Source organism: Arthrobacter humicola (assembly GCF_039531445.1).
Classification (GTDB): Bacteria; Actinomycetota; Actinomycetes; order Actinomycetales; family Micrococcaceae; genus Arthrobacter; species Arthrobacter humicola.
The window spans coordinates 251,060-291,477 of record NZ_BAAAQB010000041.1; the positions used below are offsets into that span (position 1 = coordinate 251,060).

Here is a 40,418-nt window from a genome sequence, read left to right on the forward strand (position 1 = left end):
CCGAGGCAGCCGTAGCCGGCTAGCACGACGCTGGTGTTCGCCGGAGGATTCACTGTGGCCAGCGGAATTGGCGCTTCAGCCACGGGATGCGCCAGATGGAGTACGCCGACGTCGTCCCTGAGCAACGACTCGTTGAAGCCCGGGTGGACAATCAGCCCTCCCTGCGAGACCGGGACCGGCACGGTGAATTGCCCGGGGTGAGATCCATAGTGGAACGTGACGTCCGCTGTTCGTGGCGTTCCGCCGTTGTAGTGAAGGCAGTGAGCGGCAGTGACGACCGCATAGGAGCTGATCAAGGCCCCGCTGCAGGTAGCGACGGCACCATCGGGATAGACAAGCTGGATTCTCACGGCCCACGGGTATTTGTTGGGGCTGAGGATGGTTCCGTTATAGATGGCCTGGGCCGGTGGCGCGACCCCAAGGAGGCCAGCGAGGACCAGGACCACGGCCACCAGAGCGGCTCTCCATCGAGGACGCGGACTGTCCGTCGATGGTGCACTGGCCGGAACGTGGTGCTGGAAGCCGATGTCTGGCATGGGGGTTCTCCGTCAAGCAGGTACGGACAATAGTCGGTCGTGACCGGCCTGCCCGGTTTGCGATATGGATGTGTAATGCCCCAGCCACAGGCCATCACTGTGCGCCCGTTGCTTACCCGGAGTCAAGGCAAAAAAGAAAGCCGGCCGGGATCGCCTTCCGATGCCCTTCCCGCCGGTTTGTCTTTGTTCCACCCGGACGGAGTACTCCGTGAAAGTGAACATTTTCCGGGCGACCAGGACCGTGTGTTACTCCGTCCTGCCCTACCCGGGTAGACGGTATTCCTGGGCCGTGAGGTGCCAGATGGTGCCGGTGGTGCTGACAATCAGTGTGTACGTTCCCGGGGCCAGGGTGAGGCCGATCGCCGCGGCGCCGGCCTTGGCCAGGGACAGCACCATGAGCGCCGGCCCTTTCACGGGTTGGAGGTAGGCGACGGCGGGTCCGGTGAAGGTGTACTCGATGTGGAGCTTGCCGGTAACGGTCACGACCGGCCCCGGGGGTTTCGTGCCCGAGGCCTCCGCGACGGTGACCCACTCCTTCGCCGGTGGCGGCGGGGCCGGGTGCAGCAGGGCGTTTACGGCGGTGACGGTGGCGGTGACAGTCCCGGTGACGGGGGCCGCGGTGGCGCAGAACAGCGCACCCGTGAGGGCGCCGACCAGGACAATTGAGGCCGTGCGCAGGCCGCGTCGCAGGGAGTTGGTGCCGACTAAGGGCATTGATGCACCGTCGGCAGCGTATTCCTCGGTGATCCGGAACAGGTCAATGAGCCACCAGATGCCGGCGCCGCCGAGCGTCAACAGCTTCAGGGTGCCGGTGACGGGGCGGTGAAGGTAGAACCGGTCCGCGCCCGTGAAGCCCAAGAACAATGCCAGCAGCCACGCAGTGCGCAGGGAGCGCCGCGGCGGCATGTCACCTTCGAAGAAAAGCCCGTATTGCTCGGCCAGGGGCACATTCCGATTCTGGACCAGCCACGCCGGGATGTCCACGACAGGGCCTTTCATGCCCGCTCACTCAAGGGGCTCTCCGTCCGGCAGCTCGGGCACCGGCATCTCCGGTCCGGGCAGCTGATCTTTTTCGGTCCACGTCTTGAGGACGGTCCACGCGACGGCGGTGATCGGAACGGCAAGCAGCGCGCCGACGATTCCGGCGAGGATGGTGCCGGCGGCCAGGACGAGAAGGATGGCGAGCCCGTGGATGCTGAGCACCTTGCCCATCAGGACCGGCTGCAGGAAGTGGTGTTCGAGCTGGTTCACCGCGATGACGATGGCGAGGACGATCAGCGCCTGGATGGGACCGTTGGAGACCAGCGCGACGGCGATCGCCAGGGTGCCTGCGACTGTGGCACCGACGATGGGGATGAATCCGCCCATGAAGATGAACACACCCAGCGGGAGGGCCAGCGGAACTCCCATAACGGCGAGGGCGATCCCGACGGTGAGGCCGTCGATTGCGGCGACGATGGCAGTGCCGCGGACGTACCCGCCCAGGACGGCGGTGCTGCGGTCCGCGGCCAGGCGTGCCCTGGCGCGGTGGTCCGCGGGAAGGAAGCCGATGAGAAAGGTCCGGATCTCAAGGCCGTCCTTGAGGAAGAAGAACAAGGTCACGACCATCAGTAACGCGCCGGTGAAGATTTCCCCCACGGTCCGTGCCCCGGTGAGGGCTTCTGCGCCGAAGGTGCTGGACGTGAGGAACACCCGGGCAGAGTCGATGGCTGCGGTGATCTGTCGGTCGGTGACGGGGACCGGCCCGTTATTCAGGAAGGCATGCAGTTGGTCAATCCCCGCAGCGGCGCGGGCCGAGAGCTCTGCCCACTGGTTGTTCACCAGGAAAACGATGCCCGTGATGATGCCTCCGACGACTGCGAGGATGGCCACGAAGGAGGCAACGACGGCGAGGGCGCGCGGCCAGGCATGCCCGGTGAGCCAGCGGACGAGCGGGGAAATCGCTGCAGCCAGGATGACGGCGATCAGGACCGGGATGATGACAAGCGGGATGCGCGTGGCCGCCCAAATGATCGCGTAGGCAAGGGCAGCCACCGCCAGGGCCTGGACGGCGCGGATGCTCGCGCGGCCGAGTCCGTCTGACCAGATGGCCGGCAAGCCGGTGCGGGGTTCGGTCATAGGGCTCTCTCTGCGGTTGGGAACGGTGCCTAGTTCCAGTGGAGAGGCTCCGGCCTGGACTTCCGCCACGCGCGGTAGAAGCTGGCGCGGGCCTCCTCGCCGCGCTGCTGCTCCAGCGCGTGCAGGCGCCCATAGCTGAATGCGTTGCCCCCGCCCGCCGCGGTCTGGGCCGCCAGCAGTCGAAGGGTTTCCCGGGTTACGACGCTGTCCTGGAGGTCCCCGAGGATCTCCTGGATCCCCTCCGCGGTTTGAGCAAGAGACGTTGCCTGCTTGCTGAAAATCGGGGCTGCCGCTTCGGCGGCATAGCGCAAGCGCTTGGCGCATTTCCGGACTTCATGCAGCGCGGCATCCTCCGGCGCCGTTCCCGTCGCGCTGATCGCGGCGCGAACGGCTTTCTTCAACCGTTTGCGTTCAGCCAAGACAAGAAGGCCAATTGTCCGCCGTGCATCCCGGCTTGCAGCGTCCGTGAGGGGCGGTCCGGCAATCAGGGCATCGAGGGAATCGAGGAGGCGGAAGTAGCGGTCGCTGTCCAGCGCCGCTAACCCTGCAGCATGGGCCTGGCGATAGGTGGCGCCAAGGTTCTCCTCGATCTGCTGCGCAACCGGACCCATCAACAGCTCAGCGGGCTCGGCACTCATCAGGTCCTTCAGTCTGGCCCGCATGACTTCGGTGTCCCGCGCCTCACCAACAGCGCCGGCCAGCCACTGGAGCTCTGCCCTTAGGAACCGGGGCGTCGTGGCGTCCATGAGCTTCCGGAACGACGCCAGCGCCGACCGCAACCGGCGCGCGGCCACCCGCAGCTGATGCACGGCATCCGGCTCGTCAGTGCGGACACCCGGATCGTGCTCCTTGAGGGCCTGAACCTGTTGGGCCAGGTACAACAGCAGGACGTCCGACGCCGGCCCGTGCCGGCGCGGGTCGGGCACCGCTGCGGGACTCACAGGTATGTTAGAACCGAGCGCCCTGGCCAGCTTGGACGGCAGGGCGGCCACGGGGACTCCGTCCGCGGCGAGCACATCATCCGCGTCGGCCAGCAGCTGTCTGGTGCCGTCGACGAGTTCAATTTCCCATTCCCGCCACCGCGACCGTTCCGCGGGGGTCAGGAAGGTTTGCGCCTCCACCCGGTCGTCGCTGAACGAGGCCAGGACCGTGCCTTGGGGGGAATACAGGGGAATCGAGTTCCGCCGTGTCTTGAGCCGTGCGACCGGCACCAGCCCGTGACTCCGGGCATGGACCTGCACCAACTGACGCAGACGCTCCGGGACCGGACCCTGATCGCTTCCAAGCGGCTCGGTGATTTCACGGCGCCCCTCCGCGGCGAGCGGGAGCTTCAGGTGCCACCCCGCATCCTGGCCGCCGGTGCGCCGCCGCAGGGTGATTCGCTGAGCGGCCAGTGCCAGTTCTTCGGTGTCGAAATAGACAGCGTCCAGCTCCTCGATGGCGGCCTCGCCCACGCGGCCTACTCCCGGAAGAGCGGCCAGCTGCGGAAGGGCAGCAGATTCCGCCGGGCTGTACTTGTGTTCCACCTCGGTTACGTCGGCGGCCATGATTCATTGTAGGAACGAACACGTGCGTCCGGCCTGTGCCCAAAGGCCCTTATCGCAGGAGAGTGACCGGGAAACCCGGTAAACGAGTCGGGCGGCCATCCTGTGGAGCACGGCCATTCAGAAGGCACGCAGATCCCGGCGGCATGCGGTAAGAAAATAGTCTTGCCCGGCTATGGAGCGGCGAGTAGCCTTCGGCGCAGTGGGCCTGCGGACCGCTGGCCCCCTAGGAGAGGATGCGCCATGCCAACCATAATCGGCCACCACGACATCAAGGACAAGGATCACTGGCTTGCCTCACCCAAACGCGAAGAGGTGTTCGGCCCTCTTGGCGTCACCAACATCCGCACGTTCGTCGACCCGCAGAACCCCAAGCATGTTGCGGTAATGATGGACGTTCCTGACTTGGACGCATTCAAGGCTGCGATGCAAAGCGAAGCAATGGGCGAGGCGATGGCCTACGACGGCGTACTGCCCGAGACCCTGGTCATCCTCGTCGAGGACAAGGCTTAGCTTCACCGGGGACAACCGGGTGCACTCGGACGTGGCGAAGCTCCGACCAAATAGCGGTTGACCGGAGCTTCGGGACCATTATGGGCACCCGTTCCTGTGTGTAGGCCGGGAAATACCTGACCTACTGGTTGAGCAGATCACTCATCAGTGGCGCAATGGAGTGCACTCCGGACCGTACCCAGGAGGGACAGGAAGCGCTCATTGGCCGGCAGGTCATCGATCAGGACGACGCCCTCGGGCCCGGCCAGCGGGATGCGCCAGTTCGGATACTCGGTGCTGGTGCCCGGCTGGTTCTGGGTCCGCGACTCCCCCACGGCGTCCACGAGCGCCACGCCCAGCAGCGCGGACGGTGCCAGCGCCGTGTAGGCATAGAGCGCCTCGACCGTCGTCCGGACATCCGTGCCGCCTTCCGGCAGCAATCCGCGGGCCCGGACCTGCGCCAGGACGGCCTCCTGCTCGGCCGCTGCCTCGGCGCGTTCCTCATCCACGGGGCGCCCCAACAGCCCCAGCGATTCCCGCAAGGTGACGTGCTCACCGGCGAGGTAGCCCGCCGTAGGGGGAAGATCGTGCGTGTTCACGCTCGTCAGGCATTGCTGGCGGTAGTGTTCCGGCGGGATGGGGCCATTCGCGTCATGTTCGAACCAGAGGATCGAGGTGCCGAGGATCCCCCGTTCGGCCAGATAGTCACGGACCCAGGGTTCGAACACGCCCAGGTCCTCACCGATCACGATCGCCCCGGCGCGTTGAGCCTCCAGCGCGAGGATACCGATGAGGGCTTCGTGGTCGTAATAGACGTAGGTGCCGTTGCCCGGGCCGGCGCCCTCGGGGATCCACCAGAGCCGGAACAAGCCCAGGATGTGGTCCACGCGGATGCCTCCGGCGTGCCGCAGCACAGTCCGGAGCATGTCGCGGTAGGCGGCGTACCCGGATTCGGCGAGCCTGCCCGGATGCCACGGCGGCTGCGACCAGTTCTGGCCCTGCTGGTTGAACATGTCCGGCGGTGCGCCCACGCTCACGCCCCGGGCCAGGACACCGGCCAGGGTCCAGGCGTCGGCGCCGCCAGGTTTCACGCCGACCGCGAGGTCATGGACTATGCCGATCTCCATGCCTGCCTGATGCGCCGAGCGCTGTGCCGCCTCGAGCTGCTGGTCGCAGAGCCACTGGAGCCAGCGGTGGAAATCCATCCGGGCGGCGAGCGTTGAACGCTGCTCGGCACAGTACGGTGAATCCGGGTGTGCCGCCGCCCCGGCCCACTCCGGCGCCGACGGCGGCAGTTGTTCGGCGAGCGCACACCACAGCGCGAAGTCCTCGAGTCCCTGTCCTTGCTCGGCGCAGAAGTCGGCGAACTGCCGGTTGCGGGCTGGTCCCCGGCGGACCGCATAAACGAGTTCCAGGGCGGCCAGCTTCGCCGCGTAGGCGGCGTTGCGGTCCAGGAGGTCCCGGGACTGGTTGGCTGCCTGCAGGCTCGCGGCCAGGCGCGCTACCTCGGCCCGGCCGGGTGCGTCCAGATAACCGTATTCCGGGATTTCCTCGACCCGCAGGTAGAGGGGATTGAAAAAGCGCCGTGTGGTGGGCAGGTACGGGGAGTCTTCCACAGGCGGTACCGGTTCGGCGGCGTGCAGCGGATTGACCAGGACAAAGCCGGCCCCCTGCTCACCTGCGACGACGGCGAGGTCGGTGAGGTCTGCAAAGTCGCCAATCCCCCACGACCGGGCGGACCGCACGGAGTAGAGCTGGGCCGTCAACCCCCAGGAGCGACGTCCGGCGAGCCGGGCCGAGGTCCGGAGCCGGCCGGGCGTCACGATCAGCGGACACTGGGCCAGCGTGCCGTCGGCGTCCGCCCTCAGGGTATGCCAGCCGAGGCCAATGTGGCCGGGGACGGCAAAGGTCGCACGGCCGGTGAGGACGCCGTCGACGTCGACCGGCTGTTCCCAGTTCTCCTGCTGGGCGGCCTCGTGCCTGCTGCCGTCCTCGGCGTCGATCCAGACGCGGACGCGGCTTCCGTGCGGCACGTGGACATCGACGTGGACATCGCGTCCCTCCCCCGGCACCCCCTCCCTGAGTACAACGACCGGCGGGAGGATGCGCCGCCACGGCGCGAGCCGGGACTCCGCCAGCGAGCGTTGCTGCTCCGCAATCCCGTTGGCCGGGACTCCCAAGGCTCCCAGGACGTCCCGGAGCGTGTCCGCGGCCACGGAACGCTCTATGCCGTCCCAGCCCCAGTACGTCGTGCCGACGCCATGGGCCGCGGCAAGTTCGCGCAGGAGCGCGTCTGTGGTGTCGGTGTGCCCGGGAAGCACGGAGTCGTCGGGGTTCTCGTGGTGCGTACGGTCCGCCATGCGCCCACTCTAGACGCTGCCCCCGCGGCCCGCGCCCCCTCCATGGATGTGGGATTCACCTACTAGTTCTTCGAGCCCCTCGACGGCGGCCGCCAGCGACAGGTCCGGGTGCTCCACAAGGAACGGCAGCAGGAGACGATTCTCCTTCTCCAGGTGCACGGCGAAGAGGCCCCTCAGGGTGCCGGCCGCGACGGCGGCGTCCACGCCACCGGCTCCGCGCAATTGGTCGATCGCTCCAGCTATCGCCTGATGCTCGGCCAGCAGGGCCGCGACGAGCAGCCGGGCCTCCGGCGTGCCTTCCGCTCCCCCGTACAGCGGGCCCTCCTCGGCGACCGCATGCGGGAGGAGGTCGGTTTCGCACCACTCCACGAGGACCTCGTGGGCATCGTGCTCGGCGACGGCCTTGCCCGCCGTCACGGCGTGGATGAGAGCGTCGGTCAGGGCGACGAGGCGCTTGAGCATCGCCGTGTGATGGCTTTCGACCGCCTCGAGGGCACGGACTTCATCGGCCGCGTCCCCGGGCAGCGTGTTCCGCGGCGTTGCGGCCGCGGCGTCCGGATTGTCCATAGTGACTCCTGGCTGGGCAGGATTGATGGTCGGATTCCACCTTACGGACACGGATCTCCGTGCGGACGGGTCTTTCGGCCCGTTCGTCCGCCCCGCCGCGTGTGTAATGCACGGCCGCACCCGGCCTTGACCCGGATCCGTTTCGACGCCGTCGCAGCGTCCGCGCTAGCCTTGCACCCTATGGTTGACGACGAACGGTACAGGATCCCTCAGCACGCCTCGGGCAGGCCATGACCCGGTTTCTCGTGGCCGGGGAACCGAACCTGGCCCAGACATGGTGGGAGCGGATCGTGGCCGGATTCGCCCACGCCCCCAGCCCGCACGTGACCAGCACCGAGCTCGCCGTGGTGATCCTGCTGACCGTGGCCGTGTCCCTGCCCCGCCTCACCTGGCGCTACTTCGGACTGCTCGCCACGGTGACCCACGAACTCGGCCATGCCTTTGCCGCCCTCACCACCGGACAGCGGCTCGGCGGTATCCGTCTGGGCCTGGATCACTCCGGCACCACCACGACGTTCAGCAGGAGCCGTGCCTCCGCAGCCTGGTCCACCTTCTGGGGCTACCCCGTGCCCGCGGTCGTTGGCGCCGTGATGGTCTGGTGCGGTTTCAACGGCTGGGGACCTGCGGCGATGTCCGTGGGAACCGTGATCCTCCTGGCGTCCTTCCTGTTCCTCCGCAACGGCACGGGCCTGCTCATCACCGCCGCCGCCGTGCTGGCCGCGGCGCTCCTGGTGCTGTTTGTGCCGCCGGTGTTCAACGGGCACGTCATGATCGTGCTGGGCCTGGCGCTCCTGGTCGCCGCCGTCAGGGACCTCGTTAAACTGGCAAACGTCCATCTCCGGCACCGTGACAGGCTCACGACGTCGGACGCCTATCTGCTGGCCCGGGCCACCTCGGTCCCTGCCGCGGTGTGGATTACCCTCTTCGCGGCCGTGGTGGCCGTCGCCTGGTGGTTTGCGTGGCAGCCGATGGCGCCGGTGTTCACGGCCTTGTTCGGACACGTCATTTCCCCGCCGTAGGCTGGGACCATGAGCCAGACTACCCACACCGACGACCCCGGATTCAGCACCAAAGGCGCGTACGTGACCGGCGGCGCGGAATTCACCCGCGACACCAACTACATCGAGGACCGGATCACCCGGGACGGAGCCCCCGGCCGCAACGGCGAACCCGGCTGGCCCGTCGAGCCTGGGCGTTACCGGCTCATCGCAGCACGTGCCTGCCCGTGGGCCAACCGCACGGTCATCGTGCGCCGGCTCCTGGGCCTGGAGGACGTCATCTCGCTCGGCCAGCCCGGCCCCACCCACGATGCCCGGTCCTGGACCTTTGACCTCGACCCGGACCGCAAGGATCCGGTCCTCGGGATCGAACGCATCCAGGACGCCTACTTCCGCCGCTTCCCCGGCTACCCCCGCGGGATCACGGTCCCGGCGATCGTGGACGTCCCCACCGGGCAGGTCGTGACCAACAACTTCCCCCAGATCACCCTCGACTTCTCCACGGAATGGGCGCAGTACCACCGCCCCGGCGCACCGGAGCTATACCCGGAACATCTGCGGGAAGAAATGGACGCCGTCAACAAGCGCGTCTTCACGGAAGTGAACAACGGCGTCTACCGGTGCGGCTTTGCCGGTTCCCAGGAAGCCTACGACGCCGCCTACGACCGGCTATGGACGGCCCTCGACTGGCTTGAGGAGCGCCTTGGCGGGCAACGGTACCTCGTGGGCGACACCATCACCGAGGCAGACGTCCGGCTCTTCACGACCCTGGCGCGCTTCGACGCCGTGTACCACGGGCACTTCAAGTGCAACCGGCAGAAGCTCAGCGAGATGCCGGTGCTGTGGGCCTACGCCCGTGACCTCTTCCAGACCCCCGGCTTCGGGGACACCACCGACTTCGTGCAGATCAAACAGCACTACTACATCGTCCACGAGGACATCAACCCCACCGGCGTTGTCCCGCGCGGACCGGAGCTGGGCAACTGGCTCTCCGCCCACGGCCGCGAAGCACTGGGCGGCCGGCCGTTCGGCGACGGCACGCCGCCCGGACCGGTGCGCCCCGGAGAAGAGGTCACCCCGGGACACGGCGCAGCCTGACCGGAAAACACTGTCCTGCCGGGGTTCGTCCATTTGTCGCAGCAACATCTCCAGCCTAGGGTGAGCCGGGATGACTACGACAGACGAGGCAACGCACACCGGAGGCCCCTCCGTGTTCCGGCGGCTCTGGCGGATCGTGGCCGGCAACGTGTCCTCGGCGCTGCTGTGGCCACGGCTGCAGCTGGCCATGAAGGCAGGACTGGCCGCGGGCGTGGCCTTTGCCATCGCCCCGCTGATGCCCGGCTCCGCGGCCGACTACCCCTATTACGCTCCGCTGGGCGCCCTGGTGGCGATGTACGAGAACGTCGCCGGCTCCATGAAGCAGGGAGTGCAGACGCTCGCGGGGCTGGCGATAGGGATTGGACTGGCCTTTGTGCTTTTCATCCTCGGCAGCCCCTCACCGCTGACAGTCGGGATCGTGATGGCCTTTGGTGTTGTCCTGGCCGGACTTCCGAAGATCGGCGCAGGCCGGGACTGGATCCCGACGGCGGCGCTTCTGGTCCTGCTCGTGGGCGGCCACAACCCGGACACGTTCTCCTTCGGGTACCTCTTCCAGATGGGCGTCGGAGTCACGGTGGGCATCATTGTGAACCTGCTGGTCTTCCCGCCCCTGCACTTCCGGGCCGCCGAGCTCAGCATCGCGGAACTTCGCCTGGCACTCGCCCAGCAGCTCCGGGACATGGCGACGGCGCTCAAGGAGAGCTGGCCGCCGGAACACGAGGACTGGTCCAAGCGGTCCGACTCGCTCGAAGCCTCCGCGCGCTCCGTACGGCTGGCCGTGGAGAAGGCGGACGCCAGCCGGCGGGCGAATCCCCGGCGCCGGCTCCACCCTCGTGACATCGAACTGGATTACCGCAACCTGCGGGATCTTGAGCGGGTGACCTTCCACGTCCAGGACGTGACGCAGGTGCTGTCCGATGTCATCTGGGCCAAGGACACACCCTTTGTGGTGCCGGATGAATATACCGAGCCGCTTGCCGACGCCATGTCCGCCGTGGCTGACATCCTGCGCTCGATCGAGGAGGAGAACCCCGAAGAGCAGTCGGAGCGGATTGAAGCGGCCGACTCTGCCGTCAAGGCGCTGACGGGACGGATCGGCGCCGAGGAAACGTCCACCGACGCCCCCAGCGCAGTCGAGTCGATCCTGATGAGCCTGCACCGGATGCTGCGGGTCGTGAAGTCCTCCGCGGCCAGCGACTGACACACGGATACTCCGGCCAAACGCCCGGACCATGACGGCGGCGTCCGTCCCCGTGCGGGGGGCGGGCGCCGCCGTCATTCCTGGCCGGCTACCGGCTAGGACAGCGCCGCGACCGAGCCGCTGAAGTGCCGCCGCCCGGACAACGGGTTCCACGCCACATAGTCGGAGCGCTCCCATGCCCCGCCGCCGGCCTGAACGGTGCTGATCTCCAGCGCCACGCGGGCCGGCAGGAAGACCGGCGCCTCGAAGGCCACCTCCCAGCTGAACGAGTCCCCCTTGACGGCACCGACGTCCGCCAGCGCCCGCGACGCGAGGTACATGCCATGGGCGAGGGACCGGCGCAGCCCCATGGCCTTGGCCGTCAGGACGCTTAGGTGAATGGGATTGAAGTCGCCGGACACGGCCGCGTAGGCGCGCCCGGTGTCGACGCCCAACTGCCAGATCGCCGTCGGATCCGGTGCCGAGAACGGCGGCGGCGTTACCGGCACCGACGGCTTGTCGATCCCGGGCAGGAACACGCCCTTGGCCAGGTACGTCGAGACACCGCGCCAGCGGACTTCCGCTTGCCCGGCGGCCCGGACCTCCGCCACGACATCAAGCTGGGTGCCGGCCCTGTGTCCACGCAGGTTGTCCACCCGGGCACGGATGTCCAGAGCCTCGGTGAACAGCACCGGCGCGGACTGCACCACCGTGTTGCTCAGGTGGATCATGCCCAGCAGCGGCAACGGAAAGTCGTCCCGGTTCATCACGCTCATGGCCAGCGGAAACGCCAGCGCATGGATGAACCCGGCGGGCAGGACATCGCTCGCGGTCTCACCGATCAGGTGCTGGTAGGCGGTCAGGTTGGTGACGTCGGCCCGCACGCCGCGGACTTCGTGGGTGTAAGGCGGCAGTTCGGTGCCGCCGTGGGTGCCCAGGACCCGCCGCCGCGCCGCGGTGGCCGCCGCGTTGACGTAGAGCTTGGACAGGGCCGGCATCTCCCCAAGGATGACGGTCTGGGAACTGCTCATGCGCCGACCAAATTCTGCCCGCAGACGCGCAGCACCTCTCCGGAAATCCCGCCGGCGGCGTCGCTGGCAAGGAACGCGATGGCCTCGGCGACGTCCCCCGGCCGACCGCCCTGCTGCAGGGAATTGAGCCGGCGCGCGATTTCGCGGGTGGCGAAGGGGATCCGCGCGGTCATCTCCGTTTCGATGAAGCCGGGAGCGACGGCGTTGATGGACCCGCCGCGCTCGCCGATGAGCGGCACCGTGGCGCGGACCATGCCGATCACGCCGCCCTTGGACGCGGCATAGTTGGTCTGGCCGCGGTTTCCGGCGATCCCGCTTGTGGAGGCCACGGAGACGATCCGCGGCGAGTCGCGGAAGTGCTCCGAGGCCAGGAGGGCGTCATTGATCCGCAACTGCGCGGCGATGTTGACCGCGATGACGGAGTTCCAGCGGCCCGCATCCATATTGGCCAGGAGCTTGTCACGGGTGATTCCGGCGTTGTGGATCACGATGTCCAGCCGGCCGTGGCGTGCCACGGCGTGGTCAATGATCCGCTGGCCGGCGTCGCTGCGGCTGATATCCAGCTGCAGGGCCGTGCCGTGGACCTCGTTGGCCACGGCCGCGAGATGGTCGCCCGCAGCCGGGATGTCGACGAGGATGAGCGTGGCGCCGTCGCGGTACAGGGTGCGGGCGATCGCTGCCCCGATGCCCCGGGCGGCGCCCGTCACCACTGCCACCTTGCCGGCCAGCGGCTTCTCGACGTCATCGGGCAGCTGCCCCGCACCGGAGGTGACGGTCAGGAACTGCCCGTCCACGAACGCCGAGCGGCCGGACAGGAAGAACCGCAACGCCCCCAGCGTCCCGGGGCTGGTGGTGTCGGCACCGGCGGCGAGCAGGATGCCGTTCCCTGTGGCGCCCGCGCGCAGTTCCTTCGCCAGCGACCGCAAGAGACCGTCCACGCCGTGCCGGGCCGCCGCCGTCGCCGGCTCCACCGCGGAGTCCGCCGTACGGGACACTGTGATGACACGGGCATTCGGGGCCAGGTCGCGCAGCGAGGTGGCCGCCGTGAGGACCGGGTGCTCCAGGTCCTCGGGACGGGCCAACTCGTCCAGCACCAGGATGATGGCTCCGAGCTTCTCCTTCGGGATCGCGTGGCGCCGGACGTCGAGGTTCCAAGCCAGGAGGGCCGCGGCCAGGCTGTCGGCGCCGCTGGTGGAGCCCTGAACCAGGACCGGCCCCTCGATCAGGGGGGCACCGGGCCGGTACCGCCGGAGGGCCACCGGCTGCGGGAGCCCGAGCCGCTTGGCAATGTCCCGGCCGGGTCCGTGGCTGACGAACCGGGTGTATGTGTCGGTCATCGGGTTCCCCTTAGAGTGCTTCGAGAATTGCGACGACGCCCTGGCCGCCGGCGGCGCAGATGGACACAAGCCCGCGCGCCGGGCGGCCGTCGGCCTGGCCCTTGGCATGCAGCATCTTGGCCAGCGACGCCACGATCCGGCCGCCCGTGGCGGCGAACGGGTGCCCGGCAGCCAGCGAAGAGCCGTTGACGTTCAGTTTGGACCGGTCAATGCTGCCGAAGGCGCCGTCCAGGCCCAGGCGGGTGCGGCCGAATTCCTCGTCCTCCCACGCGGCAAGGGTGCTCAGCACCGTCCCGGCGAAGGCCTCGTGGATCTCGAAGAAGTCGAAGTCCTCAAGGGTGAGGTTGTGGCGTGCGAGCAGCCGCGGCACCGCGAAGGCCGGTGCCATGAGCAGCCCGTCCTTGCCATGGACAAAGTCCACGGCGGCCGCTTCGCCGTCAACCACGGCGGCGAGCTTGGGGAGGTCGTGGGCATCGGCCCATTCCTCGGAGGCGAGCAGCACGGTGGAGGCGCCGTCCGTCAGCGGGGTGGAATTGCCGGCCGTCATCGTCGCCTCGGCGCCAAGGTTCTTGCCGAAGACCGGCTTGAGCGTCGCCAGTTTCTCCAGGCTCGTGTCGGCCCGCAGATTGGAGTCGCGGCTCAGGCCCCGGTAGGGCGTCAAGAGGTCGTCGAAGAAGCCGGCGTCGTAGGCCGCGGCAAGATTCTTGTGGCTGTTGAAGGCGAGCTCGTCCTGGGCCTCCCGGGTGATCTTCCACTGCGCGGTGGTCAGCGCCTGGTGCTCGCCCATTGACAGCCCGGTGCGCGGCTCCCCCGTGTTCGGGGCATCGGGGGCCAGGTCCTTGGGCCGGAGCCGGCTGAGGACCTGCAGCTTCCGGGATACCGTCTTCGCCCGATTCAGGTCCAGGAGCACCTCGCGGAGCCCTTCGCTGACGGCGATGGGGGCATCCGAGGCCGAGTCGACGCCGCCGGCGATCGCCGACTCGATCTGGCCCAGCTTGATCTTGTTGGCCAGGCCGAGGACTGTCTCCAGGCCGGTGGCGCATGCCTGCTGGAGGTCATACGCGGGGGTCTCGGCGGAGAGGGCCGAGCCGAGGACTGCTTCCCGGGTGAGGTTGAAGTCGCGGGAGTGCTTAAGGACGGCTCCGGCGGCGACTTCCCCGATCCGCTCATCCTGGAGGCCAAAGCGGGCGATGAGTCCGTCCAGGGCGGCGGTGAGCATGTCCTGGTTGGAGGACTTGGTGTAGGCGCCGCCGGTCCGGGCAAACGGTATGCGGTTGCCGCCCACAACCACGGCTTTGCGGAGCTGCGTGGCGGCGGTCGGTTCCTGCGGGCCGGGTACTGACTGTCCGTTGACGGACATGGGCTGTCTCCTTCGATCAAAGCGGTTACCGATACCCAGCGTACCTGATACGCTGGGTATCGTGAACATCCCCCACGCTAGTCCGCCGGACGCCACCACGGCCAGCGGCAAGGCCGCCGCCAGGGGCGCCGGCCCCCGGCCCAGCACCCCGCCAAACACCCCGTCAAGCGGCGCGTCGGGCGCCCCCTCCGGCACCCCCGGTGGGCCGTCCGGCGTCGACGGCCGTTCCTCGCGGTGGCAGTCCCACCGCGAGGAACGGCGGCGGGAGCTCATCAAGTCAGCCCGGAAGGCGGTGCACGCCCTGGGCAGCGACGCTTCCATGGAAGACATCGCCGTAGCCGCGGGAACGTCAAAGTCCGTGTTCTACCGCTATTTTGGTGACAAAGCCGGTCTCCAGCAGGCCGTGGGCGAGGTGGTGCTGGGCCAGATGCAGCGCCGGATCCAGGAGGCCGCCCAGAGCGCCCAGACACCGCGCGAGGGCCTGTTCGCCATGGTCTCGGCCTACCTGCAGATGGCCGAGACCAGCCCGAACGTCTATACGTTCGTGACGCGCCACGGCCACGGCGACGCAGACACGGCGGGTCCGTCCGTCTCCACCGCCGGGGCGCTGAGCCACTTCTTCGCCGCCATCAGCGACATGATCGCCCGGCCCATGCGCAGCCACCTGGGCGGCGGCCAGGACAAGGAAGCCGTGATCGGCTACTGGCCCAACGCCGCGATCGGGCTGGTGCGGAACGCCGGAGAGCAGTGGCTCGCCAGCCCGCCGGGACCCGCCAAGCCGGACCAGGAGGCCATGGCACGGCAGATTACGGACTGGCTCTGCTTCGGGATCGCTCCCGAACTGCAGACGCCGCCCCCGGCGGGGGCGGACCCTGTGCCGGACCGCGGCACCTCGTAGCACCGACACCCGGGCCCCCGGCCCCGCAGCCGAGACCCCGGACCTGAGGCCTTAGCACTGAATTGTCAGAACCAAAGAAGGAATCGACATGACTGAACTCGCCGACCGTACCGCCGGCACCGAGCCCGGACGCAGCACAACACCGGCAGCCGGCCGGCCCGGCGCTCCGGAGCAGCCCGCCGTCGACGTCGCAGCCCTTGGCGAGCAACTGTTGGGCAAATGGGCCGACGTTCGCCGGCACGCCCGCGCGGTGTCCGGCCAACCGGAACTGCACAAGATCGAAGGCCTGACCCACACCGAACACCGCCGGCGTGCCTTCGGGCAGCTGGAGCACCTCGTGCGCCACGAAGCCGTCCACCGGGCCTTCCCGTCCGCGCTTGGCGGCAACGATGACCATGGCGGCAACATTGCAGGCTTCGAGGAACTGGTCACCGCCGATCCTTCCCTGCAGATCAAGGCCGGCGTGCAGTGGGGCCTCTTCGGTTCCGCCGTGATGCACCTGGGCACCGAGGACCACCACCGCAAGTGGCTGCCGGGCATCATGAGCCTGGCAATTCCCGGCTGTTTTGCCATGACCGAGACCGGGCACGGCTCGGACGTCGCCAGCATCGCCACCACGGCCACCTACGACCCGGCCGCCGAGGAATTCGTGATCCACACGCCGTTCCGGGCCGCGTGGAAGGATTACATCGGCAACGCCGCGATCGACGGCCTGGGCGCGGTCGTCTTCGCCCAGCTCCTGACCAAGGGCGTCAACCACGGCGTGCACGCCTTCTACCTGGATCTGCGCGACCCCGACACCAAGGAATTCCTGCCCGGGATCGGCGGCGAGGACGACGGCGTCAAGGGCGGCCTGAACGGCATCGACAACGGCCGGCTCCACTTCGCGAACGTCCGCATCCCGCGCACCAACCTGCTCAACCGCTACGGCGACGTCGATGCCGAGGGCAACTACACCTCCCCCATCGCCAGCCCGGGCCGGCGTTTCTTCACCATGCTCGGCACCCTCGTCCAGGGCAGGGTCTCGCTCGACGGTGCCGCCGTGGCCGCCTCCAAGCTCGCGTTGAAGACCGCCATCCAGTACGCCACCGAGCGCCGGCAGTTCAACGCCTCCTCCCAGACCGACGAGGAGGTCCTGCTGGACTACCAGCGGCACCAGCGCAGGCTCTTCACCCGGCTCGCCACCACTTACGCGGCCAGCTTCGCGCACGAGCAGCTGCTCGAGAAGTTCGACGACGTTTTCTCCGGCCGGCACGACACCGACGAGGACCGGCAGGACCTCGAGACCCTGGCCGCGGCGCTCAAGCCGCTCAGCACCTGGCATGCCCTGGACACGCTGCAGGAATGCCGCGAGGCCTGCGGCGGTGCCGGCTTCCTGATCGAGAACCGCTTCGCGTCGCTCCGCGCGGACCTGGATGTCTATGTGACCTTCGAAGGCGACAACACGGTCCTGCTGCAGCTCGTCGCCAAGCGCCTGCTCGCGGACTACGCCAAGGAGTTCCGCAACGCCAACGTCGGTGTCCTGGCCCGCTACGTCGTGTCCCAGGCGACGGGCACTGCGCTGCACCGCAGCGGCCTGCGCCAGGTGGCCCAGTTCATGGCCGATTCCGGCTCCGTGCAGAAGGCCGCGATCGCCATCCGCGACGAATCAAGCCAGCGCGCCCTCCTGACCGACCGGGTCCAGACCATGGTCGCGCAGGTCGGCGCGGCGCTCAAGGGGGCCAACAGGCTCCCGCAGCGGCAGGGCGCCGCCCTGTTCAACGCACACCAGCACGAGCTCATCGAAGCCGCACAGGCGCACGCCGAGCTGCTGCAGTGGGAGGCCTTTACCGAAGCCCTCGGCAACGTCACCGACCCCGGTACGCACAAGGTCCTGACCTGGCTGCGTGATCTCTTCGGCCTGTCGCTCATCGAGAAGAACCTGTCCTGGTACCTGATGAACGGCCGGTTGTCGATGCAGCGCGGGCGCGCCGTGGGCGAGTACATCAACCGGCTCCTCGTGAAGATCCGGCCGCACGCCGTCGACCTTGTGGACGCGTTCGGCTACGGACCTGAGCATCTCCGCGCGGAAATCTCGACCGGGGCGGAAAAGATCCGGCAGGACGAGGCCCGGGACTACTTCCGGAAGCAGCGGGCCAGCGGCCAGGCGCCCGTGGATGAGAAGATCCTGCTCGCCCGCACCACGCTGCAGTCCAAGGCCGCGCGCGCCTGAGCTTTCAGCGGCACCATCATCCGGCGAAGCCATTAACGCACGACGGCGCCGCTCCCCGTTGAGGGGCGGCGCCGTCGGGTGTTCAGCAGTCCTTGCCTGAGTCCATATCTCTGTCTGGAGGACTGCTGGTCAGGAGGCCGGGCCCGGAAGTACCGAACGGTAGACCTCCAGCGTGGTCTCTGTGATCGATTCCCAGGAGAAGTGCTCCTCCGCCCGGCGCCGGCCCGCTTCCCCCATGGCCCGGGCCCGGGCGGGATCGGACACCACGTCGGTCAAGGCGGCGGCGAACTCGGTGACAAACTTTTCCGGGTCGAGCGGGGTGCCCGTGCCGTCGGTGACCTGTTCGAGCTCCACGAGCAGCCCGGTCACGCCGTGATCGACAACCTCCGGGATACCGCCGGTGGCGCTGGCCACCACGGCGGCACCGCAGGCCATGGCTTCAAGGTTCACGATGCCCAGCGGCTCGTAGATCGACGGGCAGGCGAACGCCGTGGCGTGGCTGAGGACCTGGATGAGCTCGTTGCGGGGCAGCATCCGTTCCACCACGATCACGCCCGTTCGCTTGCTCTGCAGCTCCTCGATGAGGCGCGCGGTCTCGGCCGCCAGCTCGGGAGTATCGGCTGCGCCGAGGCACAGCACCAGCTGGACATTGGCCGGCAGTTTGGCGGCGGCACGGAGGAGGTAGGGAACGCCCTTTTGCCGGGTGTTGCGGCCGACAAACACGACGCTCGGCAGCGAGGGGTCGATCCCGAGCGCCCGGACCACGTCCTCGCCCTCGTCCCGGTTCCACAAGCTGACGTCAATGCCGTTGTGGACCACCTTGACCTTGGCCGGGTCCACCTCCGGATAGCTGCGCAGGATGTCCTGCCGCATGCCTTCCGAAACGGCGATGATGGCGGCGGCGGCCTCGTAGGCGGTCTTTTCCACCCAGGAAGACACCGCGTAGCCGCCGCCGAGCTGTTCGGCCTTCCACGGGCGCAGCGGTTCCAGGCTGTGGGCGCTGAGCACATGGGGAATGCCGTGGAGCAGGGACGCAATGTGTCCTGCCATGTTGGCGTACCAGGTGTGGGAGTGCACCAGGTCCGCGCCGGCGATGTCCGGAACGATCCTCAGATCCACCCCGAGGGTCTGGATGGCGGCGTTGGCGGAGCCCAGGTCTTCGGGCACGGAGTACGACGTGACCGTCGCTCCGTGGTACCCGGGCTCGCGGGGCGCGCCGAAGGCACGCACCTGTAGGTCCACACGTTGGGCCAGGACTCTACTGAGCTCGGCCACATGGACTCCGGCGCCGCCGTAGATTTCCGGCGGGAATTCTTTGGTCACAATGTCTATTCGCACATGCACCAAGGTAGTCGTTACGGTGGAACTGATCTAGTGTGAAGACGTTCGGGCATGCCGGACTGTTTTGGGGAGTAACGAAGGCGTTCAGGAGCGATAACCATGCCGCAGCAAAAGAAAGTCTTGGCAATTGTCCTCGCAGGTGGCGAGGGAAACCGGCTCATGCCATTGACGGCGGACCGGGCCAAGCCGGGCGTGCCGTTTGCCGGAAGCTACCGGCTCATTGACTTTGCCCTTTCAAATCTTGTGAATTCGCGTTATTTGCAAATTGTGGTGCTGACGCAATACAAGTCGCACAGCCTGGACCGGCACATTTCTGAAACGTGGCGCTTGTCCACCCAATTAGGCAACTACGTGGCCTCCGTTCCGGCCCAGCAGCGGGTCGGCAAGAGCTGGTTCCTGGGGAGTGCCAACGCCATCTATCAGTCCCTGAACCTGATCCACGACGCCAACCCCGACATCGTCGTCGTGGTGGGCGCAGACCACGTCTACCGCATGGACTTCTCCCAGATGGTGGCGCAGCACGTAGCCAGCGGGGCCAAGGCGACGGTAGCCGCCGTCCGCCAGCCGCTGCACATGGCGGACCAGTTCGGCGTGATCGAAACCGACCCCGAAAATCCGGACAAGATTTCCGCCTTCGTCGAGAAGCCGTCCTCGACGCCCGGCCTCGCGGCCGACCCGAGCCAGTTCCTGGCCTCCATGGGCAATTACGTGTTCAACGCCGATGCCCTCGTCGAAGCCCTGCACGTTGACGCCGAGCGCCTCGACACCAAGCACGACATGGGCGGGGACATCATCCCCTATTTTGTCTCCCAGGGTGAGGCCGGCGTCTACGACTTCACGCTCAACGACATTCCCGGGTCCACCGAACGGGACCGCACCTACTGGCGCGACGTCGGCACCATTGACTCGTTCTACGACGCCCACATGGACCTCATCTCCCCTGTGCCGGTGTTCAACCTCTACAACTCCGAGTGGCCGATCTACACCCGCCAGAGCGTCTCCCCGCCGGCCAAGTTTGTCCGCGGCAAATCCAACACCGTGGGCAGCGCCCTCGATTCCATCGTGGCCAACGGCGTCGTCGTCTCGGGCGGCATCGTGGAGGGCTCAGTGCTCTCCAACGATGTGTACGTCGGCACATCCAGCCGGGTCCTGGATTCGGTGCTCATGGACAAGGTCAATGTCGGCGAGGGTGCTGTGATCAGGCGCGCCATCCTCGACAAGAACGTCAAGGTTCCGGCCGGGGCCGCGATCGGCCTCGACGCCGAACTCGACCGCGCCCGCGGCTTCAAGGTCACGGAGTCCGGCATCACCGTCCTGTCCAAGGGGCAGCTCGTCCCGGAGCCCGGCGACGCAGAACGGGCGCTCTCCGCCGCTAACCTGCGCCTTGTGCCGGATGCCGTCCGCGCTGCCACCGAAAACTGGCCGGAACTGCGGGACTCGGTGGACAGGGTCGCTGAGGCGCAGGCCGCCGCCGTCGGCGTGGACTCCCAGGGCAAACGCTCGACCAAGGCCTACTAAGGCCGGTGCCCTGCCGGAGGTCCGGCAGGGCACCGGTTGCCTGTAAAATTGGGGCAATGAGCTCCCCCGATCTATCCTCCGATCTTTCCGTTGCTGCGTTGACCCCAGCCGAGCCGGCCGGTGCCGAGCTGACCCCGGAGGAGATTCGGGCTTGCCTGAAGGTCCTGAACACCATCCACGCGTACGACGAGGAACACCCGGACTACGTGTCCGTCCGCCGTGCCACCGGGAAGATGTTCAAGGCGGTCAAGCGCCACCGCCGGGTTGCCAAGCGCGATGAGATCGCCGAAGCGGACCGCGCCGTCATCGCCCAGACAGCGACGGCGGCCCCGGACAGAATCGACGACGAGACGCGCGGCAACAAGCTTGCCCCGTCCGCGACCGGCGAAATCGCCGGGCACCTCATCAGGTCTCGCCCGTGTTACATCTGCAAGCAGCACTACACCCAGGTGGACGCCTTTTATCACCAGCTGTGCCCCGAGTGTGCCCTGTTCAGCCACAGTAAGCGCGACGCGCGCACCGACCTGACCGGCCGCAATGCCCTGTTGACCGGTGGCCGGGCGAAGATCGGCATGTACATCGCGCTCCGGCTCCTCCGGGACGGCGCCCACACCACCATCACCACACGCTTCCCGAAGGACGCCGCGCGCCGCTTTGCCGCCATGGAGGACAGTGCTGACTGGCTGCACCGGCTCCGGATCGTGGGCATCGACCTCCGGGATCCGTCCCAGGTGATGGCCCTGACGGACTCCCTGGACGCCGCAGGACCGCTGGACATCATCATCAACAACGCGGCCCAGACGGTGCGGCGCTCCGGAAACGCCTATAAGCCCCTGGTCGACGCCGAGGACGAGCCGCTGCCCGCGGCCCTTCAGGCCGGCAATGGGGGGCCCGAGCTCGTCACGTTCGGCCACGCGCATGACAAGCACCCGCTGGCACTGGCCAGCACGGTGCTTGAACACCCTGTGCTGGCCGGGGACGCCATCACCTCCCTGGCCCTGTCCACGGGTTCTGCCTCACTGGAGCGCATTGCCTCGGGCACCGCGATCGACGCCGGCGGGCTGGTGCCGGATCTCGCCACGATCAACAGCTGGACCCAGGTGGTGGACGAGGTGGACCCGCTGGAGATGCTCGAAGTGCAGCTGTGCAACGTCACGGCCCCGTTCCTGCTGGTGAGCCGGCTCCGCGGCGCCATGAAGCGCTCCACCGCGCGGCGGAAGTACATCGTCAACGTCAGCGCCATGGAAGGCCAGTTCTCCCGCGCCTACAAGGGCCCCGGGCACCCGCACACGAACATGGCCAAGGCGGCGCTGAACATGATGACGCGCACCAGTGCCCAGGAAATGCTTGACGCCGACGGGATCCTGATGACCGCAGTGGATACCGGCTGGATCACGGACGAGCGCCCGCACTACACCAAGGTCCGTCTCATGGAAGAGGGCTTCCACGCGCCCCTGGACCTGGTTGACGGCGCGGCCCGCGTCTATGACCCGATCGTCATGGGCGAGGCCGGCGAAGATCAGTACGGCGTCTTCCTCAAGGACTACAAGCCCAGCCCCTGGTGACGTCCGGAGCTCCCCGGATCCGCCCTGGCGGCACGGGGAGCGCGCTGCGGGACACGTGTGGCCGCCGGGCCTTATGGCCCCTTGACCGGGCCTTATGGCCCTAATGGGAGTCCGGGCCTGCCCGTAGGGTGTCTGTCCATGGACTCAACCACGCCCTCGCCCGATTACTCGCTCACCATGGACCAGTGCTGGGTCCTCCTCGATACCGAAGCCGTGGGGCGCGTCGCGCTGATCGTGGACAGCCATCCGGAGATCTTTCCAGTGAACTTTGTGCTGGAACGGCGTGCGATTGTCTTCCGCACTTCCGGCGGCACGAAACTGTGGGGCGCCATCACCTCCAAGCCGGTCGCCTTCGAAATCGACGGCTACGACGCCCACGACGAAGCGGCGTGGAGCGTCATGGCCCGTGGCGAAGCCGAGCTCATTGAGAGCCAGGAGGAGAAGGATGCCGTGGATGCGTTGCTATTGGAGCCCTGGCAGCCTGGCGAGAAGGCCTATTACGTGCGGGTCGCTCCCAAGGCGCTGACCGGACGACGCTTCAAGGTCAACCGGCCCGACCTCTGGACCACGCGCCTTTCGGACCCGCGCCGCTCCACCTTCGAATAGCTCCGGCGTCAGGACTCCTTCTCGGGCGAGTGCACGATCAGCACCGGGCAATGCGCATGCGCCACACAGGCGGAGCTGACGGATCCCAGAAGCAGGCCGCCGAAGCCGCCGTGGCCGCGGCGGCCTAGAACCAGCATATCCGCGGTTTTGCTTTCCTCGATGAGCACGTGGCGCGGATGGCCTTGGACGAGCCGGGTTTCGACGTTGGCGGGAGCGTCCGGGCCGAACGCCTTGGCGACTGCCTCGGCGAGGATCTCCCCCGCCCGGACATCAAAGTCATCGATGCCGACGGCGACGTAGCCGTCGTAGACCGGCGGGTAATCCCAGCAGGCCAGGGCGACCACTGTGGCGGACAGCGGCACGGCAAGGCGCTGCGCCTGCCGGAGAGCGTCCACAGAAGGCTCCGAACCGTCAACGCCCACAATGATGGTCCGGGTGTCGCTGGCTTCGTTCATTGGTGATCCCTCGTCGTCGTATCGGCCGGGCACGGATGGCGCCGCTCCCATGATGCCGCCGGGCCCTGTAGGCGCCTAGGGCCAAAAGTCATGCAGCGCCGCAGGCGGGTGGGCATTAGGACCCTTGTCCCGGGACACGGTGTGCAGAAGAATGGCTAAGGCTTGGGGAAGTCAGCGAACTACAGAATCAAACGGTGCAGCAGTAGGCGGCCGGACAGGAGAACCATGATTGCCTGGTCAGATGCAGGTCTCACTGCACCCGATGGCGTGCCGGCGGTTATACGCGTCTTTATCCTTGACGATCACGAGCTGGTCCGGCGCGGGTTGCAGGAACTCCTCGAAGGCGAGGGATTCGTCGTGGTCGGCAGTTCCGGATCCGCGGTCGAGGCAACCCGCCGGATTCCGGCCCTGCATCCGGACGTCTGTGTGCTGGACGCCCGGCTGCCTGACGGAACCGGTATTGAGGTCTGCCGCGACGTGCGCTCTGTTGACCCTTCCCTGAACTGCATCATCCTGACGAGCTTTGACGACGAACAGGCACTGCGCGGCGCCGTGCTGGCAGGCGCCCGGGGCTACGTACTCAAAGAGATCGGCGGCACCGACCTGATCGGGGCCCTGCGGCGGGCGGCCACCGGGGAATCGCTCTTTGAGGAAGGCGTCGCCGCCGGCGTCGTGGACAGCCTGGTGGATACCGAGGAAGTCGACCCCCGTACCTCGTCCCTCACGCCTCAGGAACGCCGGGTACTGGAACTTGTGGGCGGCGGACTGACCAACCGGCAGATCGCGGCGGAGATGTTCCTCGCGGAAAAGACCGTCAAGAACTACGTTTCCTCGCTGCTGGCCAAGCTTGGATTCGAACGCCGCACCCAGGCAGCCGTCTTCATCGCCAGTCCGGCGGTCCCGGTGGCCTCCGGCGGGAACGCCGGTGATGCGAACCGGCCGCACAGCGTCCGGTAGCACCTGCAGTCCGGGCGTACCGCCGAAAAATAAAGGGGCCCTAAAGGGGCACCGACCACTCGAGGCTCGTACCGGCGTCGGGCGTGCTGGTGATGGTGCACTCGCCGTCGAGCATCCGCGCCCGGTCCTCGAGGTTTGTCAGGCCTCCGCGTTTTTCCGGATCGGCGAATCCGGTGCCGTTGTCGTTGATCACCACCGTCACCCGGCCCTTGATGACGGCGACTGAGACGGAAATCGTGTCCGCGCCCGAGTGCCGGATCGCGTTGCTGAGGCCCTCGGAGACAACAGCCACCACGTTGTCGGCCTTGTCCGGTGTCACGGCATCCACCGGTCCGGTGATGGTCAGGCGCGGGGCAAAAGGCATGGACTTCGCCGAACTCTTCGTGACCCGGCGGATCCGGCCGCTCAGCAGTTCGGTTTCTCCGCCGCTGCTCTTGAGGGAGTAGATGGTGTCGCGGAGGCTCCGGATGGCCTCGTCGAGTTCGCCTGTGATGTTGCGGATCCGCTCCAGCGCCAATTCTTCCTTGGTGAAGCGGGTGAGGCTCTGCACGCTCAGTCCGGCAGCGAACAGCCGCTGGATGACGAGGTCATGGAGGTCCCTGGCGATCCTGTCACGGTCGGTGAAGACCAGGAGCTCTTCGCGCAGCCGGTGCACTCTGGCCAGTTCCAGGGCCAGGGCCACGTGGGAACCGAAGACGGCTCCCATTTCAATGTCTGTCCTGGCGTAGCGGACCGAATCTTTGTTCTTTGCCAGGAGGAGAAGCCCGTGGTGGGCGCCCTGGGTGCTGAGTGCCACGGCCAGCAGCGGCCCCGTGACGGAGCCGTCGACCTCCCCGACGACGTCGGACGCGTCGTCGAAGAGCACCGGCTCGCCGCCGTCGAGAACTCCTTCCAGACGTTCGGACTCAAGGTGGAGCGACCGTCCCGAAAAGGACCGTCCGCGTTCACCGGCGACGCCGATCACCACGTAGCTCGGCGAGTCGGCCGCGGGCGCCACCAGCAAGGCGAGGTCGGACGCGGACTCCTGGAGGGCGCGGGCGGCAATCGGGTCAAGGCCGCCCGAGGTGTAGTCCCGGTCGGTGCTCAACATCAGCCCGGAGACGTCCATGCTGGCTTCCAGCCACCGCGCCCTGCGGCGCGCGTCGTCGTAAAGGCGGGCGTTCTCGATGGCGACGCCGGCGGCTGCGGCGAGGGCGACTGCCAGGGCTTCGTCCTCGTCGGTGAAATCGCCGCCGCTTTCCTTCTCCGTGAGGTAGAGGTTTCCGAAGACGACTTCGCGGACGCGGACCGGGACGCCCAGGAAGGAATGCATGGGCGGGTGGTGTGCCGGGAAGCCGTAAGACTCCGGATGTTTTCGTAGATCGTGCATCCGCATTGGCCGGGGATCGGAAATCAGCAGGCCGAGTACGCCGTGGCCGGTCGGCAACGGACCGATCTGCTGTGCAAGCTCTTCGTCGATGCCGACGGTGATGAAGTGGCTCAGGGCGTGGTCATCGCCGATCACCCCCAAGGCGCCGAACCGGGCATGCAGCAACCGGCACGCCGACAGCACTACGCGCTCCAGGACTGCATCCAGACTCAGGTCCTCGGCCACCGCCACAACCGCTTCCAGCAATCCGGCCATGCGTTCCTGAGACTGTTGGAGTTCCTCGGCCCTGGAACCAAAACCCTTCAGCAGCTCCTCGAGACTGGGATTTGGCTCGGAGGCGGTATGGCCATGGCTCTTACCCGTCGAATGCATGTTGTTGCCCCAATCGCTCCGGCGCTCGTCGACGCTGACGACGTGATGCCAGAATACCGTGAACTGAACGGAAGGTCCCGAGTAGTGGGCATTTATTAGCGCTTTGTTCCATGGCTGGGACCTTTTGCCCTAGCCCCTGCTCACCCCTTCGGCGTAAGCTCGCCGGCATGAGTACTGATGCGAACCCGGGCGGCCAGACGTCGAAGGACCAGCCCCACGCCGTGGAAAACCTCGATCATCACGAATGCTGGCGACTCTTGCGCAGCGTCTCGGTGGGTAGGCTGGCGGTCTGGGTGGACGATCATCCCGACATCTTCCCGATCAATTACAAGGTCGATCACGGGACGCTGGTGTTCCGCACCGCAGTGGGCACCAAGCTGCAGGCAGCCACGGGCGACACGCCGGTAGCGGTGGAAGCGGACGGCGTCGACGCGGACACCGGGATCGCCTGGAGCGTCGTGGCCAAAGGCCAGGCCGCTCCGGTGCAGAACCCTGAGGAAGTCATGGACACCGTGGGCCTGTTGCTGTTCCCGTGGCAGGCCGGGAAGAAGGAGCACTTCGTCCGGATCACGCCGGATACCGTCACCGGCCGTCGGTTCAAGGTGGTTCCGCCGATGACCTGGTGGACACCGCTGGACGACGCCACCCGGTCGGGCCTGGAATAATCCTTACCCCCGGTCCCCTACCGCCCCGGTCCCCGGGTTGCGCTATCAGATATGGCTGTTCTGAGGGCTCAGAGCAGCCATAACTGATAGAGCAACGTTGTGCGGCTAGGCGAGTCGGGTGATCTCCACGCTGACGTTGAGGGCCGATCCGCCGCCGCCGGACAGGATGCCCTTGAGCGGCGGGACGTCGCGGTAGTCGCGGCCCCGGGCCACGGTGACGTGGAAGTCCCCGGCCGGCTTGTGGTTGGTCGGGTCCCAGCTGCGCCATTCGCCGTCCCACCATTCGAGCCACGCGTGGGACTGGCCGGCCACCGTCTCGCCGATGTCCGCCGTCGAACGAGGGTGAAGGTAGCCGGAAACGTAGCGGGCCGGGATCCCGCAACTGCGCAGGGAGCCGATGGCCAGGTGCGCCAAGTCCTGGCAGACGCCCTGCCGCTGGTTCCAGGCCTGCTCGGCGTTAGTGGTGACGCCGGTGGAGCCCTTCATGTACGTCATCTCGCCGCGCATCCAGGCGAAGACCGCCATGGCGGCCTCGTGCGGCGTCTTCCCCTCGACGACGCCCGGAATGATGCCAAGCACTTCGGTGCCCGGACCGGTCAGCTGGGACTGCGGAATCCAGTCGCTGTACTGGTTGAGCGTCTCCGGGGCCGCCAGGACGTCCCACCCGACGATGTCGGCCTCGGCTGCGATCTTCTCCACCCGGTGCACCTCCACGGTGGTGGTGGAGAGGACTTCGAGGTGTTCGTGGGGCATCTGCATGTCGAAGGCCGTCACGCGCGTGCCCCAGTAGTCGCGGTAGCTGCTCAGGGCCGCCTGCGAGGGCGACACCTTCATGGAGGACTCCAGGACCACCTGCTGCGGGTCCGTCAGCGGGGTCATCCGGGCCTCGTTGTAGGACAGGGTGACGCGCTTGTTGTACTTGTACGCCGTCTTGTGGACGATCCTCAGCCGGGTCATGAAACTTCTCCCACCCAGGCCAGTTCGTCTGCCTGATTGAAGTACTTACGGGAAATGGCGTCCGAGGCCTGCGAAACCGCCTTTTGCACGCGCTCCATGTGCTCCGGCAGTTCCGACATCAGGTCGTCGGTGCGGTGGAACTCCAGGAAGGTGCGGGCCTGGCCGACAATGCGGCGGGCGTCGTTGATGAAGCCGACGCGCTGGGCCGAGGGGTCCAGCTTCGCGAGGCACTCGTCGGCGTCGCGCAGGGCGTAGACGATCGACCGAGGGAACAGCCGGTCCAGAAGCAGGAACTCTGCCGCGTGCTGGTCGCCGAAGGCCGCCCGGCGCGTACGCAGGAAGGATTCGTACGCGCCCGCGCAGCGGAGCATGTTCACCCACGACATGCCGGCCGAGAGGACATCGCGCGTGGACAGCATGCGGGCCGTCATGTCGGCGCGTTCGAGGGACCGGCCCAGGACCAGGAACAGCCAGCTCTCGTCGTGGCTGACGGTGGTGTCGGCGAGGCCGCTGACCATCGCCGTGCGCTCCAGGACCCAGTTGCAGAACCGGTAGGTGCCCACGACGTCCTTGCGGTGCTGGTTCAGCCCGTAGTAGGTCGTGTTGAGGCTTTCCCATAGCCCGGAGGAGACGGTCTCCCGGGCACGGCGGGCGTTTTCCCGGGCCGCGCCGAGCGAGCCGGCAATCGACGTCGCACTGTGCTTGTCGTACGCCAGGGCGTTCAAGAGCTCGGGGAGGCCGAACTCGTCATTCTGCGGGCGTGCACCCATCACCGCCAGGAGCTCCTGCGCGACGCTGCGCTGTTCTTCCATGGGCAGGTGGTTGAGGCGCTCCAGGTGGACGTCGAGGATCCGGGCTGTGCCGTCGGCCCGTTCCACGTAGCGGCCGATCCAAAACAGTGACTCGGCAATACGGCTAAGCATTCGCGGTTACCTCCTGCGCGTCAGAAATCTGCTGCTGTTGCTGCTCTTTCTGGCTGTCGCGCCAGTTGCTTTCGACCGGCCAGACCGAAACCCGCTCACGGACCGTGATGGTGGGCCGCGGGATGACTTCGACCGGAACCTGCGGGGAATCCGCCAGGACCCAGGTGTCCTTGGAGCCGCCGCCCTGGCTTGAATTGACGATCAGCGAGCCCTCCTTGAGGGCCACCCGGGTCAGGCCGCCGGGAAGCACCCAGACGTCCTCGCCGTCGTTGACCGCGAACGGGCGCAGGTCCACGTGCCGGGGGCCGAACTTGTCGCCGCTGAGCGTGGGCACTGTGGACAGCTGCAGCACCGGCTGCGCGATCCACCCGCGGGGATCGGCGATGACCCGCTTGCGGAGGGCTTCGAGTTCTTCCTTGGACGCATCCGGGCCGATCACGAGGCCCTTGCCGCCGGAGCCGTCGACCGGCTTGACCACGAGCTCGTCGAGCCGGTCCAGGACGTGTTCCCGGGCTTCCTTCTCTTCGAGCCGGTAGGTGTCCACGTTGGCGATCACGGGCTCTTCGCTGAGGTAGTACCGGATCAGGTCCGGGACATAGCTGTACACGAGCTTGTCATCGGCGACGCCGTTGCCCACCGCGTTGGCGATGGTCACGCCACCGGCGCGGGCCGCGTTGACCAGGCCCGGGCAGCCGAGCATGGAATCGGCCCGGAACTGCAGTGGATCCAGGAACTCGTCGTCGATGCGTTTGTAGATGACATCCACGCGCTGCTCACCGGCGGTGGTGCGCATGTAGACGCGGTTGCCGCGGCAGATGAGGTCGCGGCCCTCGACGAGCTCGACGCCCATGAGGCCGGCAAGGAGGGTGTGCTCGAAGTAGGCGCTGTTGAACACGCCGGGGGTCAGGACCACGACGGTGGGATCGTCGACGCCGGCGGGCGCCGTTTTGCGCAGCGCGGACAGGAGCCGGCGCGGGTATTCCTCGACAGGGCGGATGAGCTGCTGGCCGAAGGCCTCGGGCAGGCCCTTGGCCATGGCGCGGCGGTTCTCGAGGACGTAGCTGACGCCCGAGGGCACCCGCACGTTGTCCTCCAGGACGCGGAAGGTGCCCGCGGCGTCCCGCACGACGTCGATGCCGGAAATGTGGACGCGGACGCCGCCGGCGGGTTCGAAGCCGTGCACCTGGCGGTGGAAGTGGGCGCTCGTGGTGACGAGCTGGCGCGGGATGACGCCATCGGACACCACGGTCATCTTGTCGTAGACGTCGTTGAGGAAGGCTTCCAGGGCCCGGACCCGCTGCGCGACACCGCGCTCCAGGACGCTCCACTCATCGGCGGGGATCACCCGGGGGACGATGTCCAGGGGGAAGGGGCGCTCCTCGCCGGCGAAGTCGAAGGTGACGCCGCGGTCCAGGAAGGTCCGTGCCATGGAATCGGCGCGGGCGCTCACATCGGCCAATGAAAGTTCACGCAGGGCCCCGGCCACCTGCCCGTAGGACTTCCGGGCCTGCTGGCCGGGGGTAAACATCTCGTCGTAGGCGCCGGTGCGGCCGGCAGCCTCGGAGTAATCCTGGAATAGGTCAGACATGGTGACTAGCCAACCACTTTTTCGTTACGAAATCATTTCGGCGGCCCCCGCACGGCGCGGTCGGCGCACGGGCGCCTGCGCGGGCGGCCGCAGTTACTGCTTTTCCCGCCGCGTACGGCAATGTAGGGGCGTGCCTTCCACCAGTTCCGCATCCGCGGCCGCGCCAGGCCTGATCGGCGCCGCAGCGGCCGTTGCCGCCGCCGTCGCTGTCCATCAGCTGCTCCCCGCGCTCCCGGCGATGACCCTGGCCGTGCTTCTCGGGCTCCTGGCCGCCAACCTGCCGGGTGTGGCGGGCTGGACCGCCGGGCCGGCACGTCCCGGGCTGGACTTCGCCGGTAAGCACCTCATGCGCGCCGGAATCGTGGTGCTCGGCCTGAAGGTCAGCCTCGGCGACGTGCTGGGCCTGGGCTGGGCGGCGCTGTTGCTGATTGCGGCCGTGGTGGCGGCGGCTTTCGCGGGTACTTACGGGATCAGCAGGCTCTTCCGGCTTCCTCCGCGCGTATCGCTGCTGGTGGCTACGGGGTTCGCCATCTGCGGGGCGTCCGCGATCGGGGCGATGGCCGCCGTGCGCCGGATCCGGCAGGAGGAAACGGTGCTGCCGGTGGCGCTTGTGACCCTGTGCGGGACGCTGGCGATCGGGGTGCTGCCGCTGCTCGCGCGGCCACTGGGCCTCGGGCCGGAGACCTTCGGGGCGTGGACCGGCGCTTCAGTACACGACGTGGGACAGGTGGTCGCCACCGCCCAGACCGCGGGCACCGCCGCCCTGGCAGTCGCCGTCGTCGTCAAACTCACGCGGGTGATCCTGCTGGCACCGGTGGTGGCCGCCGCGGGTTTCCACCACCGTCTGGGCTCCGAAGCCGACGGCGCCAAGCGCCCGCCGGTGATCCCGCTGTTTGTTCTCGGATTCGTGGCCCTGGCGGCCCTCCGCACCACCGGCTGGCTCTCCCCCGCCGTCCTGGACGCGGCCGCCGCTGTCCAGGACGCGCTGCTGGGCATGGCGCTGTTCGGACTGGGCTCCGCGGTGCGGGTGGGCCAACTCCTCCACACCGGCGCCCGCGCGCTGCTGGCCGCGCTGGCGTCCTGGCTGCTGATCGCCCTGCTCGGGCTGGGCGCCGCGTTCCTGATGTTCCCGCCGACGTGATCCGGCACACAGGCTCCCGTGATTAGATAGCGGGGTGTCGAATCAGAATCTGAGCCGCGACGAAGCCGCGGCCCGCTCCGCCCTCATCACCACGCACAGCTACGACGTCTCCCTGGACGTCCGGCAGGCAGCGGACCCGGGTGTCGCCGGCTACACGAGCCGCAGCGTCATCACGTTCTCGGCCAGCGAACCCGGAGCGTCGACCTTCGTGGACTTCATCGGGGGCAGCGTGCACAGCGTCTTCCTCAACGGCAAGGGCCTGGCCGTGGCCGACGTCGTGGACGGCTCCCGCATCCGGCTCGACAACCTGCAGGCCGAGAACCAGGTCACCATCACCGGGACGGCCCTGTACAGCACCTCAGGCGAGGGCATGCACCGCTTCGTGGATCCCGCCGACGGGCAGTGCTACCTCTACACGCAGTACGAACCCGCTGACGCGCGCCGGGTGTTCGCGAACTTCGAGCAGCCCGACCTGAAGGCCGAGTTCACGTTCCATGTCATGGCCCCGTCGGACTGGCAAGTGTCCTCCAACGGTGCTGAGGTCCTGCGCACCCAGCTAACGTCCGACCCCGCCACGAGCCTCTGGGACTTCGCCCCCACCCAGCCGATGTCGACGTACATCACCACCGTCCTGGCCGGTCCGTACTTCAAAGCCGGGGACACCTGGAGCGGCAGGCTGGCCGACGGCACGGTCCTGGAGGTGCCGCTGGCGCTCTACTGCCGCGCGTCCATGGCCGCGTCCTTCGACGCCGGGGCGCTCTTCAGTCTCACCAAGAACGGGCTGAGCTTCTTCAACGAGCTCTTCGATTTCCCCTACCCGTGGGGCAAATACGAGCAGGCGTTCGTGCCTGAATACAACCTCGGCGCCATGGAGAACCCGGGACTCGTGACCTTCACGGAAAGCTACGTCTTCAGCTCCCGGGCCGCCGACTCCCAGTACCAGGCCCGCGCCAATACCCTCCTGCACGAGATGGCACACATGTGGTTCGGCGACCTCGTCACAATGAAGTGGTGGGACGATCTGTGGCTCAAGGAATCCTTCGCGGACTACATGGGCACCTTGGGAGTGGACCGGACCACGGACTGGGACACGGCCTGGGTGAACTTCGCCAACAACCGCAAGGCCTGGGCCTACGTGCAGGACCAGCTCCCGACGACGCACCCGATCGTTGCCGACATATCGGACCTCGAGGCCGCGAAGCAGAACTTCGACGGCATCACGTACGCCAAGGGCGCCTCTGTCCTCAAGCAGCTTGTCGCGTACGTCGGGTTCGAGGCGTTCATTGCCGGCTCACGCCAGTACTTCAAGGACCACGCCTACGGCAACACCACCCTGGCCGAGCTGCTGACCGCGCTGAGCTCGGCATCCGGCCGGGACCTCGCGGACTGGGCCCGGCAGTGGCTGCAGACTTCCGGCATTTCCACCCTCTCCAGCGAGATCGAGGAGCACGACGGCGTCCTGGGCACCGTGACGGTCCTCCAGGACGCGGAGGACCCGACGACGGGCCGGCAGGAGCCGCGCCCGCACCGGCTGCGGATCGGCCTCTACGACTTTGACGACGCCGGCGTCCTGGTCTGCTCGGACAGCGTCGAGACCGACGTCAGCGGCGACCGGACCGACGTCCCGGCGCTGGCGGGGAAACCGCGGCCTGCCCTGCTGCTGGTCAACGACGACGACCTTAGCTACGCCAAGGTCCGGCTGGACCCGCACTCCGAGACCACGGCGCGCAGCTCCCTGGACAAGCTCAGCGATCCCATGGCACGGGCGCTGTGCTGGACGGCGCTGTGGGACTCGGCCCGTGACGCGGTCACGCCGGCCGCCCTCTACGTCGACGCCGTCCAGCGCTTCGGACCCGCCGAAACCGGGATCGGTGTGCTGCTGAATGTTCTGGGCAACGCCGCCACCGCGATCGAACGCTATGTCCCCGCGGCCGGCCGTGCCGCCGTCCGCCACGGCTTCCTGTCCCTTGCCGCGGACGAGCTCCACCGGGCCGCGCCGGGCTCCGACCAGCAGCTGGCGTGGGCCCGCACGGTCGCCGCGGCCAGCCGCTTCGACAACAGCCGGCTGGACCTGCTCCGCGGCATCCTCGACGGCAGCACGGTCCTTGACGGCCTGTCCGTGGATGCGGAGCTCCGCTGGAACTTCTGGCACGCCCTTGCCGCCAACGGGGAAGCCACCGTTGCCCAGCTGGACGGGGAGCTTGCCCGGGACAACACCGCCGCCGGCAAGTCAGGGCACGCCACGGCCCTCGCGGCCCGCCCCGAGGAAGCCGTCAAGGAGGCCGCTTGGCAGGAAGCCGTGCACGGCACCTCGCTCTCCAACCAGCTGCTGAGCGCCACCATCGCCGGCTTCAACACTGCCGCGGCGCCGCTGCTGCGCGGATTCACTGACCGCTATTTCGACTGCCTGGTGGACGTGTGGGGCGGGCGCAGCATTGAAATCGCGAGCCGGATTGTCCGGGGGCTCTACCCGGCCGGGCAGGACCTGGACGGCAGCACCCCGGACACGCACTCCGTCATTGTCCGGACGGACCACTGGCTCGCCGGGCACCCGGAAGCACCGCGGGCGCTGCGCCGCATCATCATCGAACAGCGCAGCCACCTGCACCGTTCACTCACGGCGCAGGCCCTGGCGGCGAATCCCCGATCGACTGCTCCGTAACTGCCCTTTTGGCGGCTCTAAAGGGCCGTTACGGAGCAACCGGCGGGGGTGCAGGGGCTCAAGGCACCCGGTGGAGCCACTCCGCGGTGCCGAACTTGGTCTCGACGCGGCGGCCGGCCGCCTCGAGTTCGGCGTCGGTGAGTTCGGACGGCGTCGCGCCATAGCGTTCAGCGAAGACGTCCATCATGGCCGCGACGATCTCTGCGCGGGCCATGCCGGTCTGGCGGCGCAACGGATCCACCCGCTTTTTCGCGCTCCTGGTGCCCTTGTCCGACAGTTTCTCCTGCCCGATGCGCAGGACCTCGACCATCTTGTCGGCGTCGATGTCGTAGCTCATGGTGACGTGGTGCAGCATGCCGCCGTTGGCGAGCCGTTTCTGGGCCGCCCCGCCGATCTTGCCGTGCTCGGTGGCGATGTCATTGAGCGGCACGTAGAAGGCGCTGATGCCGACCTTCTCCAGCGCGGCCATGACCCAGGCGTCCAGGAAACTGTACGAGTCCGCGAAGCTGATGCCGTCCACGAGGGTCTGCGGGAGGTAGAGCGAGTAAGTGATGCAGTTCCCGGCCTCCATGAACATCGCCCCGCCACCGCTGATCCGGCGGACCACGCTGATGCCGTGCCGGGCCACACCTGCGGGGTGGAGCTCATTGCGGACCGACTGGAAGCTGCCGATCACCACGGAGGGCTCCTCCCAGTCCCAGAACCGCAGGGTGGGATTGCGCCGCCCGGCCCCGACCTCCTCGGTCAGGACCTCATCCAAGGCAACGTTGACGTGGGTGGGCAGGACGGACGGGGCGATAATGTTCCAGTGGTGGTCCGCCCAGCCCGTGGCCTTCGCCAGGGCGCGGCGGACGGTGACCGCGACGGCGTCGGCAGAAAAGCCAAACAGCACGGCGTCTTTGGGCAGGGCCGCCGTCACGGCCGCCGCGATGTCGGCGGCGCCGGTGTCCAGGGCCAGCCCTGTGAGGGCCCGGTTGATCTCCGGCAGCGCTTCGTCCGGCTCCAGGAAAAAGTCACCGCTGAGCGAGACGTTCGTCAGCACGCCGTCCACGACGTCGAAATCGGCGACCACAAGCTTGCCGCCCGGGACCTTGTATTCGCCGTGGTGACGGCCGCCGTCGTCGTGCGCGGAACCGGAAGCATAGGGAAGGGTCGTCATGGCATTAATCCTGCCACGGCAATCCTGCCGGCGGCGCGACGGAAGCGGCGGCGGCCCGGGCGCCGCCAGCGGCGCGACGTACGGCGGTACGCGAGGGCAACGCAAAAAGCCCGCACCGTTGCCGGTGCGGGCTTCCTACAAGACCTTGGGGAAGAAAGTTACTTCTTGCCGCCGAAGCCCTTGAAGCGAGCGTTGAAGCGCTCGACGCGGCCTGCGGAGTCCATGATGCGCTGCTTGCCCGTGTAGAACGGGTGGGACTCGGAGGAGATTTCGACGTCGATGACCGGGTAGGTGTTGCCGTCTTCCCACTCGATGGTCTTGGAAGAAGACACGGTGGACTTGGTCAGGAACTTGACGCCGGAAGCCAGGTCGTTGAAAACAACAGCTTCGTACTTCGGGTGGGTATCAGACTTCATAATTGGACCTTTGTTCGCACAACTGGATTTTGCCAGCTGCCAGGTATGAATGGGATGGCCGGCGGAAAGCACCGGACGGCCAGCTATCAATCATAGCGGAAAGCGGACGGAGTGACGAACGCCGTTTGCGCACGTCAGCCCTTCGGGCGGAGCTCCCAGAACGCGACCGCCGACGCCGCCGCGACGTTGAGTGAATCGACGCCCGGGCGCATCGGGATCTTCACGGCGAGGTCGACGGCGGCCAGGGTGCCTTCGCTCATGCCCGCCCCCTCCGTGCCCAGCACCAGTGCCAGCCGCTCGGGGCGCCGGGCCGCGAGCTCGTCCAGGTCCACGGCGTCATCCGTGAGCTCCATGGCGGCCACGGTGAAACCCTGTTCCCGGAGCGCGGCCAATCCTCCCGCCCAGTCTTCCAGCCGCGCCCACGGCACCTGGAACACCGTGCCCATGCTGACCCGCACGCTGCGCCGGTACAGCGGATCCCCGCAGCGCGGTGACACCAGGACGGCGTCCACGCTCAGGGCAGCGGCGGAGCGGAAGATCGCCCCCACGTTGGTGTGGTCCACGATGTCCTCCAGCACGGCCACCCGGCGGGCTCCCGCGAGCAGTTCCGCCAGGGGCACCGGGGCAGGCCGGTGCATGGCGGCCATGGCGCCGCGGTGCAGGTGGAAGCCGGTGATTTCCTCCAGGAGCGCGGCCGGGCCGACATAGGCCGGGACGTCCGGGTACTGCGCAAAGACATCCGCCAGGTCCTCGGCCCATTTCTCGGCCAGGAAGAAGGACCGCGGCCGGTGCCCCGCCGCCAGGGCCCGGCGCAGGACGCGGGAAGACTCCGCGATGTACAGGCCCTCGGCGGGTTCGCGGACCTTGCGCAGGTGCACGTCCGTGAGTTGGGTGTAGTCCGAAACCCGCGGGTCGTCGGCGGAGTCAAGATAGTAAAAAGTCACGGGCAGGTCATTTCAGCAGGTTCGTGTGGTTATTTGAAAAGGTTGGCGATCATGAATCCCAGCGCCACCAGGCCCAGGACGAAGATGACCCCGCGCAGGACCACCGGGGAAAGCCTGCGCCCCACCTTGGAGCCAATCACCCCGCCGATCAGGGAGCTCACGGCGATCAGGCCGACCACTCCCCAGCTGATCCGGTCGAAGGCGAACAACAGGTAGGAGCAGGCGGCGACGACGTTCACGCCCAGGACCAGGATGTTCTTCATCGCGTTGGCGTTCTGGATGGTCCCGGTCATGAACACGCCCAGGATGCCGACCAGCAGGATGCCCTGAGCCGCGACGAAGTAGCCGCCATAGACGCCGGCCAGATACACCAGCACCACCAGCAGCACACCGTGGCGGCGGTCCCGGATCGCGTGCTCGGGATTTTCTTCCCGGTTCTTCACCCACCGCTGTAGCCGCGGCTGGAAGGCCACCATCAGCAGGGCCAGCACGATCAGGACAGGGGCGGCGTAGTAGAAGACCTTCTCGGGCAGGTGCAGCAGCAGGTAGGCGCCGGTCACGGCGCCCAGCAGTGAGGCCGGCAGGAGCCGGAGCAGCTGCTTGCCCCGGCCTGTCAGCTCCCTCCGGTAGCCCCAGGCGCCGGCGGCATTGCCGGCCACAAGTCCCATGGCGTTGCTGATGGACGCGGTGACGGGAGGGTAGCCCAGGGCGATCAGCACCGGGAAGGTGACCAGCGTGCCGGAGCCGACGACGCTGTTGATGGTGCCCGCCCACAGCCCGGCGAAGAAAATGAAGACGCTACTGAGGAGCTCCACGCGGGGTCAGCGGCCCCGTCAGCGGCTGGCGGTGGCGGTGTACCGGCCTGCGGTGACGGTGACGTCCAGCGGCAGACCGAACGTCGCGCTCAGGTTTTCGGCCGTGAGGACCTCGGGCAGCGGGCCGGAAGCCACCACACCGCCGTCGCGCAGGAGCATGGCGTGGGTGAAGCCCGGCGGCACTTCCTCGAGGTGGTGCGTGACCAGGACAATCGCCGGGGCCGACTCATCGCGGGCGAGTTCGCTCAGGCGCCGGACGAGGTCCTCGCGGCCGCCGAGGTCCAGCCCGGCGGCGGGCTCGTCGAGGAGCAGGAGTTCAGGGTCGGTCATGAGGGCTCGGGCGATCTGGACGCGCTTGCGCTCCCCCTCGGAGAGCGAGGCGAAGGGACGGTTGAGCAGCGGGCCCATGCCCCACTCGTTCAGCAGCCCGAAGGCGCGCCGTTCGTCGTCGCGCTCGTAGCCTTCGCGCCAGCGGCCGGTCACGCCGTACGCGGCCGTGACCACGACATTGAGGACCTTTTCTTGTTCCGGGATCTGGCTGGCCAGCGCGGCGGAGGACAGTCCGATCCGGGGCCGGAGTTCAAAGACGTCGACGGCGCCCAAAACTTCCTCCAGGATGCCCGCCGTGCCGGACGTGGGGTGGATCCGCGCCCCTGCCAGCTGGAGAAGAGTGGTCTTGCCGGCGCCGTTGGGTCCCAGGATCACCCAGCGTTCGCCTTCCTTGACCTGCCAGTCGACCTTGTCCAGGAGGGTCTTAGCCCCACGTACAACGCTCACGCCGGCCATTTCAAGAACTTCACTCATAGGAGTAGACACTAGGACAAAAAAGCGGACGACTGATAACCGGCGCAGCGGGCTGCCGTGGGGCGTCACGCGGCGGGGGCCGGTGCGCAACGAATTCGGGCCGTCCGGCGCCTGCTCGCTAGGATTGAAGCCATGAGTTCGAACGTGACCGCAGTCAGCTACGGCCTGAAACTGTCCCTTCCCGACATCGAGCGTCTGCGGTCGCTCCTCACGGCCGCGGGGCTGAGCGTCGACGCCGAAACCCGCACCGGCGACGGCCGCTTCGAGGTGTATGCGGCGGACTGCGCACTGGATTCCCTCGATGCAGAGCCCGGAAACGCCGAAGCCTCCCTCCGGGCGTCGCTGCTGGAGGGTCCGCGCCGCACGCTGGCGGCCTCAGGCATCGACGGCGTGGACACGGCCCTGGTTCCCGCGGAACTGCGCAACGCGCCTCGCAAGTTCCTGATCATGGACGTGGACTCCACGCTCATTCAGCAGGAAGTGATCGAGCTCCTGGCCGCTTATGCCGGCAAGCGCGAGGAAGTGACCGCGGTGACCGAGGCGGCCATGCGCGGCGAGCTGGACTTCGCCCAGAGCCTGCACGCCCGGGTGGCGGTGCTCGCCGGGCTGCCTGCCGACGTCGTCGAAAAGGTCCGCGCCGAGGTCAAGCTGACCGACGGGGCCGCCGAGCTCGTGGCGGCGTTCCAGGCCGCCGGCCACGCCGTGGCCGTGGTCTCCGGCGGGTTCAACCAGATCCTCCGGCCGATCGCCGAGGACCTGGGCCTGCACTACTGGATTGCCAATGAACTCGAGATCGTCGACGGTGCGCTGAGCGGCAAGGTGATCGGCGACGTCGTCGACCGCGCCGCCAAGGAGAAGTACCTGCGCGAGTGGGCGGCGGCCGAAGGCATCCCGATGGAGCACACGATTGCCGTGGGCGACGGCGCCAACGACCTCGACATGCTCGGCGCCGCAGGAATCGGCATCGCGTTCAATGCGAAGCCGGCCGTCCGTGCGGCCGCAGATGCCGCCGTGAACCTTCCCTACCTCGACGCCGTGCGGTACATCTCGGGGGTCTGACGTTCTTTCGTTGCGTTAACTGCGGGATGGCACGTCACGGCAATGTTTTGGGGGAAACATTGCCGCGACGTGCCATCGCGGCCGCGGGCCTGAGGTCCTAGTGGGAACCCTTGTCGGCCGACTTGGCTGCGGTTTTATCGAAATAATCGGCGCCGCCGACGTATTCGGTGTGACCGGTCTCGACGTCGGCCGTAGCCATCTTGGCGACCTCGGCGCCGAACTCCTTGACCGAGTACAGCTTGCCGGCCTCGGCACGGCGGGCCTCGATGGCGCCGGGATTGGAGCGGTCAAGCAGGGTGGCCGTGACGGTGCCCTCGATCATGTCGCCGGAAACAACCACAAGTGAGATGCCCTTGTCGGCCAGGTCCGGGACGAGTTCGCGCAGGGCGTTCTCGCCCGCGCGCTTGCTGCGCGCGACGGGCTCGTACTCGGGCATCGTGGGCACCGTGTCGATGAAGTGGGCCTGGTGGCTGGTCACGAAGACCACGCGGGAGCCTTCCGGCATGAGGGGCGCAGCAGCGTTGAGCATGTTCACCTGCGCGTCACGGTTCAGCTTCAGGGCGTAGTCCTCTTCCATGCCGGTCTCCATGCCGCCGGAGGCATTGAGGACCAGGAGGTCGAGCGAGCCGAAGTTCTCCATGGCGGCGCTGGCCAGGGCCTGGACGCCTTCCTGGGTGGTGAGGTCAGCCCCGACCGCCACCGCGCGGCCGCCGGCGGCCTCGATCTCGGCGACAACCTTGTTGGCGCGCGGCGCCTTCTGACGGTAGTTCACAACCACGGCCGCACCCTCGGCGGCGAGGAACTTGGCGACTTCGGCGCCGATTCCGCGCGACGAACCGGTCACGATCGCAGTCTTGTTCTCCAGCAGTCCCATACAAGCTCCTTTGTTCCAAACGTCCAAACACTGTGGGTCTGCAATCCATCATGCCAGCGGTCTTCGCCTTTTCAGTTGTTCAGCCTCCACAAAGAAGCCCCGGCGGCGTAGTTTCCGGGAGCATGGCGGGTCCCCTGTTTCTCCCTGCACCTCCCCTGCGCGGGACATGCTCTCCGTGTAGGCTCTGGCCTGGACATGTGGCCCATATGTCCAGTGCCGGGGGTCAGGACTGGGCATGTCCCCCCGGTGGAGACGCGGGCGGCCCGGCCGCATCGACTCATCAAGGTTCAATTCAGTGGTCAGCCCGTCCCCCGGCGTCTGGATGCACCACCTGGAGCGTCGCTCGGAAGATGACCTCGACGCCGAGGTCGCGGGCTGTCTCCAGCGGGCCCGCGACGAGGCCCGCTGACGCCGCGGCGGCACCTGCCGCCAGCCTCATCGCACGGCCAGTAGAGAGTCAAACCGCAGAGGATCAGCGAGTGCAGGATCAGCGAGTG

The 40,418-nt window shown here is 67.7% G+C and carries 35 protein-coding genes (1 of these 35 cut by a window edge); 14 read left to right on the plus strand and 21 right to left on the minus strand.

The genetic code is table 11. The features are described 5' to 3' along the window. From ABD243_RS17795 to ABD243_RS17810, 4 genes are all read right to left on the minus strand, one after another. Positions 1 to 536, minus strand: the 5' portion of a protein-coding gene (locus ABD243_RS17795; protein WP_344367693.1) for a S1 family peptidase. Its footprint begins 313 nt before the window's first position; 536 of the gene's 849 nt are visible here — the first part of the coding sequence; the start codon lies at positions 534 to 536; the stop codon falls past the left edge of the window. A gap of 261 nt (positions 537 to 797) precedes the next feature. Further along, positions 798 to 1,535: a TM2 domain-containing protein gene (locus ABD243_RS17800; protein WP_344367694.1), complete on the minus strand. Its 738-nt coding sequence runs from the start codon at positions 1,533 to 1,535 to the stop codon at positions 798 to 800. A 6-nt stretch (positions 1,536 to 1,541) separates the two neighbouring features. Beyond that, positions 1,542 to 2,654 (minus strand): AI-2E family transporter, encoded by a 1,113-nt coding sequence (locus ABD243_RS17805; protein WP_344367695.1) that lies wholly within the window; start codon positions 2,652 to 2,654, stop codon positions 1,542 to 1,544. 29 nt (positions 2,655 to 2,683) lie between these two features. Continuing rightward, positions 2,684 to 4,201, minus strand: coding sequence for a CYTH and CHAD domain-containing protein (locus ABD243_RS17810; protein WP_344367696.1), 1,518 nt, complete (start codon positions 4,199 to 4,201; stop codon positions 2,684 to 2,686). A 240-nt stretch (positions 4,202 to 4,441) separates the two neighbouring features. On the opposite strand from ABD243_RS17810, the gene ABD243_RS17815 reads away from it, so the two are divergent. Further along, the gene (locus ABD243_RS17815) at positions 4,442 to 4,711 is read left to right on the plus strand and encodes a hypothetical protein (protein ID WP_344367698.1); all 270 of its coding nucleotides are present in this window, start codon (positions 4,442 to 4,444) and stop codon (positions 4,709 to 4,711) included. A gap of 137 nt (positions 4,712 to 4,848) precedes the next feature. Here ABD243_RS17815 and malQ read toward each other — a convergent pair whose 3' ends face one another. Together malQ and ABD243_RS17825 are read right to left on the minus strand one after the other, a co-directional pair. Beyond that, positions 4,849 to 7,050 carry a 4-alpha-glucanotransferase gene (malQ, locus tag ABD243_RS17820; protein ID WP_344367700.1) on the minus strand — a complete coding sequence of 734 codons (2,202 nt, stop codon included), beginning with the start codon at positions 7,048 to 7,050 and terminating at the stop codon, positions 4,849 to 4,851. Between the two features lie 9 nt (positions 7,051 to 7,059). Then, a complete protein-coding gene (locus ABD243_RS17825) occupies positions 7,060 to 7,617 on the minus strand; it encodes a hemerythrin domain-containing protein (protein ID WP_116765693.1) in 558 nt (185 codons plus the stop codon). Positions 7,618 to 7,847: 230 nt separating this feature from the next. Between ABD243_RS17825 and ABD243_RS17830 the strand changes: the two genes are divergently transcribed. The 3 genes from ABD243_RS17830 to ABD243_RS17840 all read left to right on the plus strand — a co-directional run bounded on the left by ABD243_RS17830 (position 7,848) and on the right by ABD243_RS17840 (position 10,914). Beyond that, positions 7,848 to 8,636: a M50 family metallopeptidase gene (locus ABD243_RS17830; RefSeq protein ID WP_344367701.1), complete on the plus strand. Its 789-nt coding sequence runs from the start codon at positions 7,848 to 7,850 to the stop codon at positions 8,634 to 8,636. A 9-nt stretch (positions 8,637 to 8,645) separates the two neighbouring features. Next, positions 8,646 to 9,713, plus strand: coding sequence for a glutathione S-transferase family protein (locus tag ABD243_RS17835; protein ID WP_344367702.1), 1,068 nt, complete (start codon positions 8,646 to 8,648; stop codon positions 9,711 to 9,713). 187 nt (positions 9,714 to 9,900) lie between these two features. Then, positions 9,901 to 10,914 carry an FUSC family protein gene (locus ABD243_RS17840; protein ID WP_425547252.1) on the plus strand — a complete coding sequence of 338 codons (1,014 nt, stop codon included), beginning with the start codon at positions 9,901 to 9,903 and terminating at the stop codon, positions 10,912 to 10,914. A 95-nt stretch (positions 10,915 to 11,009) separates the two neighbouring features. Here ABD243_RS17840 and ABD243_RS17845 read toward each other — a convergent pair whose 3' ends face one another. From ABD243_RS17845 to ABD243_RS17855, 3 genes are read right to left on the minus strand one after another with little or no spacing between them, the layout of a single operon-like run. Next, complete coding sequence (locus tag ABD243_RS17845; RefSeq protein ID WP_344367705.1) at positions 11,010 to 11,924, minus strand: MaoC/PaaZ C-terminal domain-containing protein; 915 nt, start codon at positions 11,922 to 11,924, stop codon at positions 11,010 to 11,012. After that, entirely contained in the window at positions 11,921 to 13,261 is a 1,341-nt protein-coding gene (locus ABD243_RS17850) for a 3-oxoacyl-ACP reductase (RefSeq protein ID WP_344367706.1), read from the minus strand. The genes ABD243_RS17845 and ABD243_RS17850 overlap by 4 nt, the downstream gene beginning before the upstream one ends. Positions 13,262 to 13,271: 10 nt before the next feature. Beyond that, positions 13,272 to 14,621 (minus strand): acetyl-CoA C-acetyltransferase, encoded by a 1,350-nt coding sequence (locus ABD243_RS17855; RefSeq protein ID WP_344367707.1) that lies wholly within the window; start codon positions 14,619 to 14,621, stop codon positions 13,272 to 13,274. A 271-nt stretch (positions 14,622 to 14,892) separates the two neighbouring features. Between ABD243_RS17855 and ABD243_RS17860 the strand changes: the two genes are divergently transcribed. After that, positions 14,893 to 15,519 carry a TetR family transcriptional regulator gene (locus ABD243_RS17860; protein ID WP_425547254.1) on the plus strand — a complete coding sequence of 209 codons (627 nt, stop codon included), beginning with the start codon at positions 14,893 to 14,895 and terminating at the stop codon, positions 15,517 to 15,519. A gap of 88 nt (positions 15,520 to 15,607) precedes the next feature. Then, positions 15,608 to 17,731 carry an acyl-CoA dehydrogenase family protein gene (locus tag ABD243_RS17865; RefSeq protein ID WP_344367709.1) on the plus strand — a complete coding sequence of 708 codons (2,124 nt, stop codon included), beginning with the start codon at positions 15,608 to 15,610 and terminating at the stop codon, positions 17,729 to 17,731. Positions 17,732 to 17,860: 129 nt separating this feature from the next. Here the strand turns inward: ABD243_RS17865 and glgA are convergent, their stop codons facing one another. After that, positions 17,861 to 19,069, minus strand: a complete 1,209-nt coding sequence (gene glgA / locus ABD243_RS17870) for a glycogen synthase (protein WP_344367710.1) — start codon at positions 19,067 to 19,069, stop codon at positions 17,861 to 17,863. Between the two features lie 102 nt (positions 19,070 to 19,171). Between glgA and glgC the strand changes: the two genes are divergently transcribed. The 3 genes from glgC to ABD243_RS17885 all read left to right on the plus strand — a co-directional run bounded on the left by glgC (position 19,172) and on the right by ABD243_RS17885 (position 22,761). Beyond that, the gene (gene glgC / locus ABD243_RS17875) at positions 19,172 to 20,590 is read left to right on the plus strand and encodes a glucose-1-phosphate adenylyltransferase (protein WP_425547244.1); all 1,419 of its coding nucleotides are present in this window, start codon (positions 19,172 to 19,174) and stop codon (positions 20,588 to 20,590) included. Positions 20,591 to 20,646: 56 nt separating this feature from the next. Next, the gene (locus ABD243_RS17880) at positions 20,647 to 22,155 is read left to right on the plus strand and encodes an SDR family NAD(P)-dependent oxidoreductase (RefSeq protein ID WP_344367711.1); all 1,509 of its coding nucleotides are present in this window, start codon (positions 20,647 to 20,649) and stop codon (positions 22,153 to 22,155) included. Between the two features lie 138 nt (positions 22,156 to 22,293). Then, positions 22,294 to 22,761: a pyridoxamine 5'-phosphate oxidase family protein gene (locus ABD243_RS17885; protein WP_116765703.1), complete on the plus strand. Its 468-nt coding sequence runs from the start codon at positions 22,294 to 22,296 to the stop codon at positions 22,759 to 22,761. 8 nt (positions 22,762 to 22,769) lie between these two features. Here the strand turns inward: ABD243_RS17885 and ABD243_RS17890 are convergent, their stop codons facing one another. Then, positions 22,770 to 23,216, minus strand: a complete 447-nt coding sequence (locus tag ABD243_RS17890) for a universal stress protein (RefSeq protein ID WP_344367713.1) — start codon at positions 23,214 to 23,216, stop codon at positions 22,770 to 22,772. Between the two features lie 225 nt (positions 23,217 to 23,441). On the opposite strand from ABD243_RS17890, the gene ABD243_RS17895 reads away from it, so the two are divergent. Further along, a complete protein-coding gene (locus tag ABD243_RS17895; protein ID WP_344367714.1) occupies positions 23,442 to 24,173 on the plus strand; it encodes a response regulator in 732 nt (243 codons plus the stop codon). 40 nt (positions 24,174 to 24,213) lie between these two features. On the opposite strand, the gene ABD243_RS17900 is transcribed toward ABD243_RS17895, so the two are convergent. After that, a complete protein-coding gene (locus tag ABD243_RS17900; RefSeq protein ID WP_344367715.1) occupies positions 24,214 to 25,914 on the minus strand; it encodes a GAF domain-containing sensor histidine kinase in 1,701 nt (566 codons plus the stop codon). A gap of 167 nt (positions 25,915 to 26,081) precedes the next feature. Between ABD243_RS17900 and ABD243_RS17905 the strand changes: the two genes are divergently transcribed. Continuing rightward, positions 26,082 to 26,579 carry a pyridoxamine 5'-phosphate oxidase family protein gene (locus ABD243_RS17905; RefSeq protein WP_237563289.1) on the plus strand — a complete coding sequence of 166 codons (498 nt, stop codon included), beginning with the start codon at positions 26,082 to 26,084 and terminating at the stop codon, positions 26,577 to 26,579. A gap of 105 nt (positions 26,580 to 26,684) precedes the next feature. On the opposite strand, the gene ABD243_RS17910 is transcribed toward ABD243_RS17905, so the two are convergent. The 3 genes from ABD243_RS17910 to ABD243_RS17920 are packed head-to-tail and all read right to left on the minus strand — an operon-like array spanning position 26,685 to position 30,047. Continuing rightward, positions 26,685 to 27,536 carry a transglutaminase family protein gene (locus ABD243_RS17910; protein WP_344367716.1) on the minus strand — a complete coding sequence of 284 codons (852 nt, stop codon included), beginning with the start codon at positions 27,534 to 27,536 and terminating at the stop codon, positions 26,685 to 26,687. Then, a complete protein-coding gene (locus ABD243_RS17915) occupies positions 27,533 to 28,459 on the minus strand; it encodes an alpha-E domain-containing protein (RefSeq protein ID WP_091254130.1) in 927 nt (308 codons plus the stop codon). Before ABD243_RS17915 ends, ABD243_RS17910 begins: the two co-directional genes overlap by 4 nt. Further along, the gene (locus ABD243_RS17920; protein WP_344367717.1) at positions 28,452 to 30,047 is read right to left on the minus strand and encodes a circularly permuted type 2 ATP-grasp protein; all 1,596 of its coding nucleotides are present in this window, start codon (positions 30,045 to 30,047) and stop codon (positions 28,452 to 28,454) included. The genes ABD243_RS17915 and ABD243_RS17920 overlap by 8 nt, the downstream gene beginning before the upstream one ends. Positions 30,048 to 30,177: 130 nt before the next feature. Between ABD243_RS17920 and ABD243_RS17925 the strand changes: the two genes are divergently transcribed. After that, complete coding sequence (locus tag ABD243_RS17925) at positions 30,178 to 31,188, plus strand: YeiH family protein (RefSeq protein WP_344367719.1); 1,011 nt, start codon at positions 30,178 to 30,180, stop codon at positions 31,186 to 31,188. 34 nt (positions 31,189 to 31,222) lie between these two features. Beyond that, on the plus strand, positions 31,223 to 33,850 hold the full coding sequence (gene pepN / locus ABD243_RS17930; protein ID WP_344367720.1) for an aminopeptidase N: 2,628 nt from the start codon (positions 31,223 to 31,225) through the stop codon (positions 33,848 to 33,850). Between the two features lie 58 nt (positions 33,851 to 33,908). Here pepN and lplAB read toward each other — a convergent pair whose 3' ends face one another. The 5 genes from lplAB to ABD243_RS17955 all read right to left on the minus strand — a co-directional run bounded on the left by lplAB (position 33,909) and on the right by ABD243_RS17955 (position 37,988). Continuing rightward, complete coding sequence (gene lplAB, locus ABD243_RS17935) at positions 33,909 to 35,009, minus strand: lipoate-protein ligase LplAB (protein ID WP_344367721.1); 1,101 nt, start codon at positions 35,007 to 35,009, stop codon at positions 33,909 to 33,911. 158 nt (positions 35,010 to 35,167) lie between these two features. Continuing rightward, the gene (locus tag ABD243_RS17940) at positions 35,168 to 35,425 is read right to left on the minus strand and encodes a type B 50S ribosomal protein L31 (RefSeq protein WP_090956047.1); all 258 of its coding nucleotides are present in this window, start codon (positions 35,423 to 35,425) and stop codon (positions 35,168 to 35,170) included. A gap of 134 nt (positions 35,426 to 35,559) precedes the next feature. Further along, positions 35,560 to 36,369, minus strand: a complete 810-nt coding sequence (locus ABD243_RS17945; RefSeq protein ID WP_344367722.1) for a TrmH family RNA methyltransferase — start codon at positions 36,367 to 36,369, stop codon at positions 35,560 to 35,562. A gap of 29 nt (positions 36,370 to 36,398) precedes the next feature. Further along, positions 36,399 to 37,184 (minus strand): sulfite exporter TauE/SafE family protein, encoded by a 786-nt coding sequence (locus ABD243_RS17950; RefSeq protein ID WP_344367723.1) that lies wholly within the window; start codon positions 37,182 to 37,184, stop codon positions 36,399 to 36,401. A gap of 18 nt (positions 37,185 to 37,202) precedes the next feature. Further along, the gene (locus ABD243_RS17955; RefSeq protein ID WP_344367724.1) at positions 37,203 to 37,988 is read right to left on the minus strand and encodes an ABC transporter ATP-binding protein; all 786 of its coding nucleotides are present in this window, start codon (positions 37,986 to 37,988) and stop codon (positions 37,203 to 37,205) included. Positions 37,989 to 38,120: 132 nt separating this feature from the next. On the opposite strand from ABD243_RS17955, the gene serB reads away from it, so the two are divergent. Beyond that, a complete protein-coding gene (gene serB, locus ABD243_RS17960) occupies positions 38,121 to 39,047 on the plus strand; it encodes a phosphoserine phosphatase SerB (protein WP_344367725.1) in 927 nt (308 codons plus the stop codon). Between the two features lie 97 nt (positions 39,048 to 39,144). On the opposite strand, the gene ABD243_RS17965 is transcribed toward serB, so the two are convergent. After that, on the minus strand, positions 39,145 to 39,921 hold the full coding sequence (locus ABD243_RS17965) for an SDR family oxidoreductase (protein ID WP_091254107.1): 777 nt from the start codon (positions 39,919 to 39,921) through the stop codon (positions 39,145 to 39,147). Positions 39,922 to 40,418 lie beyond the last annotated feature (497 nt).

Excerpts from the sequence above, each read along its gene's own strand:
- ABD243_RS17910 (WP_344367716.1), bottom strand. The coding sequence starts at position 27,536 with ATGACCCGGCTGAGGATCGTCCACAAGACGGCGTACAAGTACAACAAG.
- lplAB (WP_344367721.1), bottom strand. The coding sequence starts at position 35,009 with ATGACGACCCTTCCCTATGCTTCCGGTTCCGCGCACGACGACGGCGGC.
- ABD243_RS17845 (WP_344367705.1), bottom strand. The coding sequence starts at position 11,924 with ATGAGCAGTTCCCAGACCGTCATCCTTGGGGAGATGCCGGCCCTGTCC.
- serB (WP_344367725.1), top strand. The coding sequence starts at position 38,121 with ATGAGTTCGAACGTGACCGCAGTCAGCTACGGCCTGAAACTGTCCCTT.
- ABD243_RS17915 (WP_091254130.1), bottom strand. The coding sequence starts at position 28,459 with ATGCTTAGCCGTATTGCCGAGTCACTGTTTTGGATCGGCCGCTACGTG.
- ABD243_RS17890 (WP_344367713.1), bottom strand. The coding sequence starts at position 23,216 with ATGAACGAAGCCAGCGACACCCGGACCATCATTGTGGGCGTTGACGGT.
- ABD243_RS17805 (WP_344367695.1), bottom strand. The coding sequence starts at position 2,654 with ATGACCGAACCCCGCACCGGCTTGCCGGCCATCTGGTCAGACGGACTC.
- ABD243_RS17920 (WP_344367717.1), bottom strand. The coding sequence starts at position 30,047 with ATGTCTGACCTATTCCAGGATTACTCCGAGGCTGCCGGCCGCACCGGC.
- ABD243_RS17955 (WP_344367724.1), bottom strand. The coding sequence starts at position 37,988 with ATGAGTGAAGTTCTTGAAATGGCCGGCGTGAGCGTTGTACGTGGGGCT.
- ABD243_RS17895 (WP_344367714.1), top strand. The coding sequence starts at position 23,442 with ATGATTGCCTGGTCAGATGCAGGTCTCACTGCACCCGATGGCGTGCCG.
- ABD243_RS17940 (WP_090956047.1), bottom strand. The coding sequence starts at position 35,425 with ATGAAGTCTGATACCCACCCGAAGTACGAAGCTGTTGTTTTCAACGAC.
- ABD243_RS17810 (WP_344367696.1), bottom strand. The coding sequence starts at position 4,201 with ATGGCCGCCGACGTAACCGAGGTGGAACACAAGTACAGCCCGGCGGAA.
- ABD243_RS17800 (WP_344367694.1), bottom strand. The coding sequence starts at position 1,535 with ATGAAAGGCCCTGTCGTGGACATCCCGGCGTGGCTGGTCCAGAATCGG.
- ABD243_RS17900 (WP_344367715.1), bottom strand. The coding sequence starts at position 25,914 with ATGCATTCGACGGGTAAGAGCCATGGCCATACCGCCTCCGAGCCAAAT.
- ABD243_RS17850 (WP_344367706.1), bottom strand. The coding sequence starts at position 13,261 with ATGACCGACACATACACCCGGTTCGTCAGCCACGGACCCGGCCGGGAC.
- ABD243_RS17905 (WP_237563289.1), top strand. The coding sequence starts at position 26,082 with ATGAGTACTGATGCGAACCCGGGCGGCCAGACGTCGAAGGACCAGCCC.
- ABD243_RS17830 (WP_344367701.1), top strand. The coding sequence starts at position 7,848 with ATGACCCGGTTTCTCGTGGCCGGGGAACCGAACCTGGCCCAGACATGG.
- ABD243_RS17840 (WP_425547252.1), top strand. The coding sequence starts at position 9,901 with ATGAAGGCAGGACTGGCCGCGGGCGTGGCCTTTGCCATCGCCCCGCTG.
- ABD243_RS17865 (WP_344367709.1), top strand. The coding sequence starts at position 15,608 with ATGACTGAACTCGCCGACCGTACCGCCGGCACCGAGCCCGGACGCAGC.
- glgC (WP_425547244.1), top strand. The coding sequence starts at position 19,172 with ATGCCGCAGCAAAAGAAAGTCTTGGCAATTGTCCTCGCAGGTGGCGAG.
- ABD243_RS17835 (WP_344367702.1), top strand. The coding sequence starts at position 8,646 with ATGAGCCAGACTACCCACACCGACGACCCCGGATTCAGCACCAAAGGC.
- ABD243_RS17965 (WP_091254107.1), bottom strand. The coding sequence starts at position 39,921 with ATGGGACTGCTGGAGAACAAGACTGCGATCGTGACCGGTTCGTCGCGC.
- ABD243_RS17880 (WP_344367711.1), top strand. The coding sequence starts at position 20,647 with ATGAGCTCCCCCGATCTATCCTCCGATCTTTCCGTTGCTGCGTTGACC.
- ABD243_RS17815 (WP_344367698.1), top strand. The coding sequence starts at position 4,442 with ATGCCAACCATAATCGGCCACCACGACATCAAGGACAAGGATCACTGG.
- ABD243_RS17855 (WP_344367707.1), bottom strand. The coding sequence starts at position 14,621 with ATGTCCGTCAACGGACAGTCAGTACCCGGCCCGCAGGAACCGACCGCC.
- malQ (WP_344367700.1), bottom strand. The coding sequence starts at position 7,050 with ATGGCGGACCGTACGCACCACGAGAACCCCGACGACTCCGTGCTTCCC.
- ABD243_RS17885 (WP_116765703.1), top strand. The coding sequence starts at position 22,294 with ATGGACTCAACCACGCCCTCGCCCGATTACTCGCTCACCATGGACCAG.
- ABD243_RS17825 (WP_116765693.1), bottom strand. The coding sequence starts at position 7,617 with ATGGACAATCCGGACGCCGCGGCCGCAACGCCGCGGAACACGCTGCCC.